At 48.2% G+C, this 57671-nt stretch carries 47 protein-coding genes, 18 pseudogenes and 1 riboswitch (1 of these 66 running past the window's edge); of the genes and pseudogenes, 38 read left to right on the plus strand and 27 right to left on the minus strand.

Annotated elements, in window-relative coordinates:
• The first annotated feature begins 81 nt into the window (after positions 1–81).
• The 3 genes from JCM17471_RS01625 to JCM17471_RS14835 all read left to right on the plus strand — a co-directional run bounded on the left by JCM17471_RS01625 (position 82) and on the right by JCM17471_RS14835 (position 2043).
• A complete protein-coding gene (locus JCM17471_RS01625; protein WP_054776562.1) occupies positions 82–666 on the plus strand; it encodes a TMEM175 family protein in 585 nt (194 codons plus the stop codon).
• Entirely contained in the window at positions 656–1189 is a 534-nt protein-coding gene (locus JCM17471_RS01630; protein ID WP_054776563.1) for a P-loop NTPase family protein, read from the plus strand. The genes JCM17471_RS01625 and JCM17471_RS01630 overlap by 11 nt, the downstream gene beginning before the upstream one ends.
• A gap of 98 nt (positions 1190–1287) precedes the next feature.
• Positions 1288–2043 (plus strand): L,D-transpeptidase, encoded by a 756-nt coding sequence (locus tag JCM17471_RS14835; protein ID WP_225354079.1) that lies wholly within the window; start codon positions 1288–1290, stop codon positions 2041–2043.
• Positions 2044–2129: 86 nt separating this feature from the next.
• On the opposite strand, the gene JCM17471_RS01640 is transcribed toward JCM17471_RS14835, so the two are convergent.
• On the minus strand, positions 2130–2519 hold the full coding sequence (locus tag JCM17471_RS01640) for a tautomerase family protein (RefSeq protein ID WP_054776564.1): 390 nt from the start codon (positions 2517–2519) through the stop codon (positions 2130–2132).
• A 21-nt stretch (positions 2520–2540) separates the two neighbouring features.
• Positions 2541–2903: a winged helix-turn-helix transcriptional regulator gene (locus tag JCM17471_RS01645; protein WP_054776565.1), complete on the minus strand. Its 363-nt coding sequence runs from the start codon at positions 2901–2903 to the stop codon at positions 2541–2543.
• A gap of 100 nt (positions 2904–3003) precedes the next feature.
• Here JCM17471_RS01645 and JCM17471_RS01650 point away from each other — a divergent pair.
• From JCM17471_RS01650 to JCM17471_RS13815, 3 genes and pseudogenes are all read left to right on the plus strand, one after another.
• Positions 3004–3727, plus strand: a pseudogene (locus JCM17471_RS01650) (SDR family oxidoreductase).
• Between the two features lie 201 nt (positions 3728–3928).
• Entirely contained in the window at positions 3929–4216 is a 288-nt protein-coding gene (locus JCM17471_RS01655) for an iron chaperone (RefSeq protein ID WP_202813379.1), read from the plus strand.
• A gap of 107 nt (positions 4217–4323) precedes the next feature.
• Positions 4324–4488 (plus strand): hypothetical protein, encoded by a 165-nt coding sequence (locus JCM17471_RS13815; RefSeq protein WP_156321547.1) that lies wholly within the window; start codon positions 4324–4326, stop codon positions 4486–4488.
• A gap of 89 nt (positions 4489–4577) precedes the next feature.
• Here the strand turns inward: JCM17471_RS13815 and JCM17471_RS01660 are convergent, their stop codons facing one another.
• Together JCM17471_RS01660 and JCM17471_RS01665 are read right to left on the minus strand one after the other, a co-directional pair.
• Positions 4578–4910: an AzlD domain-containing protein gene (locus JCM17471_RS01660; protein WP_054776566.1), complete on the minus strand. Its 333-nt coding sequence runs from the start codon at positions 4908–4910 to the stop codon at positions 4578–4580.
• Positions 4897–5603, minus strand: a pseudogene (locus JCM17471_RS01665) (AzlC family ABC transporter permease). The gene JCM17471_RS01660 and the pseudogene JCM17471_RS01665 overlap by 14 nt, the downstream one beginning before the upstream one ends.
• Positions 5604–5740: 137 nt before the next feature.
• Here JCM17471_RS01665 and JCM17471_RS01670 point away from each other — a divergent pair.
• Both JCM17471_RS01670 and JCM17471_RS01675 read left to right on the plus strand, forming a co-directional pair.
• Positions 5741–6609, plus strand: a pseudogene (locus JCM17471_RS01670) (diacylglycerol/lipid kinase family protein); the annotation flags it as partial.
• A 94-nt stretch (positions 6610–6703) separates the two neighbouring features.
• Positions 6704–9231, plus strand: a pseudogene (locus JCM17471_RS01675) (excinuclease ABC subunit UvrA).
• A gap of 110 nt (positions 9232–9341) precedes the next feature.
• Here the strand turns inward: JCM17471_RS01675 and JCM17471_RS01680 are convergent.
• From JCM17471_RS01680 to JCM17471_RS01695, 4 genes and pseudogenes are all read right to left on the minus strand, one after another.
• On the minus strand, positions 9342–10592 hold the full coding sequence (locus tag JCM17471_RS01680) for a RodZ family helix-turn-helix domain-containing protein (protein ID WP_054776567.1): 1251 nt from the start codon (positions 10590–10592) through the stop codon (positions 9342–9344).
• The gene (locus tag JCM17471_RS01685) at positions 10589–10948 is read right to left on the minus strand and encodes a hypothetical protein (RefSeq protein ID WP_054776568.1); all 360 of its coding nucleotides are present in this window, start codon (positions 10946–10948) and stop codon (positions 10589–10591) included. Before JCM17471_RS01685 ends, JCM17471_RS01680 begins: the two co-directional genes overlap by 4 nt.
• Before the next feature lie 397 nt (positions 10949–11345).
• Positions 11346–12158 carry a Cof-type HAD-IIB family hydrolase gene (locus JCM17471_RS01690; protein ID WP_054776569.1) on the minus strand — a complete coding sequence of 271 codons (813 nt, stop codon included), beginning with the start codon at positions 12156–12158 and terminating at the stop codon, positions 11346–11348.
• A 15-nt stretch (positions 12159–12173) separates the two neighbouring features.
• Positions 12174–12967, minus strand: a pseudogene (locus tag JCM17471_RS01695) (Cof-type HAD-IIB family hydrolase).
• Between the two features lie 161 nt (positions 12968–13128).
• On the opposite strand from JCM17471_RS01695, the gene JCM17471_RS01700 reads away from it, so the two are divergent.
• From JCM17471_RS01700 to JCM17471_RS01730, 7 genes and pseudogenes are all read left to right on the plus strand, one after another.
• Complete coding sequence (locus tag JCM17471_RS01700) at positions 13129–13341, plus strand: PLDc N-terminal domain-containing protein (RefSeq protein WP_054776570.1); 213 nt, start codon at positions 13129–13131, stop codon at positions 13339–13341.
• Positions 13338–14236 (plus strand): annotated as a pseudogene (locus JCM17471_RS01705) (ABC transporter ATP-binding protein). The gene JCM17471_RS01700 and the pseudogene JCM17471_RS01705 overlap by 4 nt, the downstream one beginning before the upstream one ends.
• Entirely contained in the window at positions 14233–14997 is a 765-nt protein-coding gene (locus tag JCM17471_RS01710) for an ABC transporter permease (RefSeq protein WP_054776571.1), read from the plus strand. Before JCM17471_RS01705 ends, JCM17471_RS01710 begins: the two are co-directional and overlap by 4 nt.
• A 337-nt stretch (positions 14998–15334) precedes the next feature.
• Complete coding sequence (locus JCM17471_RS01715) at positions 15335–15598, plus strand: hypothetical protein (RefSeq protein WP_162208330.1); 264 nt, start codon at positions 15335–15337, stop codon at positions 15596–15598.
• Between the two features lie 62 nt (positions 15599–15660).
• Entirely contained in the window at positions 15661–16407 is a 747-nt protein-coding gene (locus JCM17471_RS01720; protein WP_404820154.1) for an ABC transporter ATP-binding protein, read from the plus strand.
• Positions 16385–17505, plus strand: a pseudogene (locus tag JCM17471_RS01725) (ABC transporter permease). The gene JCM17471_RS01720 and the pseudogene JCM17471_RS01725 overlap by 23 nt, the downstream one beginning before the upstream one ends.
• Positions 17506–17514: 9 nt before the next feature.
• Positions 17515–18162: a TetR/AcrR family transcriptional regulator gene (locus JCM17471_RS01730; protein ID WP_054776575.1), complete on the plus strand. Its 648-nt coding sequence runs from the start codon at positions 17515–17517 to the stop codon at positions 18160–18162.
• Here the strand turns inward: JCM17471_RS01730 and JCM17471_RS01735 are convergent.
• The 3 genes and pseudogenes from JCM17471_RS01735 to JCM17471_RS01740 form a co-directional block, all read right to left on the minus strand.
• Complete coding sequence (locus JCM17471_RS01735) at positions 18159–18689, minus strand: hypothetical protein (protein WP_054776576.1); 531 nt, start codon at positions 18687–18689, stop codon at positions 18159–18161. The two genes, JCM17471_RS01730 and JCM17471_RS01735, sit on opposite strands and share 4 nt — an antisense overlap.
• Complete coding sequence (locus JCM17471_RS13820; protein WP_156321550.1) at positions 18686–18859, minus strand: hypothetical protein; 174 nt, start codon at positions 18857–18859, stop codon at positions 18686–18688. The genes JCM17471_RS01735 and JCM17471_RS13820 overlap by 4 nt, the downstream gene beginning before the upstream one ends.
• A pseudogene (locus tag JCM17471_RS01740) lies at positions 18852–20152 on the minus strand (Y-family DNA polymerase). The gene JCM17471_RS13820 and the pseudogene JCM17471_RS01740 overlap by 8 nt, the downstream one beginning before the upstream one ends.
• A gap of 440 nt (positions 20153–20592) precedes the next feature.
• Between JCM17471_RS01740 and JCM17471_RS01745 the strand changes: the two are divergent.
• From JCM17471_RS01745 to JCM17471_RS01760, 5 genes are all read left to right on the plus strand, one after another.
• Positions 20593–21864: a PTS sugar transporter subunit IIC gene (locus JCM17471_RS01745; protein WP_054776577.1), complete on the plus strand. Its 1272-nt coding sequence runs from the start codon at positions 20593–20595 to the stop codon at positions 21862–21864.
• Positions 21865–22118: 254 nt separating this feature from the next.
• Entirely contained in the window at positions 22119–22394 is a 276-nt protein-coding gene (locus JCM17471_RS01750) for a DUF3884 family protein (RefSeq protein ID WP_054776578.1), read from the plus strand.
• Between the two features lie 90 nt (positions 22395–22484).
• A complete protein-coding gene (locus JCM17471_RS01755; RefSeq protein ID WP_054776579.1) occupies positions 22485–22895 on the plus strand; it encodes a peptide deformylase in 411 nt (136 codons plus the stop codon).
• A gap of 28 nt (positions 22896–22923) precedes the next feature.
• On the plus strand, positions 22924–23196 hold the full coding sequence (locus JCM17471_RS16345) for a hypothetical protein (RefSeq protein ID WP_369395766.1): 273 nt from the start codon (positions 22924–22926) through the stop codon (positions 23194–23196).
• Positions 23178–24965, plus strand: coding sequence for a cation:proton antiporter (locus tag JCM17471_RS01760; RefSeq protein ID WP_369395767.1), 1788 nt, complete (start codon positions 23178–23180; stop codon positions 24963–24965). Before JCM17471_RS16345 ends, JCM17471_RS01760 begins: the two co-directional genes overlap by 19 nt.
• A 384-nt stretch (positions 24966–25349) precedes the next feature.
• Here the strand turns inward: JCM17471_RS01760 and JCM17471_RS01765 are convergent, their stop codons facing one another.
• Positions 25350–26267: a prenyltransferase gene (locus JCM17471_RS01765; RefSeq protein WP_054776580.1), complete on the minus strand. Its 918-nt coding sequence runs from the start codon at positions 26265–26267 to the stop codon at positions 25350–25352.
• Between the two features lie 160 nt (positions 26268–26427).
• Here JCM17471_RS01765 and JCM17471_RS01770 point away from each other — a divergent pair.
• Positions 26428–27107, plus strand: a pseudogene (locus JCM17471_RS01770) (metal-dependent hydrolase).
• 54 nt (positions 27108–27161) lie between these two features.
• On the opposite strand, the pseudogene pcp reads toward JCM17471_RS01770, so the two are convergent.
• Positions 27162–27802, minus strand: a pseudogene (gene pcp, locus JCM17471_RS01775) (pyroglutamyl-peptidase I).
• A gap of 158 nt (positions 27803–27960) precedes the next feature.
• Between pcp and JCM17471_RS01780 the strand changes: the two are divergent.
• On the plus strand, positions 27961–28155 hold the full coding sequence (locus tag JCM17471_RS01780; protein WP_054776581.1) for a hypothetical protein: 195 nt from the start codon (positions 27961–27963) through the stop codon (positions 28153–28155).
• 131 nt (positions 28156–28286) lie between these two features.
• On the opposite strand, the gene JCM17471_RS01785 is transcribed toward JCM17471_RS01780, so the two are convergent.
• From JCM17471_RS01785 to JCM17471_RS01795, 3 genes are all read right to left on the minus strand, one after another.
• Entirely contained in the window at positions 28287–29747 is a 1461-nt protein-coding gene (locus JCM17471_RS01785; protein ID WP_054776582.1) for a PTS galactitol transporter subunit IIC, read from the minus strand.
• Between the two features lie 107 nt (positions 29748–29854).
• A complete protein-coding gene (locus tag JCM17471_RS01790) occupies positions 29855–30163 on the minus strand; it encodes a PTS sugar transporter subunit IIB (RefSeq protein ID WP_054776583.1) in 309 nt (102 codons plus the stop codon).
• Positions 30164–30183: 20 nt separating this feature from the next.
• A complete protein-coding gene (locus JCM17471_RS01795) occupies positions 30184–30678 on the minus strand; it encodes a PTS sugar transporter subunit IIA (protein ID WP_054776584.1) in 495 nt (164 codons plus the stop codon).
• A gap of 250 nt (positions 30679–30928) precedes the next feature.
• On the opposite strand from JCM17471_RS01795, the gene JCM17471_RS01800 reads away from it, so the two are divergent.
• From JCM17471_RS01800 to fba, 6 genes and pseudogenes are all read left to right on the plus strand, one after another.
• Positions 30929–31717, plus strand: coding sequence for a DeoR/GlpR family DNA-binding transcription regulator (locus tag JCM17471_RS01800; protein WP_054776585.1), 789 nt, complete (start codon positions 30929–30931; stop codon positions 31715–31717).
• A gap of 1 nt (position 31718) precedes the next feature.
• Positions 31719–32147: a galactose-6-phosphate isomerase subunit LacA gene (gene lacA, locus JCM17471_RS01805; RefSeq protein ID WP_054776586.1), complete on the plus strand. Its 429-nt coding sequence runs from the start codon at positions 31719–31721 to the stop codon at positions 32145–32147.
• Between the two features lie 47 nt (positions 32148–32194).
• Positions 32195–32713, plus strand: a complete 519-nt coding sequence (gene lacB / locus JCM17471_RS01810; RefSeq protein WP_054776587.1) for a galactose-6-phosphate isomerase subunit LacB — start codon at positions 32195–32197, stop codon at positions 32711–32713.
• 86 nt (positions 32714–32799) lie between these two features.
• Complete coding sequence (locus JCM17471_RS01815; protein WP_054776588.1) at positions 32800–33738, plus strand: hexose kinase; 939 nt, start codon at positions 32800–32802, stop codon at positions 33736–33738.
• 3 nt (positions 33739–33741) lie between these two features.
• Positions 33742–34412: pseudogene (locus JCM17471_RS01820) on the plus strand (DUF4867 family protein).
• A 284-nt stretch (positions 34413–34696) separates the two neighbouring features.
• Positions 34697–35578, plus strand: a complete 882-nt coding sequence (fba, locus tag JCM17471_RS01825) for a class II fructose-1,6-bisphosphate aldolase (protein ID WP_054776589.1) — start codon at positions 34697–34699, stop codon at positions 35576–35578.
• A 130-nt stretch (positions 35579–35708) separates the two neighbouring features.
• On the opposite strand, the pseudogene argH reads toward fba, so the two are convergent.
• From argH to JCM17471_RS01840, 3 pseudogenes are all read right to left on the minus strand, one after another.
• Positions 35709–37093: pseudogene (gene argH, locus JCM17471_RS01830) on the minus strand (argininosuccinate lyase).
• Positions 37086–38305, minus strand: a pseudogene (locus JCM17471_RS01835) (argininosuccinate synthase). The pseudogenes argH and JCM17471_RS01835 overlap by 8 nt, the downstream one beginning before the upstream one ends.
• Before the next feature lie 14 nt (positions 38306–38319).
• Positions 38320–39766, minus strand: a pseudogene (locus JCM17471_RS01840) (ABC transporter substrate-binding protein/permease).
• A gap of 209 nt (positions 39767–39975) precedes the next feature.
• Between JCM17471_RS01840 and JCM17471_RS01845 the strand changes: the two are divergent.
• From JCM17471_RS01845 to JCM17471_RS01870, 6 genes and pseudogenes are all read left to right on the plus strand, one after another.
• Positions 39976–41175: an iron-containing alcohol dehydrogenase gene (locus JCM17471_RS01845; protein ID WP_054776590.1), complete on the plus strand. Its 1200-nt coding sequence runs from the start codon at positions 39976–39978 to the stop codon at positions 41173–41175.
• A gap of 545 nt (positions 41176–41720) precedes the next feature.
• Positions 41721–42676, plus strand: a pseudogene (locus tag JCM17471_RS01850) (ABC transporter permease).
• A 12-nt stretch (positions 42677–42688) separates the two neighbouring features.
• Positions 42689–43608, plus strand: a pseudogene (locus JCM17471_RS01855) (carbohydrate ABC transporter permease).
• Between the two features lie 20 nt (positions 43609–43628).
• Positions 43629–45096, plus strand: a pseudogene (locus JCM17471_RS16725) (ABC transporter substrate-binding protein).
• A 128-nt stretch (positions 45097–45224) separates the two neighbouring features.
• On the plus strand, positions 45225–45794 hold the full coding sequence (locus tag JCM17471_RS01865) for a YesL family protein (RefSeq protein WP_156321551.1): 570 nt from the start codon (positions 45225–45227) through the stop codon (positions 45792–45794).
• 171 nt (positions 45795–45965) lie between these two features.
• A complete protein-coding gene (locus JCM17471_RS01870) occupies positions 45966–47294 on the plus strand; it encodes a dihydrolipoyl dehydrogenase family protein (protein WP_054776592.1) in 1329 nt (442 codons plus the stop codon).
• A 108-nt stretch (positions 47295–47402) separates the two neighbouring features.
• On the opposite strand, the pseudogene JCM17471_RS01875 reads toward JCM17471_RS01870, so the two are convergent.
• Positions 47403–48851: pseudogene (locus JCM17471_RS01875) on the minus strand (MFS transporter).
• 143 nt (positions 48852–48994) lie between these two features.
• Positions 48995–49093: riboswitch (TPP riboswitch) on the plus strand.
• A 115-nt stretch (positions 49094–49208) separates the two neighbouring features.
• Between JCM17471_RS01875 and JCM17471_RS01880 the strand changes: the two are divergent.
• The 4 genes from JCM17471_RS01880 to JCM17471_RS01895 are packed head-to-tail and all read left to right on the plus strand — an operon-like array spanning position 49209 to position 51990.
• A complete protein-coding gene (locus JCM17471_RS01880) occupies positions 49209–49505 on the plus strand; it encodes a thiamine-binding protein (protein ID WP_054776593.1) in 297 nt (98 codons plus the stop codon).
• Positions 49477–50244: an ABC transporter permease gene (locus JCM17471_RS01885; RefSeq protein WP_082395159.1), complete on the plus strand. Its 768-nt coding sequence runs from the start codon at positions 49477–49479 to the stop codon at positions 50242–50244. Before JCM17471_RS01880 ends, JCM17471_RS01885 begins: the two co-directional genes overlap by 29 nt.
• On the plus strand, positions 50234–51241 hold the full coding sequence (locus JCM17471_RS01890; protein ID WP_054776595.1) for an ABC transporter substrate-binding protein: 1008 nt from the start codon (positions 50234–50236) through the stop codon (positions 51239–51241). The genes JCM17471_RS01885 and JCM17471_RS01890 overlap by 11 nt, the downstream gene beginning before the upstream one ends.
• An 8-nt stretch (positions 51242–51249) precedes the next feature.
• On the plus strand, positions 51250–51990 hold the full coding sequence (locus tag JCM17471_RS01895; protein WP_054776596.1) for an ABC transporter ATP-binding protein: 741 nt from the start codon (positions 51250–51252) through the stop codon (positions 51988–51990).
• Positions 51991–52530: 540 nt separating this feature from the next.
• Here JCM17471_RS01895 and JCM17471_RS01900 read toward each other — a convergent pair.
• The 7 genes from JCM17471_RS01900 to JCM17471_RS01930 all read right to left on the minus strand — a co-directional run.
• Positions 52531–53166, minus strand: coding sequence for a bifunctional 2-keto-4-hydroxyglutarate aldolase/2-keto-3-deoxy-6-phosphogluconate aldolase (locus JCM17471_RS01900; RefSeq protein WP_054776597.1), 636 nt, complete (start codon positions 53164–53166; stop codon positions 52531–52533).
• A gap of 43 nt (positions 53167–53209) precedes the next feature.
• Positions 53210–53752, minus strand: a complete 543-nt coding sequence (gene hxlB, locus JCM17471_RS01905) for a 6-phospho-3-hexuloisomerase (RefSeq protein WP_054776598.1) — start codon at positions 53750–53752, stop codon at positions 53210–53212.
• Positions 53752–54375, minus strand: coding sequence for an orotidine 5'-phosphate decarboxylase / HUMPS family protein (locus JCM17471_RS01910; RefSeq protein WP_054776599.1), 624 nt, complete (start codon positions 54373–54375; stop codon positions 53752–53754). The genes hxlB and JCM17471_RS01910 overlap by 1 nt, the downstream gene beginning before the upstream one ends.
• Before the next feature lie 108 nt (positions 54376–54483).
• The gene (locus tag JCM17471_RS01915) at positions 54484–55440 is read right to left on the minus strand and encodes a sugar kinase (protein ID WP_054776600.1); all 957 of its coding nucleotides are present in this window, start codon (positions 55438–55440) and stop codon (positions 54484–54486) included.
• A 13-nt stretch (positions 55441–55453) separates the two neighbouring features.
• Positions 55454–56728: a hypothetical protein gene (locus JCM17471_RS01920; RefSeq protein WP_054776601.1), complete on the minus strand. Its 1275-nt coding sequence runs from the start codon at positions 56726–56728 to the stop codon at positions 55454–55456.
• Between the two features lie 11 nt (positions 56729–56739).
• The gene (locus tag JCM17471_RS01925) at positions 56740–56988 is read right to left on the minus strand and encodes a hypothetical protein (RefSeq protein ID WP_054776602.1); all 249 of its coding nucleotides are present in this window, start codon (positions 56986–56988) and stop codon (positions 56740–56742) included.
• 9 nt (positions 56989–56997) lie between these two features.
• Positions 56998–57671 carry the 3' portion of a sugar phosphate isomerase/epimerase family protein gene (locus JCM17471_RS01930; protein WP_054776603.1) on the minus strand. Its footprint extends 70 nt past the window's final position, so only the last 674 of its 744 coding nucleotides appear in the window; its start codon lies beyond the right edge, outside the window — the gene reads right to left on this strand; it ends in the stop codon at positions 56998–57000.

Here is a 57671-nt window from a genome sequence, read left to right on the forward strand (position 1 = left end):
CATGGTTGCGGCTCTTTTTTTGTGCATTAGTTGGATAAATGGGTAAGATGATAGCTGAAATGAGGAGTTAGGGGTGAGAGAATGAACAAGGGCAGACTTGAGGCATTTACGGATGCGATTATTGCAATTGTGGTCACGCTACTAGTGTTGGAAATTCCGCGGCCACACGGGTATACATTTAGTGCACTGTTTGTTAATTGGCGCAGTTATATTGTCTACATTGTCACGTTCACACAATTGATGGCGGTCTGGTATAACCACCATAATCTGCTGAAACACGCGACTAATTTGACGCACGCGTTCTACTGGGCGAACACCTTCTGGCTGCTGGTCCTCTCAGTGGCGCCATTTGCGACATCATGGCTATCCGAATATCCAGAGCGATGGCAACCAGAGATGTTTTATGTGATTGTTTGGTCGCTGTGGTCGCTGGCATATACGCTGATGGAAGATGTCCTATTCCAAAAGAATCCCCAAATCAGTTTGATTGATCGTTATTCGCGCTGGATCTATTACATCATGGCGTTTGCACTGGTGATGGCCCGTTTTGTGCCATTAACGGGTGTGCTGATTGTTGGTATGTTGACGCTGTGGCTCTTACTCAGTCCCATTAGATATGGATATGATCCCACGAAGGCCAAACGGGAGCCGCACGATGAAGATTAGTCTCATCGGCAGTCCGGGTGCGGGCAAATCCACGTTTGCACGTCAATTAGCCGCGGCGACTGATTTGCCGCTGATGTCCTTGGATACCTTGTGGCATCGTCTGGATTACAGTGCTCAGGCGCGCCAGCAGTTTATCCAGCAACAGCAGGATTTTATCGATATACATGCGAGTTGGGTGATTGATGGCAATTACTACGATACGATTGAGACGCGGTTCCAGCATAGTGACATTGTGGTTTGGTTTCAAATTTCGCGGCCGCATGCCATCTGGCGTGTGGTGCGACGTTCAATGCGATTTCGCCGCGATCGACAGACACGCCCAGAAATGCCGCCACAATTTCATGAGCAATTTGACCGAGATTATCTCGAGTTTATGCGTTTTGTCTGGCATTACCCCACCAAAGAACGGCGCCGATTACAGCCCGTTTTGCAGCGGTTGAAGATGACCAATAAGCTGATTATTGTTCGCGATCAAGTCTCTCGAGATGCGGTATTAGCTGCACTCACACACAATTTAAATTAAAAAAAGCACATTCGATGTGCTTTTTTATTTGCAACGATATTTTTAATAAAGAAAATCGGGTATAATAAAAGAGAAATATATAGTTGGAGGGATTTTTGATGAAGGTTTGGAAAAAGTTCTGTTTGGGCATCGCTGCAGCCTTGTTGCTCACACCAGTGTGGTCAGCAACACCGGTTCATGCGGCAACACCTGTCACCGCGGGAATGGTGACGCAAAAATTTGTGGGGCAAGTGAATTATGTGCCAGGATATGGCATCAACTTGAGCAGTTTCAATGCTCAGGGGAAACCGACTTATTTGCGTAAGTTGGCCAATGCTAGCAAATGGCAAGTCAAGGGATACAAGAATTTCAGCGGTAAAAAGTATTACAACTTAGGCGGCAACCAATGGGCAGAGGCGCGGTACATTGCACCAGCAACGCCGGCCATTAACTGGATGAAGCCGTCTGAGAATAAGCCATATCCTAAGCTACAAGCTGGTGATTACTTCTCAGTGTCAATCGCTAATCAGCGCGTTTATGTGCGTAATAAGAAAAATCAAACGCTGTATACCATGTATGCTTCAACTGGCATGCATAATGCGACCCCACGTGGGACGTTCCATATGCAAGCGGAACGCGGCGCTAGTTTCTTCAACGCCTCAGTGGGTGTTGGCGCCCGCTACTGGACGTCGTGGCTGAATCACGGTGAATACCTGTTCCATTCCGTTGTCATTAATGGCCAGGGCCAATACATCCAAAGTGAAGCTAAGAAGCTGGGCACCCCTGCTTCACATGGTTGCATTCGGTTAACCGCGCCTGATGCACAGTGGATTATGAACAATGCGCGCACCGGTATGGTGGTCGTGATTGCTTAGTTAGCGTTAAAAATGGTCCTGTGATAAATCCAATCGGATTTATCACAGGACCATTTTTGATTGCGGGCAAACTAGCCGCTCACTTCTTATAATTCGCCAGTCAAAAATTGGGCACGGCCGTTACCAAAGCTCCAATCCTCATCGCTATTAACGGTGAGGTTGATGACAACATCTTCGGGACGGATGCCGAGTTGTTGATGCAGTTCGGTCACCAGATTTTGATAGAAGGTTTCCTTCTGTTCGGTTGTTCGGGGGCGGGTGGTCAGACTGAAAATCAACACTTGATCCGTACGTTCAATGCCCAAACCGGTATCGAGCACTTGCATCTCAAAGGGCTCATGCCGGGAAACGACCTGGTAGCGGTCACCTTCAGGAGCACCGAACGCTTCTAGCATGACGCGGTAAGAAATATCGAGAATCTGTTTGATGGTCTCCTCAGAGCGACCTTTGTACATATCAATTCGCATTAATGGCATTGTTATCTCTCCTTATTGCGGTTATTCATCACAGAGGGAACGAGCGACGAGTTCGGTGTCGACGTGCGTATCGCCCCAGTCACAGATGGCATCCAACACGGGAATGAGCGATTCACCTTTATCGGTCAAACGATATTCAACGTGTGGTTGGGCGGTTTTGAAATCATGGCGATCAATGAGGCCGTCGTGTTCGAGTTCCCGCAACTGACTGGTGAGTGTTTTGTGGGAGACATCTTGAATGTGGTGTTGCAGATCAGCGAAGCGACGTGATCCTGTCTCTGCGAGTTCATAGAGAATCATGATTTTCCACTTGCCTTGAATCATTTGCATCGTGGCGTCAAATTCGTTGAGATAACGCGGTGTTGCCGCAGTTAGTTTTTGCATAAATATCCTTTCTGGTTGGTGGTTACATCAAAGTGCGTACTTGTTTTGATTATCAACGCCTCATATAATAACAACATCAATCAAATCAGGAGGCACCACAATGAAAAAACTTGTTGTTATTACTGGTGCGAGTTCTGGCTTCGGTGCCGAAATCGCAAAATTTTAATGCAGATGGTTACCCTATGTTACTCTTAGGACGCCGAATTGAAAAGCTAAATGCGTTAGCCGCTGACTTCGATCACGCCATGGCTGAAGCTGTCGACGTGACTGATTACGATCAATTCGAAGCAGCTGTGCGCAAGGCCGAAGCTGTTTATGGCCCGACAGAATTACTCATCAACAATGCCGGTGTGATGTTGCTCGGTAACGTGCAGAATCAAGACCCACGTGAATGGCAAACCATGCTCGACACCAATGTGATGGGCGTGCTGAATGGCACACAAATCGTTTTAAACGAGATGCGTGAACACGAACACGGTACGATTCTCAACGTGTCATCATTGGCCGGCAAAAGACATTCGTTAATCATGCCGCTTATGTGGCTTCAAAGTATGGTGTCCACGGCTTATCCGAAACGATTCGTGAAGAAAATGCCGGTAAAAACGTGCGGGTGATGTTGATTGCACCGGGTGCTGCCGAAACTGAATTGTTGACGCATGTCACCAGTGAATCCGCATTGACCGATTATAATGCCTGGAAGGAATCAATGGGGGGATTAACCCTCGATCCTAAGCATGTGGCCGAAACCGTGAAGTTTATGTTTGATATGCCACAAACGCAACATCCGCGAAGTCGACATCGCGGCAACACGGCAAGACGCTTAATCCTTATTGTTCCGGAATATAATCAGAAGATTGTGTCAAAACGGATACCGTTTCGACACAACCTTCTTTGTTTTTCCATCATTATTAATCGCGCACACCCGCATTGTTCAAAATAATGTTTCACGTGAAACCCGCAAACATGACCCACTTGGCGAATTCGATTACAATGAAACTAAATCACTGAGAAGGCAGGCGTGGACGATGGCAAAGTACAACACGTTAGATGAATTCATGACCAGTATTGATGACCCAGCGCATGTGCAAAAGTTGGCGGCATTGATTCAATGGGCGCTAGATCGGTTTCCAACACTTTTGCTGCGGATTGCGTGGAATCAGCCGATGTTAACGGATCACGGCACCTTTATTATCGGGTTCAGTGCCGCAACGAACCATATTTCGATTGCGGTTGAAGATAAGACACTCGATTTGTATCGCGATACCATTACGCAAGCGGGCTACAAGAGTAGCAAGCGTCTTTTTCAGATGTAGTGGGATCAGGAATGGTCACATGAATTGTTAGCGGAGTTAATCGCGTTCAACATTGAAGACAAGCAGGATATCACGACTTTCTGGCGATAACGCACGGAGAAGAAAACATGACACAATCAAGACGAGTGTTGGGTATTTTTATGGTGATATTGTGGATACTGACGATTGGGCTACTGATAATGGCGGTTATCGGTCAGGTCGCACCGGTGGCGTTGATTGTTATCTTGATTCTCGCCATTGCGGTTTCTGTTGGGTTTCGAAGCACCTTGTAAGACATTGGAACGCGATTAGGCTATTTTGTTCGGACATTGAAAAGCACTTGTGTCAGTGACGACACAAGTGCTTTTTTTAATGCTGTTAATTAGGCGATGCCGAGGATACGTAAGCCAGCTAAGGAAATAATCCCGACCGCCACAATCACGAGCAGACTTTTGGAGATGACGGCCGCAACCACGGTGGGCAATGAAGCGAGCGCGTAATCGAGATTGAGCTGTGGCAGATGGCCCGGATTGGCGGTGAAGAGACTGCTGAACCACAGAGTGGCCATGATGACAATCGGAACGAAGGCGAGGTATTCAATTACAGGCTTGGGTAAGGTGAAGTGTTTGAGGAGCACGAGTGGCAGGATACGTGACAGCCAGGTAACCAAGCCACAGCCGGCGATGGTGAGTAACACGACGTTAGAAGAAGGCATGCTTGAGCCACACCCCCAGTCCACAACCGATTAATGTGACCACGATAATCACGAGATTGCTGGGCAAAAAATCATGCCGAGATAAGTCAAAATGAGTGTGATACCAACAACAAGGAGTTGCAGTGACCGTGGTAATGAGCGATCGGTAATGAGTTGTAGATAGAGCAAGCCCATAAACATCGCGACGATGGCAAAGTCTAAGCCTAGTTGTTTGGGGTCACCGACAATACCACCGAGCAGCGATCCAATCGCGCTAGCACCGGCCCACGTAAGGTAGGCGATCCAATTGGCGGTGTTAAACCAGGTGAAGGATAACTTGCCCTCGGTGTAGTTGAGCTTGTTCATCCCTAATGCGAAACTCTCATCAGTCAGCAAGGTGCCTAACAAAAGATTCTTCGCCGTGGATTCACGCTTGAAGTAGGGCGCTAACGTGGTGCTCATCAGAATCATGCGCGAGTTGACCAAGAAGGTGGCTAAAATAATCGATGATACAGGCGTTGCGGCCGCTAGTAAGCTGACCGTAGTGAATTGCGAGGAGCCAGCATAGATAATCAGGGACATCAATACAATTTGCCAAGTACTAAAGCCAGACGCGCGGCCAATGACGCCAAATGCGATGCCAATACCGAGATACCCGAATACGGTGGGCAGCGTTTCTTTGATTGCGGATCGCGTGGTTAAACTATCGTCCATGGTGTCACCTCTCCCAGAAAAATTTTACCTTTCAGTGTAACTTAATGCGCTGCAAGGACGCAAATGTCGAAAAATGATCGCCATTGCAGTATGTTAGAGGGAGACAGGCAGGCGCCAGGAAGGTGAGGATGATTAAGATGACGACAATGACAATTATCTATAATCCACACGCTGGCCACAATACAGGCGAGTGGGCAGCTAAACGGTTACAGTCTGCGGTAGTGAGCCACGGTGGTACGGCTGAATTAGCGCCCACCAAATCAGCCGGTGATGCGACACAACTCGCACGGCACGCTGAAAGCGCCATTGTTGTCGCTGTCGGCGGCGATGGCACAATCAGCGAGGTGGTGGCGGGATTAGTGCCACGAGAGACACCACCTATTTTGGGGATTATTCCCCAGGGAACTGTGAATAATTTGGCGCGCGTGTTACAGATTCCACCGCTGCCTGATTTAGCGATTCGCAATATTTTAACGGCGAGCGCGCGACCAATCGATGTCGGGCAGGTGAACGATCACTATATGATCAGTACTATGACGCTCGGCGTGTTAGCCAATGTCGCCGTATCGGTGACGCAAAAGGAGAAACAGCGCTTTGGCCCACTGGCTTTTTTGGCACGAGGAGCAAAGGTGTTGGCGCAACATCAACACTGGCAACTGCAGCTCGAGAGTCCCCAACATCAGTGGACAAAAGATACTCAGTTAATGCTGGTGACGATGACGAATTCGGTGGGCGGCTTCACGAATTTTGCGCCACAGGCAAAACCGGATGACGGCAAATTTCATGTGTTTGTGGCACCCAAGTTATCGATTTGGCATTCGTTGCGCGCGCTGCCGTATTTCTTGAGCGGTAAATTCTCGAAATTTCCCGGCATGACGTATTTTACAGCGACTGAACTCACTGTGACGGCCAACAAAAATTGCGCACTCGAATTGACGGGGATCCCAGCACGCACTTACCACTTGAAATGAAAGTAATCAGTGACCATATTCGCGTCTTGGCACCAAAAAGATTAAGAGAGACGAACCGTCTGCGCGATAATCCAAAAAGCGATACCATAGAGGTGGTCGCTTTTTTCGTATCAAGAAGGGTGGATTAAGATGTCACAGAATCGTCCAACACAAATAGAAATTATTGGCGCCAAAGTCAATAATCTGAAGAATATCGATGTTAATGTGCCGCTGAACCAGCTGGTGGCGATTACCGGCAAGAGTGGTTCGGGGAAATCGTCACTAGCGATGGGGGTGCTGTATTCCGAGGGGATGCGGCGCTATGTAAGTTCACTATCGACATACACCAGACGACGCTTATCGCAGGCCAAGCCGACCGACGCGACGAGCATTAAGCACATCCCCAGTGCGATTGCGCTCAAGCAGCGTCCCAGCGTCCCCGATGTGCGATCGACAGTCGGTACAGTCACCGAAGCACTGAACATCGTGCGCCTCATTTTTTCACGGTTGGGTTCGCCCCGCTGTCCCAATGGGCATCAGGTGCCACCGACACTCGCGATTGCGCAAGCCATGGATTTGCCCAACGATGGTCAGAGCGGCATGGGTGAAATTGTGTGTCCCACATGTGGCGTCACCTTCATGGCCTACTCGGCGGAAGATTTTGCGTTCAATGCGTATGGCGCATGTCCCACCTGTGATGGGACCGGGGTGACCCGCCAAATCGATTCGCGCAAGTTGATTCCCAATCCCAAGTTGACGATTCGAGAAGGCGCCGTGGCCTCTTGGAAGGTGCCTGGTCGCAGTTTCATTCCGTTTGTGGTCGAAGCTGCTGGGGTCGATATCGATACCCCGTATGAAGAATTGTCGGCCTCAGCGCAGGCCTTCGTGCTGCACGGCGAGCGTAAGGAATATGAAATCAATATTCCAACGCGTACTGGGAAGGTCTTCCACATGGATCATGCGGTCTACGAGAATGCCTACAACGCGATTGAGGATACGCTGAACAATACCGACAACGTGCGCACCATCAAGCGCTTGGACAAGTTCTACACATTCAGTGAATGTCCAACCTGCCACGGGAGTCGCTTCAACCCCAAGTTGTTAACACAACTTTTGGTCGATAAGAATATCGCTGAAGTTTCCGATCTGGAATTAGTGCAATTGCAGCAATTCATTCCAGCGATTCGGGCGTGGTTACCCGATAATATGCAGGCATTGGGCGATAAATTATTGACAGAGCTCGAGGGCTTGCTACAACCGCTGATGAACTTGGGGCTGGATTATTTGACCCTGAGTCGCGCAGGTAACACCTTATCCACGGGTGAACTGCAGCGCATTCAGCTGAGCCGCACACTGCGCACCGAGACAACGGGTGTCCTGTATGTTTTGGATGAACCCTCGATTGGGTTGCATGCGGCCAATGTGCAGGGGCTCATCACCATCATGAAGAACTTAGTGGAACAGGGCAATTCGGTTGTGGTGGTCGATCACGATCCAGCCATCATCTCGGCCGCGGATCACGTGATTGAAATCGGTCCGGATTCCGGTGAATTGGGTGGTCAAGTGATCGCACAGGGCAGCGTCGATGATATTTTGGCCGACCCACAGTCGCGGATGGCGCCATTCATCACCGGGAGTGCACAGCTGATTCAGCGCCCACTGGCAGCGGCTGATGATTTATTTAAGGCGGGGCGGATTGATATCGGAATTGAACACTATCACAATATCGATCACCTCGAGACCAGTTTTCCGGTGAATCGCTTCACTGTGGTCAGTGGTTTCTCAGGTGCCGGCAAATCGACACTGGTGTTTGATGCACTGATTCCAGCACTCGAATCCCCCAAGACGCCACCGGCATTCGTTGACCATATCGATAACAAAAAATCAAGCACGTCTACGCCATTGATGCCACGCCAATCGGTAAGAATATTCGCTCCACACTGGCAACCTACACCAATGTGCTGGATGAATTGCGCGATTTGTTTGCCGCATTGCCCGAAAGTCAGGCGCGCGGGTTTGATAAGCGCTATTTCTCCTATAACCTCAAACAGGGGGCATGCCCGACCTGTAATGGGACTGGTGAAATCAATCTGGATATCCAGTATCTGCCGGATATGCAACAAGTTTGCCCAACCTGTAATGGTGAGCGGTACAATCCCGAGGTATTACAGATTCGGTGGCACGGCAAGAACATCGCTGATCTATTGAAACTCGCGGTCACGGCTGCGATTCCGGTTTTTGCGGATGTGCCAAAGATTGAAGCCACACTCAAGGTGCTGGATGAGATGGGCTTGGGCTACATCCCACTCGGTGAAAGTACCGTGACGCTATCTGGTGGTGAGTCCCAACGGCTCCGGTTATCGAAGTACATCAATAAGTCGCAAAAAGGCACGCTGTTTGTCTTTGATGAACCATCCATTGGTCTCCATCCGCTCGATGTGCAGGTCTTACTCCATGTCTTGCAGACCTTAATCGAGCAGGGTGGTACCGTGTTGGCGATTGAACATGACTTGGATTTGATTGAGAATGCGGATTACGTGATCGATATGGGTCCAAGCGGTGGTGATCGTGGTGGTCAAATCATCGCTTCAGGGACGCCGGCACAGGTGGCACAAGAAAAGAGTCTGACCGGTCAGTACTTGCATGAACAGCGCGAACATTTCCACTTAGATGATTAAACCTACTTAGATTTGGTACCTAATAATAAGAGGCTGTGACAATCCGAAAGGAATCTGTCACAGCCTCTTATTTTGTTCAAGGGTAAGAGCGCCCCTTATGTAATTTGGGATTAAGGTTTCAACTTAAAATATTGTGACGACACCCACTGTTGACCGCCGAGATTGTACCAGTGGGAACCATCTGTTTGCGTGACCTCAGCGAATACTCGCCATTTGCTACCATGGATGAGCTTTTTGCCCGGAATGAAATTGTATCCAAGTGGTGATTGCCATACCGCAATGCCGTAACCTGGGACGTATTGCACTTCCCCAACTGTTTCCGTTGTTACAGGTGTGACTTTGAGCGTGTAGCGGGCGGAAAGCCATTGATCACGACCGACGTGATACCACGTGTTGCCAGCAACATCGGTCTGTCTGTCGGAGTAATGCCAAGCGGTTCCGCTCGGTAACAGTTGACCGGTAACACGCTGATCAGGGTTAGGTGAGTTCCAGACCGCGACACCGTAGTGATTCACATAATTAATGATAACGGTGCCCGCTTCAAGTGATTTGGTGGCTGCTGGTTGGACCTGCGAAGGCGTGGTACTTGCCGATTGTGATGGACTGGTTACTTGCGGAATTGGGGTGTGAGTGACTACAGGGTGATTGTTAACGGGTGGGACGACAATCGTTTTGGGTGTTGTTGTGTCTGGTTGACTAGTCGTCTGTGAATCGCTTGCGGGCGAAACGGTTGGGCTGTTTTGCGCCACTGTCCCCGTGATGTAGGATTGTGTCGCCGAATTAACAACGATGAAGTGGTCACCCGAGCGAAAAGAGATCGTCTCATCGTCATCTTGCTGATCCATATCCAGTGACCAATGGCCGGTATTATCCGCAGTGACATCATAAACCAAGTTTTTACCGACTTGTTGCTGATAATAAATTGTCAGTTTTTGATTTGGGGCGGCCGTGCCCGTGATCGTCGACTGTGCTGGGTAGGGAGCGACGGGGTTCACGGTAAAAGTTTTCTTCTCATCTTTTAGCGGATGGTTCACTTGCGTTGCAACAGCATCATCGCGACTGAAGATAATGATATTGCCACCGTCACCCAGGCCGATGAAATCGGAAGTCAACGCAGTCCACTGAGCAACTGGCAACGACCAGTCACCGTTCTTATCGGCTGTCGTTGTGGTTGATAATTTGTATTGAACGTTGCTGTCTTTACCAGGCCCGTTATAGATGACGGTTAATCGCTGGTCTGGTTTGGCCTTACCGGTAATTGTGCTGGTGTCAGGACTGGCGTTAGCAATCGCCAGTTCGAGATTCGATGCGGGCTCTGCTGGGTTTGGTTGTGGGGTGGGTGAAGAGCTAGACTCTTTCACCTCGGACTTGCTAGCGGCCTCAACGGTGACGGTGGTGTCACCAACAGTGATGGTGTCGCCGGCGCTGATAGGTGCCGTAAAATATTCGGTTCATCAGCTACGTTGACGTGCCACTGACCCTTATCATCAGTTATCACAGTGAAGCGTGACTTAATGCCTGATACCGAGGACAGATAGGCGACGGTGGTTTTGGTATTGGGCTGACCAGTACCGGAAAAACTGCTAGCACCAGCTGACACGGGGTTAATTTGTGCAGTGGCAGCAAACACTATTGGCGGTGGTGTCACCAAACTGATGCTGCTGCTCGATAGGGTTGTGGCAGCTAATAACGACAAAACGAAATGAGAGACTTTCACCTTAACTCCTCCTTAAATAGTAATCATTACGATTTACGTGATGAACTATACAGGAAGATTTTTGAGCTGTCTAGTCATAAAAAAGAAAACGTTTGTTATTTTATGAGAATAAAAAAGTCACCATCCTATTTTCGGGTGATGACTTTGATGGATTGATAGTGCTCACAGCCAAATCGCGTTCCAAGAGACAAAACACTTCGGTTAGTTCATCTTTGTTGAATTCACAAACCGGGTTCTGCCAAAGATCTTGCTAATCCTCGTGTTCTAACCGTCTCTTGTCACAGCATAAACGCGTTCGCTAATACTGCCTGTTCCGCCTAACAAGACGAGCCCTTTATTGCATAAAGCTGCAATAGAGACTCGCCCTCGTTAGTGCTCACAGCCAAACCGTATTAGCTCACGCTCTCAACGCATATTGACGGATGGCCTTTGCCAAGCCGTCGTTATCATTGGTATCGGTGACCGCATCCGCGTGTTGCTTGGCGATGGCGTTACCGTTGCCCATCGCAATAGCGGTACCGGCAAAATCAAACATTGGGATATCGTTGCGTTCATCACCCACGGCCATAATTTCCTGTGGTGTGAGTTGTAAGTGTTCAGCCAGTTGCTGCAAAGCTGCGCCTTTATTGACTTCTGGATGTACCACCTCAAGAAAATTGGGTGCGGTACGAATGACGGCCAGTTGTGGTGAAAAGGCCGCCGTGACCATCGGCGCCACCTGATCGAGCATGGTGGCATCACCGACAAATGAGCCTTTGGCGATGGCAAAGTCAGATGCGAGTTCATCCGGCTGGCGGATGAAGAGGCCAGCGCTATTTTCGGCCGCTTGCATGACGATAAAGGCATTCACATCGTGATCAGCGGTATAGATGGCACTGTCCGGCGCCACAATATTGAATGGAATCTGGTGGGTCCGGCCAAACGAGGTCATAGCGCGATAGGCTGCATTGTCGATGAGGCGTTTGGCGATGATGTGTCCCGCGACGGATTCAATCACGGCGCCGTTATAGGTAATCGCGAATTGATCATCGCCTTGAATACCCAGTGTTTTCAAGAAAGGAGTGACCCCAGCTAAGGGTCGGCCAGTACACAACACAATTTTGATCCGTTGGGCGAGCGCAGCCTGAATGGCATCGATGGTGGTTGGCAATAGGTCGTGTTTGGAGCTGAGCAGTGTGTCGTCGATATCGATGGCAATGAGTTTAATCATCTGCGACCTCCGCGATTAGCGCCGAGCCAATTCATTAGCGATGAATTGGAGGACACCTTGGTCTTCGTTATTGCCCGTGACGTGATTCGCCACCGCTAAGACGTCTGGTTGCGCGTTGGCCATGGCCACACCGGTTCCCACTGCCTGCAACATCTCGATATCGTTGCCACCGTCACCAAAGGCGGCCATGTCATCGAGTGAGATGCCTAGCCGCTGGCCCAAATGGGTGAGACCGTATGCCTTGTTGATGCCAGGTTGAATCAAATCGATATCGCCGTGACCGCTGCTGGTAGGCACAGCACGCCCAGCAAAACGGTCTGTGAAGTCTTTAATTAAGGCCTGTGTCTGCGGTACTGGGCAGGTGATGGCAAACTTCAAAATATTATCATCCATTTGGGCATAGTTATCGATGACAGCTAGGTGATGATAGTAGTGGCGCGCCTCTTCAACGTGAGCTGGGTCCGTTGTGTTCAGTGTATAAGCACTCTCTTGGCCACACGCGAGAATCTGAATGTCTGGGATATCCTGCAATTCAGTGAGCATTTCGTTGACGGTGGTGTCGTCGAAACTTTCCACGTTGTAGATGTGCTCAGTATCGCGGATATAGGCGCCATTTTCGGCCACAAAAATCACATCGGGGTAGGCTTCAAAAATGAGCGCAGCTGAAAGTATTGATTGCCACTGGCCACCACAAACTGAATATTGCGATCCAGCATTTGTTGATGGAGTTGGGCGAAACGCTCGGCGTCATAAGTTTTATCGGCCTTTAAAAAAGTACCATCCATATCGGTTGCAAAGAGTTTGATCATGATTGTCCTCCTGAAATGTCGTATTTCCAGTATAGCATGAATGCGCTTAATTGTTAGCGGATTCACATAATCTTAAAAGCATTAAAGTATGTGGCAATGCGCTATACTGAATTCATTACATATTATCTGAGTCGTGCGAAACAATTAAAGGAGGTTCCATCGTGAACAACAGTCAATTCTTTACTGATAATTTACCATTTTTCATCCCACTGATTATTCTGGAAGTGGGGCTGATGTTGACGGCACTTATCCATGTGCTGCGACATCCGCACTATCGCTTCGGTAACCGCATCATGTGGGTGCTCATCGTTGTCTTATTACAGATTATCGGCCCCATTATTTACTTTGCCTTTGGTCGGGAGTCAGAAGCATGAACGTGCTCGAAGTGAATCACGTGAATAAGCACTTCGGGGATAAGCAAGTGCTGCATGATCTCAGTTTTACGGTGCCAGAAGGGGCCATCTTTGGCTTTGTGGGTGAGAATGGCGCGGGTAAAACAACGACGATGAAGCTGATTCTGGGATTGGATACCATCGATGCGGGGACAATCAATCTTTTTGGGCAACCCGTCCATTATGGTGAGACCGCCACGAATCAGGCGGTGGGCTATCTGCCTGACGTGCCTGAGTACTATAACTACATGACGGCCGCGGAGTATCTGCGCTTTTGTGGGCGCCTCACCGCGATGGCACCAGATGAATTGAAAACGCGCATTCCGGAAATGTTATCGTTGGTTGGCTTACCGAACAATAAACATCGCATTCGGGGGTTCTCACGTGGTATGAAGCAGCGTCTCGGCATCGCGCAGGCGCTATTGAATCGTCCCAAGCTCTTGATCTGTGATGAGCCGACATCTGCGCTTGACCCCGCTGGCCGCAGCGAATTTTTAACCCTGCTCGCGAGTCTCAAAACGCAGACCACCATTATTTTTCGACCCATATCCTGGCCGATGTGGAGCGAGTGGCCGACCGCGTGGGGATTCTGCACCACGGTCAGCTGCAGGTGAACGACACATTGGCTGCGATTAAGGCCCAGTATGCGGTGAACCAAATCGTCCTAAGCTTTGAAACGGAAGCACAGGCAAAACAAGCAGCGACTTTAATTCAGGGTAAACAAAATGCGCAACGGGTCGTTGTGACCTATCACGATGACTACACAGAAACAGCCAATGCGGTGCTATCACAGCTCTTAGCCAATCAGTTGGTGCCGGTGGCGATGGATCGCAGCGAACCGAGTCTTGAAGACATCTTTTTGGAGGTGATTGCATGAGAGCAACCGCGGTATTTATCCAAAAAGAATGGCTCGAAACATGGCGGACACGGCGGGTATTGATTCTGCTCATCGTTTTCTTGATTTTTGGGATTCTCAGTCCGTTATTCGCCAAATTGACGCCGGAACTGCTCAAGGCAACGTTGGGCAATCAGATGGCAATCACCTTACCCAAGCCGACCTCGGTGGATTCATGGACGCAGTTTTACAAGAATATCACGCAGATGGGCATCTATATCGTGGCCATTCTGTTTGGTGGCACCGTTAGTCAGGAATTGGCACATGGCACCCTGGTTAATCTGGTGACCAAAGGCTTACCACGCTATGCCGTGGTGCTGGCCAAGTTTGTCGTGGCCTATCTGCAATGGGTGCTGGCCATTCTGCTCGCATTTGCTGTGACATTTGGCTATACCTGGTATTATTTCCCGGACAATCATTCCCCACATCTGTGGCAGGGTATTGTGCCCGTATTGATTTTTGGCTTCTTCTTCATTGCGGTCATTGTGTGTGGTTCTAGTCTTTCTGCCAACAGTTATAGTGGCTTACTGGCCACCATCATTGTGGTTGCGGCCTTGTACCTCATCAACTTCTGGAAAGATGCACAGCGATTCAATCCGATCAGCCTAATCAGTGATAATGTGACACTGACCAAGGGCAGCGAGACGCTGCAGCACTTGGCACCGGCTTTATGGCTCAGTGTTGGCGGCGCGGTGATGCTATTGGGGCTCAGTGTCTGGTTGTTGAACCAGCGTAAGCTCTAGTTGACAAGGGCAGGTTAAACGTTCAGAATCCATTTGTTTATAGAATGGAGGGCATCATCATGGGCGGTATGCTCTTATTGATCTTGGGAATTTTCTTCTTTACGCGCAACCTGTTTCGTTTTGAAAAAGTGTCACGGTTTGAAGCCGTAATTTTGCCGGTATACAGTCTGATTATGGCCTGGCTCGCCTTAGACCAGCATCATCCATCAGTGATGGCCATCGTCGTCACCGCGATTTTTGGGGTGCTCATGGCGTGGCTCCAGTCATGGGGTGCGCGCGTGAAAGTGACGGGCGAACAGGACAAACATGACCGGCCCGTTGTCGAAGTGCGGCGGGGTTGGTGGTACCTGATTGGCTGGCTATTGATTTTGTGTACGGGATTGTGTTTGCCGTCATGTTGGGTGAACATGTCAATGTGTTGGAAGAAGCAGGCAATGAGATTGCCAAGGATCTCTTCAGCTTCCGCAATTTCTCCACCGCTTCCAGTTGGAATATCTACTTGCAGTCGGGGATTGCGAGTTTGGTGTATACGTTGTTGCTTGTGCGCAAGGAGCCTAAGGTGAAACACGCCATCGCGCGGCGTCAACGGCATAAAAAATAGAATGCAGACTTGCATTCTTTTCTTTTACAGTCATAATGAGTGTGTACTCACTCATTATGGAGGTGGAAATAATGGCAACGATTCAAGTCACACATCTGGTTCAAGGCTACGCGACAACCACGGTCTTGAACGATATCAACCTCGAAACGAATCCCGGGGACATCGTGGCACTCATTGGCCCCAGTGGCGCGGGCAAGACAACTCTGATCAAGACGATTATGGGTATGCTGCGGCCTAAGTCTGGCCGAGTCAGCGTCTTCGATCAGGCGATGCCGAATCGTGCACTGCTCGCTCACATTGGTTTCATGGCGCAAACCGACGCACTGTATACCGACCTCACCGGGCGTGAGAATCTCAATTTCTTTGGCGCGATGCAGGGCGCATCACGCTCGGCACTGCAAGTACAGTTGGCGCATGCCGCAGAGGTCGTGGCACTGACGCCAGATCTCGATCGCCGCGTTAGCACGTATTCAGGCGGGATGAAGCGCCGTTTGTCCCTGGCGATTGCGCTGTTGAATGACCCACCGCTCTTAATTCTGGATGAACCCACCGTTGGGATTGATCCCGAGCTGCGGCGTCAGATTTGGACGGAGTTACACACGATGGCATCAGCAGGCAAAACCATTCTGCTGACAACGCACGTGATGGAAGATGCAGAAGAGGCGACCCAATTACTGATGATTCGTGATGGTGCCGCAATCGCGCAGGGAAGCCCCACAGCGCTGATGGCTACCTATCACGTCCAATCAATCGAAGAAGTCTTTTTAGCGGCAGGGAGGCAGCAAGATGCGCATATTAGCCATGTTTAACCGCATTGTTCGCGAGATGTTGCGCGATAAGCGCACGCTCGGACTCATGTTTGGAGCACCACTGTTGATTTTGACGTATTTTTTCTGTTTCAAAACAATCAAACCAATAAGGCGACATTAGCCGTACAAGGCATCGATGCGCCACTGCGACAAGCGATGAAGAGCAATCACCTCACACTTAAAACCGTCGCCGAAAACAGCAAGCCCACCCATGTAATTCGGCAGCAAGATAGTGATGGTGTGTTGCGGCAATCAGGAACCCAATTGACATTAACGCTCGCAAATACCGATGAAGGCAAGTCGGCGATGATTGTGGCGGCGCTCAAACAGGCGCAGGTCAAACTCAAGATGCAAGCAGCAGCAACCACGATCAAGGCCCAGCAAAAGGCGCTGATGCAGATGCAAGCGGCCTTGAGACGGGCTGTTCCAAAATCAGCGTCAGTAGCGGGGACGTCCTATACCTTAAAAACGCATTACCTGTATAGCAGCGCAGACGGCACCTATTTTGATACCGTCTTGCCAATCATGATGGGCTTTGTGGTGTTCCTGTTCGTCTTCCTGATTTCGGGCATCGCCTTGCTGCGTGAACGGACCACGGGCACGCTGTCACGGCTCTTAGCGACACCGATTAAGCGCAGTGAAGTGATTATCGGCTATCTGCTGGGTTACGGTGTGTTTGGCTTGATCCAAACTGTCTTAGTGGTGTTGTTTGCCATCAATGTCTTCCAACTTCAGGTGCTTGGCAACGTGGCCAATGTGCTGTTGCTCAATCTGGCTTTAGCGCTTGTGGCACTCACGATGGGTCTGTTTGTCTCGACGTTTGCCGCCTCGGAATTTCAAATGATGCAGTTCATTCCCATCATTGCGATTCCACAGATTTTCTTTTCTGGTTTGATTCCAGTCGCGAATATGCCAAACTGGTTACAGATCATTGCACATGTGATGCCACTGTATTATGGTGCCAATGGGATCAGTGATGTGATTAAGAAAGGCAGCACACTGACACAGATTGGGCCAAACGTCCTCATCCTGCTACTCTTTGCGCTGATTTTTCTTGGCGCAAACTTGCTCACGATGCGGCGATATCGGCAAGTTTAGGAGGAACACATGACCGAACATATTGAAACGCTATTCGAACAATTTTTACAGGCCAGCGATATGCCGCAAAAGCAACAGGCGGTGCTGACGGCCAGCTTGACGCTATTTGCTGAGAAGGGATTCGAAGCCACCAGCACTCGCGATATTGCCACGGCAGCCAATGTGGCTGAGGGTACGGTATATCGACAGTTTAAAACCAAGGCGCAGATTCTGCAGGCCATTTTGCAGCCATTCACCGAGCATGTTTTTCCCAAAGCCATGAATGAGTTCTTGCAGGTGGTCACGCAGCAACAAAAGATGCCATTTGAGCAATTCTTACGGCTGATTTTGCGCGATCGCATCACCTTCTTATTTCAAAACCATAATTCGGCCAAAGTCTTTTTGGGTGAATTATTCAAACGCCCCGACATGGTGCAACAGATGCAGGCACTGTTTGTCACTCGGGCACAACCCATCATTGCTGACGTGATTGCGCAGTACCAGCGCGCCCGCCAACTCGTTGATTGGCCGGCGGAGCGCATCATGCGCTACATTGTGGGCACGGTCTTGAGCTATATCTTGCCCGTGTTATTGACGAATCATACCGCTAAGGCGATTGATGATGTGGTCAATGAGAGTGCAGAATTTCTCTTGCGGGGACTAGCGCCAACGGACTAATCGGTTGAATCAATCATGACGGCGCGAATATCGGTGATGGCCACAAAGTTAGCATCGCCCAGATAGAGCATCTGATTTTCCCACCCTTGGATGCGGCCGATGAGGGGAACTTGAAACCGTTGCTCGAGGTCAGTGATATTCGTGTAGATAATCACCGTTTGTTGCTTGGTTTGTGCTTGCTCGAGGATGGTCTTGATGTGAGCGGGCAGCATGGGGGCAGGAATCTGCTGGTGCCACATTTGTTCGGCGTCCTTGGCTTCAGCCTTGAGTGCGCTGGTGTGATCGGAGAGGTAGTAACCCTGCCACTTCAACATGCCCCGGTCGTGATAATCATTCCTAAAGAATTGGGCGGCGGTTGCTTCCGGGTCGTCGACTGGTCGAATGTGCATGTGAATCATTCCTTTGAATGAGATAATGGTTGCTCGGCCAAAATTGGCCTTCAAAATTACGAAAGTAAATCGATAATTGCGTGTGTGGCGCAACGCTGCGAGCAGTCGCTCGAGATAAATCAAATCATATTGGGTCACCGAATGGAGCGGAATTGAGCGCTCGCGGTGGCCCTTTTTGAGGCTGTGAAAAAGAAATTGTATTGCTGATCGAAGTGATCATCGACAACCACCAACCAGTAACGCGTGTGCATCGCACGGGTGAAGAGGGTGTCGATTTTACTGGTGATGAGGACCAAATCGTTATGCATAGGCGTTACCCCCATTGTGCCCGCCGACAAGGGAAGCGCGCTGGATGGCGGTGCCGCCATCAATCAGGCTGCGCGCATAGATGAGGGCGGTGAAGCCGAAACGATCGCGAATGGTATCGACCAAGGCATCGATATCGGCTCGCCGTAACTGTTGCTGCGGCGGGGCGAAAAGGTTGAGCTGTAGTCCCGTATCTTGATGCAACTTGCCAGCGGAAACGGCAATGTTGCGCACGACTTGGCCGTCCCATGACTGACGAAAAATGTGGAAGAGCGCATCAATAATCGGCTGGTTGCGATTGGTGCTGTCAATGGTGACGGTGTGGGCAAAGCCACTACCACCGCCACTTTCCTTGGTGGCATAGGCAAATCCAATGGCGAGACTGATTCGCGTTGCCTGCACATGGTGGTGGCGCAACCGAGAAGCGACTTGCTCACCGATTTCTTTGATGACGGTCTCGATTTCATTTTGGAGGCGATAATCGCGCGGCAACACCTGAGAATTGCCGTAGCTGCGTTCCTTTGGGGTGGCGCGGTAACGCGGTTTGGCGCGATCGACGCCCCAAGCGGTGGCGTACAACTGGGCGCCGATAACACCCATCTCGGCCTTGAGCTGCCAGGGATCGGTGGCAGCGAGTTCGCCCATCGTGTGAATGCCTAGGCGGTTGAGGTGGTCAGCGGTGCGCCTGCCGATACCCCAGACCTCGGTCAGGTCAGTGATGGGCCAGATCAAATCCTGCACGGTTTGGTAATGAATCTCGGCAATCAAATCGACATTGTGCTTGGCGTAGAGATCCAGAGCGAGTTTGGCCTGGGTGGGATTATCGCCGATACCAATCGTGGTGTAGAGGCCGAGCTCCTCTCGCACGGTCGTCTGAATTCGTTCGGCCACTTGGCGCGGTGAGCCGCCAAATAAGCGCCAGGAGTGCGTGAGATCGAGTAAGGATTCATCGATGGAATAGGGAAGCAGATCCTCATCGGCGACAAAGCTTTTAAAAATTGCATTAATCTCTAAATTCCGCTTGATGTAGAGATTCATCCGTGGCGGCACCACTATCAGCTTTTCATCTTGTGGCAAGTCGCGTTGCCGCGAGACGTTGGCCTGCAAATGAAAAAGCTTCTTTGCCATGGGTGAAGTTGCCAGAATCAGGCCGCCATTGGTGTTGGCCTGTTCGCTCATCACGACTAAGCAGGTCTCCAGTGGCGGCAGACCGCGCATGCTGGCCTCGACACTGGCATAACGACTTGTTATCAATCAGAAAAAAAGACGCCACGTGGTTCATCGTGATAGTCCATAAGAACTCCTCCCCGTCAGATTGATTATACAAATAATACGAACATATGTTCGTCTATGTCAAGCGGAAATTATGCCTGCCGAGATAAAAACGGTGAAACAGATTATGATTTCTTGAAAAAAGTTTCATGAAACATCCTATCATTGGTCTAGTCCTAAAGTTGATTAAATAACTGAAATACGGTTTCAATCCATTTCACGACAACTGCGAAACCGCTTAACATAAAACGCGCTGTCACGTTGTTTATCAAATGTAACAGCTCCGATAAAGCATAGTGACGCGCGTCGCGGGCAGTATATCAATATTGTTTTCGTTAAACGTGTCTACCTGTGATAATGAGAAAATAAACGTTGTTATTAGTTTTTTCGATTGTTTAGGAATTTTTAATATGCTATAACTGAAATGTAAGCGGGAACACAAAAAGAAATGGAGGGAATTTTTATGCAAGGATTTATCGCATTCATGGAGAAACATTTTCTACCTGTAGCTGCGAAAATCGGGAATCAACGCCACTTGGTTGCGATTCGTGATGCGTTCGCTTACACAATGCCTTTAATGATCCTCGGGGCCTTTGCCGTATTGATTAATAACTTACCAATACCGGGTTGGGCGAACTTAATGAACAGCATCTTCAGTGAGAAGATTAAGGGTACATATATCTGGACAATGTTTGGGGGCAATATCTGGAACGGGACATTCGCTATTTTAGGGATTATGATTGCCTTCTTAGTTGCCTATAACCTGGGTAAGTCATACGATGTTAATCCTGTGGCTTCTGGGATCGTTTCATTGGGTGGATTCTTTGCTGTCGGCGGTGCTGCCGGCATGGATGCATCCGGATTATTCATTGCTTTGATTGTAGCCATTATTTCAGTTGAAATGTTCCGTCGTCTTTCTGGTAACAAGCACTTAGTCATCAAGATGCCTGATGGTGTGCCACCTGCAGTTGCTGCTTCTTTCGCAGCATTACTGCCAGCGATGATTACCATCTCTGTTGTGGCCCTTGTGACAACCTTCTTCAACGCTGCACACGTTGAAAATGTTGTGACAGCTTTCTACGCAGCCGTTCAAAAACCATTCATGGGGATGGCCAACAGTTATCCAACAGCGCTGTTACTGGCATTCATCACCCCATTCCTCTGGTTCTTCGGGTTACATGGTGCTAACATGATCGAACCATTCATGCAAACCATCAACGCCCCAGCTATCACTGCTAACTTAGCAGCGATGAAGGCCGGCAAGGATATTCCTTATATCGTTAACAAGCCATTATTCGACTCATTCGTTAACATGGGTGGTACTGGTGTGACTATCAGCTTGATTATTGCCATCTTCTTGGTTGGTCGTAAGAACAAAGCCTATATGACCGTGACAAGTTTGGCCACAGCACCTGGGATCTTCAACATCAATGAACCGCTGATGTTCGGGTTACCAATTGTGTTGAACCCAATCCTGTTCGTGCCATTCATTTTGGCACCAATGGTATGTATTACAGTGGCATACGTTGCAACAGCCGTCGGATTCATGCCGGCATGTACCGTGATGGCACCATGGGTTACACCACCAATCATCGGTGGGATTATCGCCACAGCTAGTTGGCAAGGTGGGGTTATTGCCGCATTGAACATTGTGTTGGCAACGCTCATCTATCTCCCATTCGTCTATATGGGAACGGTCATGGAACAAAACGTGAAGCGAGCCAAGCTTAATTAAAAGAGTGCGAACCCACACAGTTTGGCTGTGAGCACTAACGGAGACTAGCGCTACAATTGCGGTTTATGCAATTGGCGCTAGTTTTTGTTAGGCGGAACAGGCAGTGTGGGTAAGCATGTTTAGAGCGTGACGAGTCCCGGTTAGCAAACGAGGTATAACGAAACTTTCGAGTTTTGTCATACCTCGTTTTTATATTGAAATTAACTAATATAGTGTTAAACTATATGTAATCGGTTACATATGGAGGCGGTAAAATGAATTTTGGTAAGCATTTCAAGACGATTTATTCGGTGCGATTCGATCAAACGACACTGCGCTTTGAGGATTATCCGGAGTTGGCAACGCTAGGCAACTGGATTCAACACCGGGAACCGTTGATGTGGGCATGCGAATCAACGTTGCACTACGATGAGTTTCAACAGGGGTTCTACCGCATCACAGACATGGATGCCACGCGGGTCAAAATTTTTGATGGCGCACCAGGACTTTATCGCGCACCACTAGCGCAGAATGACATCTATAAAGATTAAAGCAAGTAAATATAATCTCCGGTCAATTCTTTTTGGAATGACCGGGGATTATTTTTGTTATAATGGGCAAAAACAGATCGGAGGAAGTCAATGATTCAATCGATTAATCGAAATCCGATGTTACTACAGCAAAAAGCGGTGTCAGCAACACGCGCGGATGTGTCCGTGGCCCAGGATTTGCTGGACACGCTGATGGCACATCGCGATCACTGTGTGGGTATGGCGGCGAATATGATTAGCGTCAACAAGCGCGTGATCGTGTGCCAACTGGGCATGTTGCCAGTGGCAATGATCAATCCTGAAATAACGGCGAAACACGACGCCTATCAAACCAGCGAAGGGTGCCTCTCCTTATCCGGTGAACGTGAAACAACGCGCTATCAACGCATTCGCGTGCGCTACTTGGATATGCAATTCCAACCGCACGAGCAGGAATTCACGGATTTTGCTGCCCAGATTATTCAACATGAAGTGGATCACTGTGAAGGTATCTTGATTTAGCGCTACGCTTCACACGAAAGGAAGTACCATGCAAACACTGTATCTTGTCGGTTTATTGCTGGTTGGGGTCATCGCGGCCAATATCGTCAAACAATTTATGCCGCGGATTCCCGACGCGTTTATCTTTATCGGAATGGGCTTGTTACTCTCGTTCACGCCGATTTTTCATAACTTTGAGTTAGAACCTGAGTTTTTCATGCTGGTCATTATTGCCCCGTTAATGTTTGTGGACGGGCAGCGTCAATCATTTGAGAAAATCCGGCAAAATTTGGTGTCATCTTCATGCTATCAGTGGTGCTGATTGTGGCTACGGTGCTCATCGTTGGACTGCTCACCAATTTTGTTGAGACCAACTGGACACTGCCGCTGGCCATCGCACTGGTCGCGATTGTGACTCCAACGGATGCCGTTGCGGTCAAATCGATTACGGGTGGCACAAACGGGGCAATGCCGAGTGGTGTCGGTGATGCGCTGGAACTAGAGTCACTGTTCAATGATGCGACTGGGCTGGTCATGTTAGATTTGGCCTTGTCCGTGCTTGAAAAGGGCAGTTTTTCATTGGCATCAGGATTGCAGCATTTTGCTTTTGTTGCTATCGGTGGTGTCTTAATCGGGATTGGCCTGGGGCTACTGATTGTCAGTTTGCGCGTGTGGCTGAATGTCCACGCGACCAATCCAGAAACGACAATTATTCCCATCAGTCTGCTGACACCATTTGCCGTCTATCTGATTGCTGAATTCTTCGGTGTCTCAGGGATTTTGGCGGTGGTGGCATCGGGAATTGTTCACAACTGGGAATCCGTGCGGTTGCGGCTCACATCAACCCAGGTGCAACTCACGTCCACGACCATTTGGAATACCATTACCAATATTTTGAATAGCATTGTCTTCATGATTTTGGGCTTATCGCTGCCGGTTGTCTGGAGTGATTTTGTCGATATGGGTGGCATCGATTCACTGCAATTGATTGGCCTCTCTGTCCTCATCTATGCGGCCATGTTGGCTGTGCGTTACGTATGGGCGTTGCGTGAAGACAATCCATCTGTGCGGTCGTTACTCGGCTCATCAGAACAAGTGCGGCACGAGCGATACGCGCGCATCTTTGCCTTTGGTGGCATCCACGGCACCATGACACTGGCGATGGCTTTTTCGCTGCCACGTGTCATCAGTCGCCATGCCTTTCCGCATCGCGAAGAGCTGATCATCGTAGCCACCATGGTGATTTTGATCAGTATGGTCGTTAGCGCGCTGGTATTGCCACGACTCATGCCGGAGAACACGACAGGCTACACGGATGACGATCTCGCTCATGTGCGCAACAAAATGGTCGATTACGCGACCTTGCAAGTGCGCCCACACATCGATGACCATGATGTGCGTGAGGCACTCACCACGCAATTGCAGACACAAAAAGGTTGGGTGGAACGGCCGGTCATTGATAATGACTTTCAGCAATTGTTGGATGGTACCAAGGACTACATTCGCACCTATGTCCATAGTGATGAAGTGGATGCGAACTACGGGCCCATGGTGGTCGATATTTATGACAAGATCCTCAACAACTGGAATTCACAGTTCAAGAATAAACATACGTTGAAACATGAAATGCACGTGCTGAAGAAACAGTACAAACACGCGAAGTGGCATGTTAAACATGGCGTGGTCACACCGCGGCAACGCGAACGCTCACGTGAACAATTTAAGGCCAGCAAGACGCCTGAAGAATGGGCACAGTGGAAAGATACGCGCACGGCGGTGACCAACCTGAATACGGAAGTCATGGCACATGTCGATGTCTTCTTGGATAATACCTTGCGCGAGCGTTTGGGTGAGCACCAGAGTCAAAACTCATACATCTATGCGGTGCGCCAAGCCGTCAATGATTATCTGACGCGGGTGAGCCACGATTATAATCGTGAAACAATCAAGGTCGATAGTGACTTGTATATTCAAGCGTTCCAGTTTGAATATAACTTGTTCAGCAGGCCAGCAGCCAATTACCACACAGCATGGTCAGCACGCTGTACAGTGAGATTAACCAGGCGCAAACGCTACAGTTGCAACAATTAGAACAACTGGAAGAACTGAATACCGAAAACGAAAAACTCGCGTTGGAACGAGGATAAAATTAAAAAAGGTGACATCGGAGCTGAATCGCTTCGGTGTCACCTTTTTGATTTTAGGGGATTTGTCACGCTCTAAACGCGTTCCCAAAGGCAAAACACTCCGGTTAGCTCATCTTTGCCGAAGCCACAAACCGGCTTCTGGCCAAGATTTTGCTAATCCTCATGTTTTAAGCGCCTTTGATCACGCTCTAAACGTGCTCACCCACACTGCCTGCTCCGCCTAACAAAAACTAGCGCCAATTGCACAAACCGCAATTGTTGCGCTAGTCTCCGTTAGTGCTCACAGCCAATTCGTGTGGGTTCGCACTCTAACGCCTTTGGTCACGCTCTAAATAATACTTCCAATCGTGAATAGCAGGGTGTAACCGATAAAGAACAGCGTCGTGCTCTTAATAACGCCCATGTATGTCTTTTGCTTGTCAGGTAAAGCAAAGAAGGGCTTGAGGCCGCGCCACATTGGAATCAAGATCAAACTACTGAACAGCACGGGCCAAGGGGCAAATCCGAGCGCCACGTTAGCCAGTGGCCACAGTGCACCGACAACGTTGACAACCTTCATAATGATGATGGCATTGTTTGCACCTGTGAAATAAGGCAGGGTGTAGCGATGGTTAGCGATGTCTTCTTTGAGGTCGGCGATGTTGTTAGCCAGTTGGACCCCGAAGAAAATCAGCGTCTGCGGTAAGGCAACGAGGAAGACCTCGCCGGCTACTTGCCAAGTGAATGGGTGCTGTCCATAGAGGCAGACATAGACGCAGGTGAGTTGAATCAAGTAAGAGATAGAGAGTGCCACGGTCGTTTCAGCCAATGGGGTGGCATTGATGGGGAACTTACCGGCCGTATAGAAGATGCCGATGAAGTACCCGATAGCCCCGAAGATTAAGACCGGCCAACCCGTGCGCAAGAACAGGAAGAAGCCGGGAATAGCTGAAATGACATATAAGGCAATCATCAGTTTGCGGACACCGCTGAGTGGCAGATTCAATTTGCCAATCACGTTGACCTTTTTGGTGTAGTACTCCCGGTCGTGCGCGTGCTTGTAATCGAAATAATTATCCGAGACGTTTACGGCGAGATCGAAAATAAAGACGTCGAGCAAACACAGAATGACGTTCACCAAATTGATGGTGCCGTAGAGATATTGCGCGGCCGCTGTTCCCAAAATAAACCAAATCACATTCAAGGGTGCGATATAGATTTCGGTGATGGCAACAAATGTTGGCCAAGTGAACCAAGATTTAGACATATGTATTCCTCCAATGATGTACGTTTCATATTATAGTGGATGTCGCGGCAACAACCAATGCTGGTGACTCGTAAAATTCGCGAGTGCGCAAAACGAGTCGTTGCGGCATCGCGTTGTATAATAAAAACGAATTGAAACGGAAAACAGGAGGATGATGACGATGCAATTAACTTTTCACGGGCACGCTTGTATGATGTTGACGACGGATGAAGGCAAACAAATTCTGGTCGATCCATGGATTGATGGCAATCCTCAGACCGATTTGGATCTAGATGTGAAGTGCGATGCGATTCTGGTGACACACGGCCATCACGATCACAGTGGCGATATGATTGAAATCAGTAAGCGCAACAATGCACCTATCATCGGCATGCCTGAGCTGGTTCATTACGCTCAGAGCCAAGGCGCGCCAGAAGGCCATCCAATGAATCTGGGTGGAAAGTGGACGTTTGATTTTGGGACCGTCAAAGTCATCCATGCCCAACACAGCTCAAGTCTCGAAATTAATGGGTTACCTGTCTATATGGGCGAGGCATGTGGCTACATGGTCACGGCCGATGATAAGACCATTTATTTCGCGGGTGATACCTCAAATTTTGGTGATATGAGTTTGTTCGGTAATGGCTTTGATATTGATGTTGCGGTCTTACCGATTGGCGGTAACTTCACCATGGGGCCAGAGGAGGCTGCCAGTGCGGCTAAGCGGCTCAAGGCTAAGCACGTGTACCAATTCACTACAATACGTTCCCATTGATTAAGCAAGACCCTACGGCGTTTGCAGCACTGTTACCAGAAGGTGTGGTTGAAATCGTTAAACCCGGTGAGAGTGTTACCGTCTAAAGTCAAAAAGCGTGTCACGGCCCATGTGGATCACGTGATACGCTTTTTAAGTGGCTAGTTGAGCGCGCCTTCGATTGTCTTGATATCGGGTCGCTGATCATAGGCGATGATGGTGCGTAAAGCGGCCGTGATGGCGATGAGATCTTGGTCGAGCGTTAGGCTGGGCTGCTTATCAGGGGCCTGTTCAGGCAGATAAGGAATATGGATGAAACCAGCCTTGAGTGTGGGATAATCTTTGGCGCGGATGAATTGGGAGACATACATCAGATGATTGCAGACGAATGTGCCGGCGGAATTGGAGACTTGGGCGGGCACACCAGCCTTGCGAATCGCTTGAACGATGGCCTTGAGTGGCAGCTGGGTGAAGTAGGCTGAATCTCCCGTTGTGGCAATGGGTTCATCCACGGGTTGATCGCCTCGATTGTCCGGAATGCGCGCGTCGTCGAGATTGATGGCGACTCGCTCAATCGTGACGGCATTTCGACCGCCTGCCTGACCGATATGAAGCACAACATCGGGTTGGGATTTCGCGATAGCTTCCTGCATCAGCGGCATCATGGCGCTGAAAACAGTTGGTACCTCGAGTTTAATAATCGTTGCACCATCTAGCTGCTCCGGCAGGCGTTTGACCACTTCTAGCGCGGGATTAATCGTGGCCCCACCAAAGGATCAAAACCAGTCACGAGAATTTTCATCATGAAGCCCCCTTTATTGATTACTAAGTTAAGCGTTGCTAGCGCGCTCGTCAATGATAATGCGTGTTATTTGTTGTTCGTTTTTGTTTATTTTTGTGGAAACGGTTTCTATTTTCGCGTATAATAGAGATAACAAACAAAGAGAAGGAAGTGCAACCATGACACAACGTCGGAAAACTTACTTATTCTGGGCTGCCATTGTGATTATCGCTAGTCTGTTCGGAACATACATGAACAACGAAATTGTACGCTTGGGTCAAGTCTTCATCACCGTTTATGCGCTGTATCGCTTGTTGAAGATGGATGGCGCTTTGAAGCGGGCCGAACGTGCCGCACATCGAACCAAAATCTAAATCAAGTATTGTTGGCAATAAAAAATGAGGTTGCGATCATCCGCAAGGATTTGGTCGCAACCTCTTTTTGTTTGACGATTCATAGCGATTACATAAAAAAACCACCCGCATGGCGAGTGGCTTCTAAGTCATTATGCTGTTGCATCTGCTGCTTTATCAGTCGTAGCGGATGGGACAAGTTTAACGTCATCGTTAACTTCGTGACCAGCGTCCGCATACTTTTGATTACGCTTCTTCATTTCGTGACGGTACCACATGAAGATAGCGAGATAGGCAACTAATGCCAGTGCTGCGTAGAGAATCATCATGATATCACCCTTAGAAGCTTTACCAACTAAGATGGCGATGAATTGTTCGATAGGACCTTCTTTGGTAGCGGAACTGAACAAGCCAGTTGCTGGGATACCAGGAGCGTGTAAGGCACGCGCGGTTGATGTGATAAATGGTGCAGATAATGTGCCGGCCCACAGGAACAGTGGTAATTCCAAAGCCCCGATAACGATCATCCGAATAATCCGACCACGTGTGACAACTAACAGAGCAGGGGTAACACCCATGGCGATAATCCCACCTAAAGGTAAAATCTTGTTACCAGGGAGAACCAGTGCTTCGAGTAACATAATTGGTGCTAAGACGTTGGCAGCAGCCCAGATTTCGGCACGGCCAGCTAAGAAAGGCCAGTCCAAACCGATGTTTAACATCCGGCCGTTTAAGCGCTTGTTGGCAAGGTCAGTCACACCTTGTGAGAGTGGTTCAACAGCAGCGATAAACCATGAACCGATCAAGCTGAATAACTCCAAGCAGGTTGCGGCCATGAAGGCTAACGTTGCAATTTGGGTAATGTTTTGACGTGACAGTAAACCAATGAAGATCCCAAGATAGATCCCGATGGCGAAACGACTGCCCCAGAAACCGATCTTTTGGTTCAGCTTAGCAGCATCGAAATCGTACTTGTCTAACCAAGGGAAAATCTTGTCGAATAACTTGTCGAAGACCATGATGATAGGGTTCATCATGTAGTTCAAGTGAGTTGTGGTCATTGGGTTTTCCCAATCATCCAACAGATCGTTGAAGGTAGGCTTCATCAAGTCAGAGTTGATAATCTTCAAGATCCCGATGAAGATAACCAGTAATGTTGCGATGAACAGATTGGCACCCATAAAAATGGCTAATAACCCGGTGAATGATAAGTGCCAGATATCGAAAATATCAACGTCGAGGGTGTTTGTCTTGTTCCAGAACAACATAACTAAGTTAACAATAACTAAGATAGCTAAGAAAAACAGGGTATATGGTGAGCCCCAAGTAATGGTAGCTAATGGTGCCCAACCCAAGTCGGTGATGGAAAGGTCAATCCCAGTCGACTTAACAAACGCATTCAGCGCTGGTTGATAAGTAGTGGTCAATAACCCAATGACACTACTGATCGCAGTTAACGCAATCGCTAACTTAATCCCACCTTCAAGGGCTCGGGTGAATTTGACCCCGACAGCCCAGGCAATCAAGGTCAGGACAATCAGCATAATCGATGGCGCACCCATATCAATGATAGGCTTGAATATCGTGTTGGCGAAATCAATGACGGCTTGCATTCTTTCTCACTCCTTCTATATATGTATGTGGATGACCCAGTGTCACCCGCATGGTCTAAAACCCAAAGTTAGATGATGCCCGTTGACATGAAAAGTAGGCTAACGAATTAGCCCAGCTTTTCTTCCTTAATCACATTTTCAACCTTGTCATAGACAGGCTTTGCCATTGCAGGCATCCGATACAAGATAGGGCCAGCGTTGACAGTAGGGATGTTGACGTCAAAACCTAAGTCAGTCTTTGAGATTGGGGTGAAAATATCATAGTCTTTCAGCATGTCTTGGGTGATATCCTTCACCATGACAGCATCGGCACGGACATCATAACCGCGCTTCTTCATTTCGGTTTCCATTGCTTCCTTGATTTGGTGACTTGAGTTAACACCAGCACCACATGCAGCTAAAATCTTAATCATGATCAGTTTCCTCCTAATATAAGTTAGTTTTTAAAATGCGTTGCCAAAAGTTGATAAATACTGTCGGTATCTGTTGCGTTGAACAAGTTTTCCAATTCGCTCTGAGGCGTTGTGGTTAAGAAGTCCATAATCTGAGCGAGCACGTTGGCTTGGCCTTCAGGATCGTTGTTCAGAATCATGAAGAGGAACTTAACTGGAAATGTTTGTTCTGGATCAATCATGTTGTGAAACGTGATGGGATGATTCAACTTGATAGGAACAATGCGACGCGTGTTCACGAATTCGCCTTCCGTATGGGGAATAGCGACGTTAGGGTAATCGGTGTTCACAACACTCATATCAATCCCGGTTGGATAATTGCGTTCACGCTCGGTCAAATTATCATAGAATGTAGGCTTGACCGCGCCTAATGTTTCGAGTCTCGCTGAGACCTGCTTAAAAACATCTTCCTGTGTGGTTGCGTCTTCGATGAAGATGAGTTCAGGAGAGAAGAGCTTACTGTGTGCAGGTTCGATCATCATGGGCCACCTCTGTTTCTAAATGTTTTGTTTTGTTCTAACTTGTTACAACTCTCATTATATACAAACGCTTCCAAACGTCAACCACTTTTTGTAATCGCTTTTTTAATAACGCGAGTTTTCCTATAGAGACGTAAAAACACCGAAAATATTTGAATTTTAGCGCTTGACGTCACTGAACTGGCATGGTATCTTATACACGTAATAAATAAACAAAACAAACAATTAAGAACAAAAGCGAGGCGACTCAATGCTGAAACGAGAAAGATTACTCACCATTAGACAACTCGTGGACCAGAAGGGGATTGTGACGGTCAATGAAATCGGCGAACAGCTCAATGTTTCGACGATGACTGTCCGGCGCGATCTCGATGAATTGGCAGAGGACAAGACCATTATCCGGATTCACGGGGGTGCGCAAAGCCGTAACTACGTGAAAATGACCGAACTGTCCCGGGTAGAGAAACGAGCTTTGCATGTCGATGCCAAGAACGAAATTGCCAAGATTGTGGCATCCATGATTGAACCGGGCGATACCGTGTACTTGGGGCCTGGCACAACCAATGAACTGGTCGCACAACATTTGGAAGTCGCCGATGTGCGTCTGATCACCAATAGCTTGCCCGTATTTGAAAGCTTTGAGGATAAGACGAACCGCTACACGCTCCAATTGATTGGTGGCAGTTACCGCGCACGGTCGGGCACTTTCATTGGTAGTTTGGCTAACGAGATGTTGGAACGCTTGCGCTTCACGAAGGCGTTCATCAGTGTCAACGGTATCTCTGGCAAATCTGTCAGTAATGCCAGCCCTGAAGAGGGCCAAACGCAACGCATTGCCTTGAACAATGCGGATCAACGCTATGTTGTGGGTGACCACAGCAAGTTGAACAAGCGTGACTTCTATAGTTTCTACGACCTCGATCAAATCGATGGTCTCATCACCGATAGCGGCGCAAGTCCGACCGCCATTGCTGAATGCAATCAGATTACAAAGGTGATCACAGCTCCTGTGATCCCAGACAATAAGGAGGAAAAGTAACATGGATGTTGTCATTGGTGCAGATAAAGATGGATTTGAAATGAAGGAAGCTGTTAAGCAATACCTGAAGGACAACCAATATCGTGTGATCGATGTTTCCGAAACACCATCAGATGATTTTGTGGATTCTTCACTGGCAGTGACAGACGTCATCATGAAGGGCCAAGCACACAAGGCAATCATGTTTGATCGCTACGGTGTCGGTTCTGCGATGGCTTCAAACAAGGTCAAGGGTATGGTCACAGCGAACGTTGCTGAAGAAAATACCGCCCACATGACCGCTGAACATAACGGCGCCAAGGCCATCGCCATTGGTACCGGGATTGTCGGTTACGACAAGGCCTTGTTAATCATCCAACGTTACTTGGACACCGAATATGCGGGTGGCCGTCATCAAGTTCGTTTGGACATGTTGGAAAAAATGATCTAATTGATTCGATAAACTGAAGACGAAAAGCGATTCAAGGAGGAACGAGCATGATTATTTCAATCGGTAACGACCACATCGTGACAGACGTTAAGATTCAAATCTCAGATATGTTGAAGGACATGGGCCACACCGTCATTGACGAAGGCACTTACGACAAGCACCGGACCCACTACCCAATTTACGGGAAGAAAGTGGCCGAAGATGTTGCTGATGGCCGCGCTGACTTAGGTGTTGTGCTGTGTGGGACCGGGATCGGGATTTCCACTGCTGCTGATAAGAACGATGATATTCGCGCAGCGTTGGTTTCTGATGTCACCTCGGCTAAGTACGCACGGGAACAATTGAATGCCAACATCATCGGTTTTGGTGGCGCCACAGTCGGCGAACACTTGGCTGAAGATATCGTCAAGGCCTTCCTCGATGCCAACTACAAGGAAGACGAAGCCAACAAGGCAATCATCAACAAGATTGATAACATTGCCACACCAAATCCAGATCAAAAAGACAACCCACACTTCTTTGATGAAGAAATTGAAAAGTGGAACGAAGGCGTTTATCACGATTAATGCGTGACAAACCAAAAAGAGTGTGACAAAATTTCGATTTTGCCGACGCTCTTTTTTATGAGAACTCATAATGGGAGGCTAAAACAATGATTTTGACAGTGACCATGAATCCATCAATCGATATGGCTTACACCTTGGATACACTCGCAATTGATACGGTGAATCGGACGGCGGATGTGCGTAAAACAGCAGGTGGTAAGGGCTTGAACGTGTCGCGGGTGTTGCATTTGATGAAGCATGACCTGACCGCGACCGGCGTGTTAGGCGGGTATTTCGGCCAATACATCGAGGCACAATTGGACCGTGATGGGATTGGACATAGCTTTACTCACATCGATCAGGAATCTCGCAATTCGATTGCGATTCTTCACGATGGTGGTGATCAAACTGAAATTCTAGAAGCGGGGCCCACATTGAGCGAAGCGGATGCGGACGCGTTTATGGCCCACTTTGATGACCTATTGGACCAAACCACGCTGGTTACCATATCTGGCAGCCTGCCAGGCGGACTGGCATCAGACTTTTACGCCAAAATGGTAGCGCATGCAAAGGCGAAACATGTGGATGTCCTGCTCGATTCTTCGGGTGCCTCACTCAAGGCTGGGCTCGATGCGCCGGATAAGCCATTGTTGATCAAACCCAACGAAGATGAACTCGGGGCACTGCTGAACACTACGGTTGATAAGCACGATTTGACCGCATTGCGGCAACATTTATCTGACGCTGTGTTTGATGGTGTGGCATGGATTGTGGTGTCTCTGGGCGCTGCGGGGGCATTCGTGAAGCACCTGGATCGCTTCTATCAGGTGACCATTCCAAAGATTAATGTCGTCAACCCCGTTGGTTCAGGCGATTCAACCTTAGCTGGACTGGCACTCGCGCTGGACAACCACGCCAGCGATGATGTCGTGATGAAGACGGCGATGACCACTGGTATGCTCAATACCATGGAAGCCGAGACGGGTTTCGTCAATCCAGCCTTATTCGATACTTATTTCAATCAGGTCACTGTAAAGGAAGTCTAGCCATTGACAACATACGATGAATTACGCAAACAAAATCCAACAATCAATATCCAACAGATTACCGATGCGACATTTAAGAACTACGGGCAGGTGTACACCCAATACGATGTCAGCGAATTGAACACCTTCATGGACCAAGTTGCGATTCCAAGTGATACCAATCTCTATGTACCTAGCAATCCAGCGATGGAAGCCATCCCAGTGGTGCAAGAAATCGGTCGGGATATTTTGGCGGCCTACCCATCGAAGCGGGCGAGTGTGCGGGCCACGCGGATGCATTGACGGCGTTTGAATACCACCAGGGCAGTGAGCTCAATGTCTTCATGTCGCCGGTAGTGATGGTGTTGGGCAAGCGCGGTCAGATGCACGACGGTCAGTTCGAGTTGAGCGATGCCGCGTATTTTTATGTGCCAGCGGGCAGTGTCATCGAGTTCTTCAGTGACACCTTGCACTACACACCGTGTGAAGTGACAAGTGACGGATTCAAGTTCATTGTGATGCTGATCAAAGGCAGCAATCAGCCATTGCCGAGTGACTTTCACAGTGATAATCCGCTCTTGGTCAAAACCAACAAGTTCCAGTTCGTCCATACCAGTCGCCAAGACAAAATCGCCCAGGGCATTCATGCCGGATTGAACGGTGAATTGGTCCACGTGAAGCCAGTGACGATGTGATTCAGATTAAATAAGGCTTATGAGCACTAGAATTGAACTATTTTTTGAACCGGGTTTTGAGATTTTATTGGTGCTGACGAGACAGATTCGTTCTTTTGAATTCGCTTTCAGAAAGCGTGGTAGCGGTTACTGAAATACGCTTCAGCACATTTTGCTAAACGTGTGCTAAAGCCCGTATTTAGTACAAATACAATCTTGAATTTTCTAAAGCATATTCTGAAAAAGTATGCTAAACTGTAGCAGTAAGTAAAATACATTTAAATTTCCTGGGAGGAATTTGATTTATGCCATTAGTACACGGTACAGAGATCGTTGCTGCTGCTCGTAAGGGCCACTACGCTATCGGTGCGTTCAACACCAACAACTTGGAATGGACTCGCGCTATCTTAGCTGGTGCACAAAAGATGAACGTTCCAGTTATTATCCAAACTTCTATGGGCGCTGCTACATACATGGGCGGCTACGAATTCTGTAAGACAATGATTGAAGCCACAGTTAAGGCTATGGATATCACAGTTCCTGTTGTTATTCACCTTGACCATGGTAACTATGATGCTGCCAAGGCTGCTATTGCAGCAGGCTACAACTCAGTTATGTTTGACGGTCATGACTTACCTTTCGAAGAAAACTTAGCTAAGACTAAGGAAATCGTTGCTTTAGCACATGCTAAGGGCATTTCCGTTGAAGCTGAAGTTGGTTCAATCGGTGGGGAAGAAGACGGCGTTGTTGGTGAAGGCGAATTAGCTGATGTTGAAGAAGCTAAGTTAATCGCTGCTACTGGCGTTGACTTCATGGCTGCTGGTATCGGTAACATTCACGGCCAATATCCTGATAACTGGAAGGGTCTGCACTTCGACCGTCTTAAGGAACTTGGCGAAGCCGTATCCGTACCATTAGTTCTTCATGGTGGTTCAGGTATTCCTCGTGAACAAGTTCAAAAGGCTATCACAATGGGTATTTCTAAGTTGAACATCAACACTGAATGCCAACTTGCCTTTGACAAAGCTACTCGCGAATATATCGAAGCAGGTAAGGATCAGGTTGGTAAGGGCTTTGACCCACGTAAGTTACTCAAGCCTGGTACAGAAGCTATCCAAGCAACCTTCGAAGAAATCACTGGCTGGATTGGTAACAAGCCTGTTAAGTTGGTTCCAGAAGAAATCTAATTTTTCATACTTAGAATTGTTTCGTAAGATGCAATTAGCATGAATACTTAAAAAGCGATCCAGACATTTGTCTGGGTCGCTTTTTTGTGTGGGAAGAATTTGTTAGTGCTCACAGCCAAAGCGTGTGGGTTCACGCTCTGTCTGCCAGTATCTTTTTGCCCCGCACGACTTCGGCTTGAACATTGATGACCGCCGTGCCGCCCAGCGATGTCCGCCGATTGACGGCCGCTTCCGAGCTCAATTCAGCATACACATCCGCCTCGATGGCAGGATTAGCAGCTTGCAGTGTCTCAAGCGACATTTCTTGCAGTGGCGTTTGGGTTTTGATGCCTTGTAGTACGAGTTCACCGACGATGGCATGAGCCTGCCGGAATGGAATGCCTTTGGCGGCGAGATAGTCTGCCAGTTCCGTCGCATTGGAGAAGTCATTGGTGGTGGCTGCTGCCATCCGCTTCTCGTGCACGGTGAGACTTGCCATCATGCCACTGAAGATATCCAGTGAGCCCATAATCGTGGTGTAGGTATCAAAGACGGATTCCTTGTCCTCCTGCATGTCCTTGTTGTAGGCCAGTGGTATGGCCTTCATCACGGTCAACAGCTGCATCAAGTTGCCATATGCCCGTCCGTTTTGCCCCGCACCAACTCGGCAAAATCGGGATTTTTCTTTTGCGGCATAATTGAGGAACCGGTGGCAAAATTATCGGCGAGCTCAATGTAATTGAACTCATAACTCGACCAAAGAATCAGCTCTTCGGCCAAACGCGACAGATGTTGCATCAAAATGGCCGCGTTGCTCAAGAATTCTAGCGCGAAGTCCCGATCGGACACGGCATCGAGACTGTTGTGATAGAGATCAGCAAAGTCTAATTCGTGAGCGACAAACTCACGATCGATGGGGAATGTCGTCCCAGCCAAGGCGGCACTACCTAAGGGCAACAGATCCGTATGCTTTTGGTTGAATTCAAACCGTTCATAGTCCCGTTGCAGCATGGAGAAATAGGCGAGGAGGTAGTGGCCATACGTGATGGGTTGGGCGTGTTGCAGATGCGTATAGCCGGGCATGATGGTGCCCGCATGTGTTTCTGCTTGCGTGAGCAGAACCGTCTGGAGATTGGTAATCGCAGCTAACACCTCGGGTAACCGATGCTTGAGCCACAGATGCAGGTCGGTGGCGACTTGATCGTTCCGCGACCGGGCCGTGTGCAGTTTGCCGGCCACCGAACCGATTTTATCCGTTAACATGTGTTCCAAGTTGAGGTGAATATCCTCATCAGCGACAGTGAAGTGCAGCTTACCTGCTGCAAGATCCTGTTCAAGTGCGTGGAGCCCCGATGTGATCTGATCGGCTTCTGCTTGCGAGAGAATGCCGGTATGGCCTAACATCTTGACGTGAGCGAGTGAGCCCTCGATATCTTCTTGCGCCATCACCTGATCAAATGTGATGGAGGCACCGAATTGATCGACCCATGCCGCCGCTTTTTGGGTGAACCGACCACCCCAGAGTTTATCAGTCATGTGGATTCATCTCCTCAGCGTGAATGTGGTTGACCTGTTCAAAGACGGTCGCTGGCAGTGTCCAGAGCTTGATGAAGCCCGCTGCTGCTTCTTGGTCGAAGCTGTCGGCACTGGTGTAGGTGGCGAGATCTTTGTTATAGAGCGAGTTCTCGGATTGACGTGCAACAGCAGTAGCTTGCCCCTTAAAGAGCTTCATTTTGACAACCCCATTGACGACACTTTGGGTGGCATCGATGAACGCCATCAAGGCATCAAAGAGGGGACTGATCCACTTGGCTTCATAGATCATGGTACTCAGTTGCTGCTCGATCAATGGCTTGTAATGGGCCACATCGCGTTCCAGCGTCAGATTCTCGAGATCCTTGTGCGCTGCCATAATCACGGCCGCTGCGGGTGCTTCATAGACCTCCCGTGACTTGATACCGATGAGCCGATTTTCGATTTTGTCAATCCGACCGATACCGTGTTTGCCGGCGAGGGTATTGAGGTGTTCAATCAATTCGAATAAGGGGAGGGGCTTGCCATCGATGGCTGTGGGAATCCCGTGCTCAAAAGTGAGCTCGAGGAAATCAGGTGTATCAGGCGTTTCTTCAACCGGTGCGGTCATGGTCCACGCATCGGCGGGTGCTTGCGTCCATGGATCTTCTAAGACACCAGCTTCATTGGCCCGTCCCCAAAGATTGGCATCGATGGAATAAGGTGAGGCTTTGCCGATAGGAACGGGTACATTGTGGTCCTTGGCGTAGTCGATTTCTTCTTCACGCGACCAATGGAAATCCCGAATCGGTGCTTCAATCAATAGGTTGGGATCTAAGGCGTGAATCGCGGCTTCAAACCGCACTTGGTCATTGCCCTTGCCCGTTGAACCGTGGGCGATAGCTTGCGCGTCCTGCTCGTGTGCAATCGCGACCAGTTTTTCGATAATCAATGGCCGTGACAGCGCGGAGACTAGGGGATATTCGCCTTCGTACAGGGCGTTTGATTTGATGACGGGGGCAACGAACCGATCAGCAAATTCCGCTTTGGCATCGATCACGATGCTTTCGATGGCACCGACTTGCTTGGCTTTGGCCTGAATTGCTGGCATATCGGCATCGGGCTGGCCGACGCTAACGCTACCGCAATCACCGCGTAACCTTTATCGATCAACCAGGGAATGGCAACAGATGTATCGAGACCACCGGAGTAAGCTAAGACAATTTTTTTCATAATGAATCCTCCTCAAATTAGTTGAAACGTTTTCGACAACCCGCAATAACCGGGGAAAAACTGAACGTCATGATGAAATAGATACCTGCCACAATCAGCATCGGTAAGAATGGTTGGAACGAGGCGCCTTGAACGACGGAACCTTCAAACATTAATTCGGTCGCGCCGATGACTGAGAGCACGGATGACTCCTTTATGACTGTCACGAACTCATTCCCCAGTGCTGGCCAGATGTTCTTGAGTGCTTGTGGGAAAATCACATAGCGCATCGCTTGGGTGTTGGATAAGCCCAATGAGCGTGCCGCTTCCGTTTGCCCTTCCGCCACGGAGTTCAACCCGGAACGAATGATTTCAGCGACATAAGCGCCGGAGTTGATGGCCATCGCGATGGCACCAGAGACAAAAGCGGAGAGGTTGATACCGAAGAACTGGGTCCCAAAGAAGACGATGAAGGCTTGCACCATCAGCGGCGTGCCCCGAATGAATTCAATATAGATGTTGGCCAGCAGCTTGCCGATTTTGGTGTGACCGATTTTTAATAACGCCAATAGTGTGCCGATGACGGAACCAAAAATCACGGTCAAAATGGCAAAGAGTAAGGTGTAGCCGGCACCTTTTAAGAAGAAGCCGCCGTACTTGGCCCAAAAACCTTGGTTGGCGCCTTCTTGCTGATAAGCCTGCTTGAGATAAGTCTGGTAGGTTTTGTTTGCGTTCATCTTGGTGATGACCTTGTTGACGGCAGCAACGAGTTTGGGCTGGCCGTTTGCCATGGCAATCGCGGTTGGGCTGGTTGTCGTAGCAAACTTGGGATCAATGGTCATCAGTTGTTTGTTTTGCGCGACGTAGGCATCCGCCACAATACTCGATAACACGCCGGCGTCCAGCTTGTTGAAGCTGACCTGACTGACCACATCACTCGCTTTGTCGAGACTGGAAACCACCGCACCGGGCAGTTGTGACTTAGCTAACTGCTCTTGGGTGGTTTGCTTTTGGGCACCCACCTTGGCGTTGCTGAAATCGGCAATGGTGTGATATTTTTTGCATCACTCTTGCGAATCAATACGACCTGGCGTTCTTCCAGATAGGGTTTGGAGAAGGTGACCTGTTTCTCACGATCGGGTGTCTCGGACATTCCTGAGATAATCATGTCCACCTTGTGGGTCTTGAGTGCACCAATCAAGGCATCGAACTGCATTTCCTTGAGCTGCAATTTAACCCCCATGGATGAGGCGAGGTTCTTGGCCATCGCGACATCCGCCCCGACGATGGTATCTTGACCATCGATGGTGGTGTGAAATTCGAGTGGTGCATAGTCCGCAGAAAGACCAACGATTAAATATCCACGTTTTGTATACTGGGCAAATCCGTTGCCGCCTGTACAGACTGTCCGGCTAATAGCAAAATCCCGAGCAACAATCCCACGATAGTGACCCAAACTTTTCGCATGTCCTCATCTCCTGAAATGAATTTTAATTGAATATATACCCATTTACACGATTATGCAAGATTTTTTATTTTAATTCAAAAAATATTCATCCATGCTGGCCGCTAATTAGGCCTAAAAGTGTGAGTTTTACTGGGATTAGCGTATAATCTGGGTGTACGAAAAAAGCGCACCGCACAAACTGAGACTTGAGTTTGACGGGTGCACGATGAATAAGGAGAGTCGATTTATGAATGATTTTCAGTATCACAACACCACAGATATTCGTTTTGGTCGCAACCACATCGATGCAGAATTGCATGATGCCGTGGCCCAGTTCGGGAACAAGGTGTTATTGACCTATGGTGGACAATCCATTAAGCGTTCCGGGTTATACGAGCGTGTGTTGAAGTTGTTAGACGGACTGGAAGTTGTTGAATTAGGTGGCATCGCGCCAAACCCTAAGATTGATTCCGTTCGTGAAGGCCAAAAATTGGCTAAAGACAACGATGTGCAAGTTATCTTGGCTGTCGGTGGTGGTTCCGTTATCGATGCCAGCAAGGTGATTGCTTCTGCACGCTACTATGAAGGCGATCCTTGGGACTTAGTTGTGAAGGCTAACGGTGCCGATCGGATGTTGCTGCCACAATTACCTGTGGTTGATATCTTGACCTTAGCCGCAACCGGGACCGAAATGAACTTTGGCTCCGTCATTTCAAATCCAGAAACAGAGCAAAAGCTGGGGACTGGTGGCCCGCAATCGCCTGCTGTCTCATTCCTGGCTCCTGAATTAACATTCACTGTCCCAGCTAACCAAACAGCTGCTGGTTCCATGGATATCATGAGCCACTTGATTGAACAATACTTCGACAAGGCCCCAGCCAATGATGTCAGCAAGGGCTTGATTGAAGGCTTGATGCGCACTGTCATCAAGTGGGCACCCGTTGCCTTAGATCAACCTGACAGCTATGATGCACGTGCTAACCTGATGTGGAGTGCCACCATGGCATTGAATGGGATTGTGCGTTCTGGTAACCAAAATGGTTGGACCGTGCACCCATTGGAACACGAACTGTCTGCTTACTATGACATCACGCACGGTGAGGGTCTCGGTATTCTGACACCGCGTTGGATGCAACATGTGCTGAATGAGGATACCGTTGCCTTGTTTGCTCGGTTTGGGCGTAATGTTTGGCAGATCAATGGCGAGGATGACCAACAAGTTGCCCTGGAAGCCATTGATCGGACTGAAGACTGGATTGAAAACTTGGGCATTCCAATGACCTTGCCAGCAGTCGGAATCAAGGATGAAGCCAACTTCAACGTCATGGCCACAAGTGCGGTTAAAGTGGGTCAGTTGCAAACTAATGCCTATGTGGGACTCAATGTTGATGATGTGATCACGATTTATCGAGAATCCATGAAGGACTGGCAAAAGTTGAGCCTGTAAGTTGAGAAGATGAACAAGAATCCGCGTTATATATTTATGGTAGCATAATAATTGAATGAACATTAGAAAGGCTATTCACACGTTAAAAACAAGTGAATAGCCTTTTTTTGTGTCCAATTATGCAAAATCGTATTTTTAGTAAAAATAAATACCTGTCATTTTTGTTTGTTATTGAAGGGGAAATGTTTAATTCCATGCGGGGCTTATTTCTCGGGAAATGCTGGTTTAGCCTTTGAACTAAGACTTTGCCACTGATTGGCAACATCCTTAGAAAAGATAACTGAATCCTACTGTAAAAAAGAGCTATAAAAGTAATTTTGTTATATAAAAATGGTTATTTTATAACGTGATTGACTTGATATAACGCTGTAAATTAGAGTTAATAGTGGCTATTGATTAATTGGCTGAGATTTAAAAATTCACTTTATGTCCCAAAAGACTGAAAATTTCTGTTACTTAATCAATGTGATTGCTAATCGAATCAATGATTAATGGGTTGTTGGTTCAAATTAAAAAATGGGGGAGCTTAAAGGATGCAAGGACAAATGGTTTTACAAGAGAATCCAAGTTTACCTAAAATCGGATTCTTCAAAAATTATATGATAATCGTATTTTTGTTGTTAGTCACACCAGGCACTCTTTTTCTGATTATATTTTTCTATATTCCTGTGATAGCAAACCTGGTGGCATTTCAGGATTTTCAATACTCTGATGCCGGATTCTGGTATAGCCTATTTCACAGCCCGTTTGTTGGCTTAAAGAATTTCAAATTTTTCTTTGCCTCGGCCGATTTTTGGATCGTGTTGCGTAATACCGTGGGTTACAATCTCATCTTTTTAGGGTTGAATTTCTTTTTGCAATTTTCTTTGGCGTTGTGATGAGCCAATTACGCAATCGTCGGTTGTTGAAGGTCTATCAAACTTCGATGTTATTCCCTTACTTCATTTCTTGGCCGATTATGGCGGCATTTCTCTATGCTTTTCTCAGTACAGATAAAGGCGTGATCAATCATTTGATTCAATCGATGAATGGCACACCGATTGATTTCTACAACACGCCTGGCATTTGGCCACTACTTATCATTTTCCTGGGCGTTTGGAAGGGGATTGGATACAACAGCATCTTATACTTTGCAACGGCTATGGGGATTGATCCTGCGTATTACGATGCAGCGATGATGGATGGTGCCAACAAGTGGCAACAGATTAAGCATGTGACCCTACCACATATCCTACCTGTTGCCACACTGATGTTGATACTCAATATTGGTGGCATGTTTCGAACAGATATCGGATTATTCTACATTGTCCCAAAAGCGAGCGCACCACTTATTAATGTCACACAAACCTTTGATACTTATATCTATCGGGCGCTATCGACCAGTAGTGATTTAGGCATGTCGACAGCGGCAGGCTTAATGCAGTCCCTTGTTGGCGTACTTTTGATTCTTGGATCCAATGCAATCGTTAGAAAATTACAGCCGGAATCAAGTCTATTTTAGGGGGAACCGCTCATGCGAAAGAAAAAACACATTACAGCAGTGGATATTCGCAGTTTCGGTGCTGGCACTAATCTTGTCTTCAACATCTTTTTACTGATTTTCTCATTGAGCTGCCTGTTTCCGTTTTTCTTTATCATCGTCGTTTCTTTAACCCAAGAAGCTGACATTACCCTCTATGGGTATCAATTCTGGCCAAAGCATTGGACAATGGCTAGCTATCAACATTTATCAAATTCTGGGAGCCAGGTATTTCATGCTTTTGGTGTCACCGTTTTTGTCACCGTTGTTGGGACCGTGATTAATGCGATGTGTAGTTCAACTTATGCTTATGCAATTTCGCGGCGTGACTTTGCCTTCGCAAAGTTCTTCACCTTTTTGCTTTGTTGCAGATGCTGTTTGCACCTGGAATGGTGCCGCAATACTTGATTGTGACGCAGATGCTGCATCTAAAAGATAATATCTGGGCGCTGATATTGCCGTCTGCTTTTGGTGTCTACAATGTTTTAATCATGCGCTCTTTTTTCAAAACATCAGTGCCAGAGGAAATCATTGAAGCGGCACGAATCGATGGTGCTGGCGAGCTACGTATCTTTAGCAAAATTGTGATTCCGTTAGCTGTTCCTGGGATTGCGACCATCAGTCTGTTCACGGCACTGGGTTATTGGAATGATTGGTTCAATGCCATGCTGTACACAAACAGTGATGCGGTCACACCTATTCAGTACTTACTTGTTCGGATCCAAAACAACATCTCGATGTTGACGCAGCAAATGCAATCAGGTGGTTCAGCGGCAGCGGGATTATCAGAAGTGCCGACAGAGGCAATCAGATTCGCTGTCGTCGTTGTCGCAACACTACCGATTGCGCTCACATATCCATTCTTTCAGAAACACTTTGTTAAAGGACTTACCGTTGGTGGCGTTAAAGGATAACACAAGAGGAGGATTCTAAAATGAAGAAATGGCGTCATATTATTTCAATAGCTGCAATTGCTGTGAGCACATTGGTTTTAGCAGCATGTGGCAAAAGTAGCTCAGCCTCAAGCACAAATAATGATGGCAAGACAGTGGTTTCCATGTATATGCCAGGCGATAAGCCTAAAAATTATGACGAAATGATCAAAACTGCCAACAAAGAAATTCAGAAGAAGTACCCAAAGTTGGCTTTGAACATGAATTTCATTGGTTGGGGCGATTACGATAAGAAATATAATGTCATGGTGACCTCTGGTGATACCTACGATATCGCCTTTACGCGTGATTACGTGACGAATGCCCAGAAGGGTGCTTATGCCGATTTGACTGACTTGATTCAAACTGACGCTAAGACGGCCTATGATCAAACTGATCCTGCCTATTGGAAGGGCGTGACCGTTAAGGATAAGATTTATGCGTTTCCAGTGAACGCGAATATCTATGCGCAAAACATGCTGACCTTCAGCGATGACTTTGTGAATAAATACAATCTGGATATTGATGGCGTCAACTCCTATCAAGACCTTGAACCAATTCTGACCAAATTCCATAAGGCTAACCCTAGTGTGGCTGCGTTTGCAATTGGCCAAGGTTACAAAGTTTCAAGCAAAGCGATGGAATATCCTTTAGGAAACGGTTTGCCTTTTGCGGTGGATGCGACGGGCAAGAACAAAAAGATTGTTAATATTTACAATACAGCGGAAATGCAAAAAGAACCTCAAAACGTTACATCAGTATTATTTGAAAGGCTATATTCCTCAGGATGCAGCGACTTCAAGTGTGCAATATCGACTACAAGATGCCAGCTGGTTGGTTCGTCAAGAAACGCAAGGGAGTTTTGACTATGGCGATACGACCTTGATCAACGCGGCAGGTGGTAAGCAAATGACCAGTAAGCCGATCACAGCGCCATTAAAGAGCCAAGCGCAGTCCCAGATTGCGTTGTGGAGCGTCTCTAAGTCTTCTAAGCACAAGAAAGAAGCCGTACAGATCTTAGGACTGCTCAACTCAAACAAAAAGTTACTGAATAACATTGTTTGGGGATTACAGAATAAGCAGTGGCAATTCACCGATGAAAAGAATGGCAAGATTAAAACCACCGCTGATTACAAACCGGGCTATTTTATTGGCGCGTGGATGATGGGTAATAATAAATTACTTTATACTCAGGACACAGTGACGCAGGCGATGATTGATAAGCGAGATCAAGAGATTAAAACGGCCAAACAATCCGTGATGTTAGGGTTCATGCCCGACACGAGTGCTTATAAAACAGAGCTGACGAATCTGTCGAATGTGATGAGTAAGTATTCTGACATTCTGAATACGGGAACGGCCGATCCTGTACCAACGATTAAGCAAATGAATCAAGAACTCAAAAAGGCCGGCTACGATAAGGTGCAAGCTGCGCTACAAAAACAATATGATGACTTCTTAAAGGCATAAAATGCATTTAAGTGAAAAGAAGGCTGTGTCGACCTATGAGGGGTGAGGGCACAGCCTTCTGTATGGTTCAGATGACTTTTACGAGGTGAGCAAAATGATAGGTAAAACAGCACAGATTATTTTTACGCGTGTTTTGTGATGATGATTTTAAATTTCTACTTTTTGTTTTCTCTGTCATGGGGCTGCTGATACTTGGTGTCGGTCCGGCATTGCAAACAGTGAATGAATTATTTCTGGACCATCACTGGCACTGGCAAGGCTACCGATTTAAGCAGGGGTGGCACTATTATCGCCAGTACTTTGTGAAGGCAAATTGTCATTTTTGGTTATTTGCCGGAATGTTGGGCGCACTGTTGTACAATCTCTATCTCAGCACTCAAATTAATCAGCCATGGATTTTAATGATTCAATTTGTGCTTTTAATGGGGATCATGATGACCGTCGCGATTAGCTTATTGTTTATGGCTATTCAAGCCAGATATGCCATTAATTTGAAGCACGGGATTGTCTTAGCGTTTGCGCAATTTTTTGACCATCCGCTTCAGATATTACGTTTCATTTTTGGCATCGTAACAATGGTCATTGTATGCATGCTATGGCCAGGGCTGGGGTTGTTTTTGTCCGTAGGCGCGGTGATTGTCTGGACCAACTGGAGTTTTCAGAAGTGGTACCAACGAGTGGATGCCATGTTCTCCTGATAGTGTGGCTAAAAGCTGTGAAGGCGTCTATGTCAGGTGTGAAACAGTGAACGTCAGTAGGTGCTTGAGCGTTTTCTTTGCGCCTTCACAGAAGGCAGTGATACGCTTACCTTAACTCGGATAACACGAGTGGTATAGGCAATAATGGCAAATGATGAAGGAGATGGCACAATGGCGACTTATGATTATGATGTGTTATATATCGGTAGCGGGCATGGTACTTTTGATGGTGCGATTCCGTTGGCAGCTAAGGGTGTGCACGTGGGGATTATCGAGGCTGATTTGATCGGCGGAACGTGTCCTAATCGTGGTTGTAATGCCAAAATCACGCTCGACGCACCGGTAGAGTTGCAACGCCGGGCAGAAGCACTCAGTGGCATTGTGACGGGACAATTAGGCATTGACTGGTCCCAAAATATGGCCCACAAGCATCAAGTGATTGATGACCTGCCTAATTTTATCAATGGATTGCTGGAATCTGTTGGGATTAAGGTCTTACACGGTTATGGGCAACTGGTTGATGCGCACACGGTGGCAGTCGGTGACCAACAAGTGACCGCTGACAAGATTGTGATTGCGACAGGCTTGCGGCCACACCGGTTGGCTATTCCCGGTACTGATCTCGCCCATGATAGCAGTGACTTCATGAATCTGACTGAATTGCCAGCCAATATCACGATTATCGGTGCAGGCTACATCGCCATGGAATTTGCGACAATCGCAAACGCAGCGGGCGCCAAGGTCACGATGATTATGCGTGGCGATAAGGCATTGCGGCGCTATCACCAACCTTTTGTTGAAGCCATCATTTCTGACCTCGAAAAACGGGGCGTGCGCTTCATGCGGCATACCCAAGTGACCGCAATTGAACAGGCCGACCAACAAGTGCATGTTGTGACCGATCAAGATGAAACGCTCACGACGGATTGGGTTCTGGATGCGACGGGCCGGATTCCAAATATTGAGAATTTGGGCTTGGAAAAGGTCGGTGTTGTCACAACGGAACACGGGATTAAGGTCAACTCACACTTGCGGACAACCGTTGATAACATCTATGCGTCAGGCGATGTGCTCGACAAGAAGCAACCACGCCTAACCCCAACAGCAATTTTTGAATCGATGTATCTCAGTCGCAAGTTTGCGGGTGAAAGCGATGCGCCAATTGATTATCCTGCTATTCCTTCCGTCGTCTTTACTTCACCACGGATTGCTAAGGTCGGGGTTTCAATTGAAGCCGCTGAAAAGGACGGATTGACGATTGAAAAGCACGACGTCTTGGACGATTGGTATCGCCACGTTAACAAGGAACGCTTCGGTCAAAATGCATTGATTTTTGATCAAGGACATCACTTGGTCGGGGCAACAGAAGTGAGTGATCGCGCGGATGATGTGATCAACACCCTGTTACCAGCGATTGCCTTGAAGCTCGATAAGGAACAAATTGGTCGGATTGTGACCTTGTTCCCAACAATTGGTTCTTCTGCTTGGGGCCAACTATAAAGAAAAAAGCTGTGACAAAAGGTGCTTTTGGAACGCGATTGATCTTGATTGTTTGAAAAGTACAAAAAAGACTGTGACGTCTGATACGTCGCAGTCTTTTTGTGTCATTTACTTTGTAGTGGTGCTTGTTGGGGCTGTGGTTGCCGGCTTCTTTGTGCGTTTCAAGAAGCGATACAAGACGATGAACAGGGCGAGAACTGATAGGCCTGTGGCAATCCAGAACACGTTGCGGAACGCGGACAAGAATTGATTGCCCAGTTGTGGGGTAATCTTAGCAACGCCAGGTAGCTGTAAGAACAGCAATGATGAGGCCATGCTAATCCCGATGGTCATTCCCAAAGTCCGTGCGAAGGAATTGAGTGAGCCAGCCACACCGGCAACACTCTGATCGACGGAATCCATGGTCAAAGCGTTGTTAGGTGATAAGAAGAGACCAATCCCGACCCCGTTAACCACAATAGGAATCACGATTAACAACAGATTCATGTTCGCTGGATAGAGGGCATAACCGACTTGCGACACAATCAGGACAATCAAGCCGATAATGGTCAGCTTTTGCCGATCCCAGTGATCAGCCAGATAGCCAGAAATTGGTGAGACGACTAACATGGTGACGGATTGCAGCATCATAATCAGCCCACTGACGAATGGTGACATCTTACCGTAGCTCTGTAAGTAGAATGGCAGTAAGATGTTTGAAATCGCATTGACCAACATCACCAGTAACAAGATGCTGACAGAAATCATGTAGGTTGGGTTGCGCAATAAAGCAGGTTCAATCCAAGGTTTCTTGGCGCGATCATCTTGGATGAAGGCGTAGACCGTGATGATTAACCCAACGGCCAAAACAGCCAATCCGATGAGTAATTTGTCTGTCCCTTGTTGAATAAAGTAACCACTCAGGAAGAAGAAAATAATGCCGGCGGTAAATAAGTTTTGACCGCGCCAGTTAGCGGTCTGCATGATATTTTGCAGGTTGCCTCGCGTGACTTTTGGCATCGGTAAAGTGCGGAATCCAAACAACAGAATTAATAAACCGATAGGAACGTTGAATAAGAAAATCCAGCGCCATGACACTTGGGTGATCAACAAACCACCAAACGCAGGCCCAGAGATAGAGCCCACGGACGTAAACATGGAGATGGCCGCTAAGGCTTCAGCACGACTGCTGCTAGGGAAGTATTGCGTGACAATCCCCATTGAGTTGGCCATGATCATCGCGGACCCGACCGCTTGAACCACACGTCCAATCATCAAAAGCCAAAAGACGGGGGCAATCCCCCGTTAATAAAGAACCCAAAATAAAGGCAACGCCACCTGCGATGAAGACCAGGTTTTTGATAAGAGATCCCCAATGTGGCCAAACATCACCAACAGAATCGCGGTGGTAATCAGGCCGATTTGGACAATCCACGTTGCGGCACTGTTACTGATACCCAAATCCACAGACATCTGTGGCATCGCAAGGTTAGTACTGGAACCAGACAGGCCACTCAATAGTGAAAATAACCCTAAAACAAGTGTGACTTGTAACTGTCCAGGTGCTTTTTGTTTTATCCATGTCTGTTATCCTCTCTCCAATAGTATTAATTCAAGAATAGGCTGTGTTGGTTTTTCTCACAAGTGAAACGACTCGCAATCTGAGAATAAATATTAAGCGTTGCAAAATGAATCTTGAACGTGTAAGTTAAATGGGTAAACGAAAACATCAGGGGAGCTTAACGGCTGAGAGGAAGGCAACTTCGACCCTTAGAACCTGTCCGGATAATACTGGCGTAGGAAGTTAGCGGCACAAGTGGCTCTTTTTGGCTACTGTGCAAATCACGCGATGAGTCTCGCGTGTTGGCGACCGCCCGGTATGAAACCGCTGGGTGGTCGCCTTTTTCTGTCCCTAAAAATTGGGAGGGTTTGTTTATGAATGCAAGTATCGCGATTCAAGTGTTACCGATGGATGTTCCGCAAGATCAAGTGGTTCCTGTGGTCGATGCCGTGATTGCACATTTAGCCGCGAGTGGGATTCCATATCAGGTTGGGCCATTTGAGACCACGCTGGAAGGTGACTACGATGAGATGATGGCGGTCATCAAGGAAGTGCCCCGGGTGGCAGCAAAAGCGGGCGCATCATCAGACATGATCTACATCAAGATTCATTATTTCCCAGAAAATGAAGGGCTCACCATCGATGAAAAAACCAGCAAGTTTAAGCACTAGACTTCTGCCGCTACTGGCAGTCCTGTTAGTACTTGGTATCTGGTGGCTAGTCACCGCAACGGGGCAGGTGCCAACGTTCATGTTACCGGGACCGATTGCGGTCTTTGAGGCACTGATTGCTGACTGGGGCCTATTGATGAGCAATCTGGTGGTCACCCTTCAAGAAGCACTGTGGGGGCTGCTGCTTGGTTTACTGCTCGGGATTGTGCTGGCCATTATCATGGACCAGGTATCGTGGCTGTATCAGATGGTTTATCCCTTGCTGGTGATCAGCCAAACGGTGCCAACAATTGCGCTAGCACCACTCTTGATTCTGTGGTTTGGTTACGGCATGATGCCTAAGATCATCTTAATCTGCCTCACCACATTTTTCCCAGTCGCCATTGAAACACTGGCCGGTTTGCGCCAGACACCGGATGAGTTATTGACACTACTCGCAACCATGCAAGCCAAGTGGTGGCAGACACTCTGGTTTGTGAAGTTGCCGAGCGCCATCGATCATATTTTTGCCGGGCTGCGGGTTGCCGTGGCCTACGCCGTGATCTCCGCTGTGGTCAGTGAATGGGTCGGCGGGATTGCTGGACTCGGGGTCTACATGACCCGCGTTAAGAAGGCTTATGCATTTGATCGCATGTTTGCCGTTATTATCATCATTACCGCACTCAGTTTGGGACTCATGGGATTAGTGAGTTGGTTACAACGAATTGTCGAACCTTGGAGGAGAAAACATGCAAATTAAACGAAGTGCCTGGCTGGTATCACTGATCGCTGTTTTAGCGTTGGTGTTGACCGCATGTGGGCAAGCAAAACAATCAAAATCATCAAAGGCACAGCAACAGATTACCGTTGTGCTCGACTACACACCAAATACCAATCACAGTGGGATGTATCTCGCGATGGCTAAGGGGTATTTCAAGAAGGCGGGGCTCAATGTTAAAGTTGTGCAACCACCAGAAGATGGGGCTGATGGCCTGGTCGCTGCGGGTAAGGCCGAGTTTGGGTTCTCGTATCAAGATGTGATGTCACCACACGTGGCAGGCAAGGATAAGTTACCTGTGACCGCGATTGCTGCTGTTGTGCAGCATAATACTAGCGGCATCATGTCGCGCAAGGCCGACAACATCACCCGTCCTAAGCAGATGGACAACAAGCGTTACGCGACATGGAACCTACCGATTGAACAAGCTATCGTCAAGACGGTTGTCAATCAGGATGGCGGTAAATTCAGCTCAATCAAAATGGTGCCCGCTAACTTTGATGATGAAGTGGCCGCTTTGAAGTCACAGAAGGTCGATGATATCTGGGTATTTGAAGGCTGGGGGAAGATTAACGCGGATGTTCAGGGCTATCCCGTGAATTATTTTGACTTCCGCAAGCTCAATCCAACGTTTGATTACTACACACCGGTTATCATCGGTAACGATGCCTACATGAAGGCACATCCTGATGTCACCAAGAAGTTTGTTGCGGCCATGCGCCAAGGTTACACGGAAGCGGCCAAACACCCATCAGAGGCCTCTGACGCGCTGATGAAGGCAGTGCTTGAGCTAAAGGGCTCAAAGAAATTGATTGTGGCGAGCCAAAAGTGGTTGTCCACGCAATATTTAGCTGAACAGAAAACGTGGGGGAAGTTTGATCCAGCCCGCTGGAATCGATTCTATCGCTGGTTAAACGATAATAAGTTGGTGAAGTCCAAGATTCCGGACAACACAGGTTTCACCAATAAGTATCTGTAGGTGTGCGCATGCTATTGCAAATTGAACAGATCAGCAAACGTTTCGGGTCACGCGATGTGTTGCATGATATCAATATTCATCTCGCGGCCCAGGAGACCGTTGCGATTGTCGGGGTCAGTGGTACCGGTAAAACGACGCTCTTCAACCTGGTGGCGGGACTCGATCAGCCCGATACCGGTCGTGTTCTTTTGAATGACGTCGATATCACTAACACCACGGGCCACGTGGGGTACATGTTCCAGAAGGATTTGTTATTACCCACAGCGACGATTGTCGACAATGTGGCGCTCCCATTGCGGTTGAAAGGAATGAGCAAGAGGGCGGCGCGAGAACAGGCATCACCCGCTTTTGCCCGTTTTGGCCTCGATGGGACGCAACATCTCTATCCGGCCGCACTCTCAGGTGGCATGAAGCAACGCGCCGCATTATTGCGGACCTATTTTATGCACAAGCCGTTGATGTTGCTGGATGAACCGTTCTCCGCCCTCGATGCGATTACCAAGCGTGATTTGCATTTGTGGTATCAACAGATGCGAGAGGAACTAAAGCTGTCGACGCTCTTAATTACGCACGATATCGATGAGGCAATTTTATTGGCTGACCGCATCTATCTGGTCGGTAACACACCGACCACAGTGCTTGATGAGCTGGTGGTTGATCGGGGCAATACCAGTCTGGCGGAATTTGAACTTACGCCGACATTTGCCGCCACTAAACGGCAGATTCTGCAAGGGTTAGCGATGCTATAAAAAAGGCTGTGACCATCCACAAGGATAGGTCACAGCCTTTTGATTTTGCTTAACATAGCATTGTCACAACATAAACGCGTTCACAAGACCAAGACATTCCGGATAGCTCATCTTTGACGAATCCACGAACCGGATTCTACCAAAGATTTTACTAAGCCTCATGTCTTGAGCGGCCTTGTTCACGCTCTAAACGTGCTCCAACACACAGCCTGTTCCGCCTAACAAAAACTAGCGCCAATTGCATAAACCGCAATTTAGCGCTAGTCCCGTTAGTGCTCACAGCCAAAATGTGTCTTGTTGCACTCAAACGTGTTCCAATCCCCAACAATCTCCGTCTAACTCACTTTTCGAACATGGCGAAGTTCGCCATGTCCATCAAAGTCCGTTAGTACTCGATTGTTAACCGGGGATTGTCACAACATAAACGTGCTCCAACACACTGCCTGTTCCGCCTAACAAAAACTAGCGCCAATTGCATAAACCGCAATTTAGCGCTAGTCCCGTTAGTGCTCACAGTCAAACGTGTGTTGTCGCACTCTTTTATTTGCGAATCTTATCTAATTCCGCACGGTAAGCCTTCGCTGTTTCAGTCACAGCAGCAAAGTCACCGGACAAGCCTGCCTTGGTGAGGTTGCTACCTGCACCGACAGCACTCACACCTGCAGCAAACCAGTCAGCCATGTTTTCAACGGAAACACCGCCAGAAGGCATGATGCTGAGGAATGGGAATGGTGCCATAACGGCCTTCACCATGTCTGGCTTGAGGACGTTACCAGGGAACAACTTAACCAGATCAACACCGGCAATGAGGGCACTTTGCATTTCAGTTGGTGTCATGCAGCCAGGAACGTAAGGCACGGCGTAGAGGTTACAGATTTCGGCCACTTCTTGATTGAAGCTTGGGCTGACGATGAATTGCGCACCGTTCATGATGGCAATCCGTGCGGTTGTCGCATCCAAGACGGTACCAGCACCGATGATGACACTAGCATCATCGTGATATTGATCGACCAATGTTGTAATCGCTTGGTCAGCATGAGGCACGGTGAAGGTGAGCTCAATTCCAGTCACGCCACCAGCGATAACGGCTTGGCTCAACTTAACGGCTGTGTCAGCGTCATCAGCACGAACAACGGCAATCACACCAGCTTGTTGCATCCGGTTCAAGTAATCCATTTTTGCATGTTATTTCTCCTTAGACTTGTTTGAGAGTTAGTTGTTACTCAACATTAACGTGTTCGTGGAGGGCATCCGCATTGCTGGTATCGTCGCGCTTGGCCAGCTTGAGGGTCAACGCATCCAGCGTGATGTGGACGGTTTGATCGAATAAGGTGGACAGTAATTGAATTGACTTCACACCGGCGCCAGTCTTTGTTGCACCTGGCACGATGATGACCTTATCAGCCAACTTGGCCAGTGGTGATTCTGGTGCGCTGGTCAAAGCAATCACGTTTAAGCCCAGCTTCTTCGCTGCTTCTGTATCGGCAACGATTCCCTTAGTGGTACCGGAACCAGAGATGGCAACCCATGTGTCACCCTTTTGAATAGAAGGGGTAATGGTTTCGCCCATCACATAGTCGGTGTAACCGATGTGCATCAAGCGCATGGCAAAACCCTTTGCTTGGAAGCCGGAGCGACCGGCACCGATAACAAAAATTCGCTTGTCCTTGGTGAGCAGTGGCATTGCGGCATCGAGTTGGTCTTCATCAACCAGTGCCATCACTTCATTGATTTCTTTCATAATATCTGGGATTAGTTTCATTAGTTCATAGCCTCCATAAATGTTTGGGTTGCAGCCACCGGATCGGCAGCCTTCATGATTGTTGAACCGACGATGACAATATCAGTCAGGCCTTGTTCAGCGAGTTCTTTTGCGCCATCCAAGTTGATACCACCGGCAATTGCCAAGTGGGCCACTTCTGGATGTGCGGCATGAAAATCAGCGACAGTCGCGACTGGATTCATTTTGTCGGCACGGTCAACACTGTGATGCAGCGCATAGATGGCGTTGGGGTAATGTGTAATCGTCGCGAGCTTGGTGTCATCGACTTCGAGCAGGTCAATCATCATCTGCTTGCCTTGATCTTCAGCGACTTGATAGGTGGCATCCAGTGTTGCGGTAGAGCTTGCACCCATCACGGTCAAAATATCGGCACCAGCAGCGTAACCTTGTTTGAATTCATAGGGCCCTTCATCGATTGTTTTGAGATCGACGAGTAATTTGGATTTGGTGATGGCTTGATGCATGGCTTGAATACCAGCAAAACCATAATCTTTAACCAGTGAGGTTCCCATTTCGATGATGTCGGTATGACCGTCGAGTTGCTTTGCGACGGCCACAGCGGCGTCAAGAGTGACGCGATCAATTGCGACTTGTAATTGCATGATTTCCTCCTTAGTGGACGAGGTTGTCTAAACGCACCAATAGGTTGTGACAAAAGAGACTTTTGTCACAACCTGCTGATGTTTGGGTCATGTTTAGTTTAACATTTATTAGCGTGGGTTGGCTGCCAAGAATTCAGCGAGCTGTTCTTGGGTTGGGTAGCCATCGTTATCGCCAGGCGCTTGCACAGCAAAGGCACCAACGGCGTTACCACGGATAACGGCATCGCGGAAGGACTTGCCTTCAATCAATGCGGTGACTAAGCCTAATGCAAAGCCATCACCGGCACCAACCGTATCAACCACGTGATCAACCTTGAAACCAGGCACAGTATAGGAATCGCCGTCCTTGGTCTTCACGTAAGCACCTTCAGGGCCAACCTTAACGACAACTGTTTGGGTGATGTCACTTTGGTTCAGGTAGAAGTCGGCAATCGCTTCTGGATCGCGACTACCCATCAGGATTTCACCTTCGTTGATCCCTGGCAAAATAATTTCGGCTTCGGCTGCTAAGGCATTGATGGTTGAAACCATTTTTTCCTTAGAAGACCATAGTTGTGGGCGCAAGTTGGGATCGAAGGTGGTGCGAATCTTGTGTTCGTGTAACAAGTCGATCAAGTGCTTGAAGGCATCGAGGGCTTGATCAGAGATAGCTGGGAAAATCCCAGATAGGTGGGCAAACTTCAAATCACTGAAATCAATCTTATCGAGCATCGCCTTATCGAAGTGAGCAGCAGCTGAGCCACGACGGAAGTAGAAGATGCTTGGGTCACCGTGAGAAACACGATCCTTCAATTGGAATGCAGTCCAGTAATCAGGTGTGGAATCGATGTAGTCGGTGCCGATATGGTTCTCGTTCAATTGATCCTTGATGAAGTCCCCAAATGGATCTTCACCTAAGCGGGTCACGTATTGCGCGGAATGACCCAAGCGGGATACGCCGACAGCCACGTTGACTTCAGCGCCTGCTAAGAACTTGTGGAAGTGAACGGCATCTTTGAGTGATGCGTCCACATCTTCAGAAGCAAACAGGGAGATAGGTTCGCCGATCGTTAAGAATTCAGACATATTCAGTAGCCTCCTAAGCTAAAAGTGTGTAAGCAGCGAGTAAGTTTGCGATGGTGGCAATCCAAGCCCATGGTAAGCCGGTCAGCAAGAAAGTCTTGGTATCCAGCTTGGCATATTCAACTGACCACAAGTTCCAAGACTGTGTGATGTCAGCAGAAACAGCCATCATGGTTGGCACAACCAGTAAGCCGTACAGATAGTATGGTGGGAAGAGACCAGTTGCGGTAAAGATTGCCGCTGTGGCCGCACCTGCCCCGTATAACATCAATGGTCCACGGAAGTAGGACAGTGGAGCAATCACCATCATGATAAGCACTAACAGGAATTGGTTGTTAGGGATGATGCTCTTGAAGACGCCGGTGAATTGACCCATGGTATGAACCGCTGCACTCTGGAACATGGTGAGCACGAGTAACATGATCAACAGACCAGCAATATCACCAATCGCTGTTTTGGCAGTGTCATTCATCATCTTGACAAAGCCCTTGTATGACTTCATGTTGCCAGTCATCAAGAATGCTAACAGTGTGGCAAGCAATAGTGCAGGAATGGCATCCCACTTGAAGAAGACGCTCAATGCAACAGGAACAACAGGCAAGATGTAAGTGAAGGGACTAACTTCTTTGACTTCTTCACCTTCGCTAGGGGCCACAATGATTGGTTTCCCATTACGAATCTTGCGCGCGTAGAACAGAATCATGACAATGACAACCAACATTTGGACTGCCATGGCAACGAAACCAAACCGTAAGTAACGATCGCCCCATTCAACGCCATTGAAGAAGACCTTGAACTGGTTGAACAACACAGGATTGATGTACATTGCGGCACCGATGGATAAGGTGAAGACGGAAACCGCAACGTTCTTTGGCACCCCGATTGAGAACATGATAGGGAATAAGATGACCCCAACAGCAATCGCGGAACCAACACCATAAGCACTGGAGAAAATCAGTGCGGTGATAATAGCGATGAGAATCGTGGCCAGCACGGGTGCTTTACCACCCACAGCCTGTGTTTTACGACTGATACTGCCGGCAATCCCGGTATCGACTAAGACGCGGCCAAACCAGGAACCTAAGATAATGTAGAGCGCGGTCCCCCCATATTTGAGCACGGGATCGGTAAAGATTTCTTTGATTGCAATGTTTAGTGGCACCAGACCGATGACGGTCCAGGCAATCGCCATGACGAAGAAGCCAACGGTCAGGTTCCCGCCACGCATGGCATAAACAATGAAAAGTACAAAAGTGAGGACTAATAACAGTCCGGTTATAATGCTACCCATGTCGGGCCTCCTTAATATTGATTGAGTTCACTCAATATCCGTTGATAACTGGATTGTGCGACGTGTGTATCCGGATCAGCGAAGAATGAATTTTCAGTGTGATTGAAGCGATCAGCTAGATAGTAAGCGGACAAGTATGCCGCTAAGGCTTCCTTTGAAGCTTTTTCGACGTCCACTTTGTCGGGAGAAATATCAATGCTGATCGCGTCTAGAAACTTGTACGCGAATTTCTCTGGATCGATGTTGAGTCGTTTGGACATAATAGCCTCCTATGCTTGGAAATAGTCGTTCACTTTTTCCATCGCTGTTGTAATCACATCATGGTTTTGTGTTGGGTATTCAATGGCAACAGGCACATTGTGTGGTAAGACGTCTAAGATGTCGCGCCATGGCAAATCACCTTCATCGAGTGGCACAGTCACAGGGGCTTTGCCGCTAGTGACATCATCCTTCACGTGGATGTAGCGAACGTATGGTGCTAATGCCTTGGCAGCCTTCAGTGGATCTTCACCAACAAAAGGCCAGTTGCCCAAATCATAGACATACCCTAAGTCGACATTGGCAGTTTGCACAGCATCTAAGAAGTCCTGCACGGGTTCAAGGCGGCCACTGATTTGGGTTTGATCGTTTTCAATGTTGACTTCAATCCCTTGAGAGACGAGTGGGTTGAGCGCGTCGGTCAAATCTTCATCAAAGTTGGCAAAGTCGCCGATATTCCACTTGATCTTCTTGATGCCCATTTGCTTACCTTCATCCAAGTAGGTTTGCAGGTCTTGATTGACTTGGCCGTCAACAAAGACGTCATCGGGCACACTGTAGTAGAGGGTCAAGTTGTGTTCTTTGACTAATTGTGCGATTTGAGGCATTTCCTTATCGATATCGCGGAAATATTCGCGCCGTACTTCAATTGTGTTGAAGCCCAAATCGATTAATTCAGGAATCA

This window comes from Lacticaseibacillus saniviri JCM 17471 = DSM 24301 (assembly GCF_001311785.1).
Classification (GTDB): Bacteria; Bacillota; Bacilli; order Lactobacillales; family Lactobacillaceae; genus Lacticaseibacillus; species Lacticaseibacillus saniviri.

Coding starts and splice junctions, on each gene's coding strand:
- JCM17471_RS01730 (WP_054776575.1), top strand. CDS start 17,515: ATGACCGAACATATTGAAACGCTATTCGAACAATTTTTACAGGCCAGC.
- JCM17471_RS01895 (WP_054776596.1), top strand. CDS start 51,250: ATGCTATTGCAAATTGAACAGATCAGCAAACGTTTCGGGTCACGCGAT.
- JCM17471_RS01910 (WP_054776599.1), bottom strand. CDS start 54,375: ATGCAATTACAAGTCGCAATTGATCGCGTCACTCTTGACGCCGCTGTG.
- JCM17471_RS01880 (WP_054776593.1), top strand. CDS start 49,209: ATGAATGCAAGTATCGCGATTCAAGTGTTACCGATGGATGTTCCGCAA.
- JCM17471_RS01760 (WP_369395767.1), top strand. CDS start 23,178: ATGCTATCAGTGGTGCTGATTGTGGCTACGGTGCTCATCGTTGGACTG.
- JCM17471_RS01690 (WP_054776569.1), bottom strand. CDS start 12,158: ATGATTAAACTCATTGCCATCGATATCGACGACACACTGCTCAGCTCC.
- lacB (WP_054776587.1), top strand. CDS start 32,195: ATGATTATTTCAATCGGTAACGACCACATCGTGACAGACGTTAAGATT.
- JCM17471_RS01785 (WP_054776582.1), bottom strand. CDS start 29,747: ATGCAAGCCGTCATTGATTTCGCCAACACGATATTCAAGCCTATCATT.
- JCM17471_RS01800 (WP_054776585.1), top strand. CDS start 30,929: ATGCTGAAACGAGAAAGATTACTCACCATTAGACAACTCGTGGACCAG.
- JCM17471_RS01845 (WP_054776590.1), top strand. CDS start 39,976: ATGAATGATTTTCAGTATCACAACACCACAGATATTCGTTTTGGTCGC.
- JCM17471_RS16345 (WP_369395766.1), top strand. CDS start 22,924: ATGCAAACACTGTATCTTGTCGGTTTATTGCTGGTTGGGGTCATCGCG.
- JCM17471_RS01925 (WP_054776602.1), bottom strand. CDS start 56,988: ATGTCCAAACGACTCAACATCGATCCAGAGAAATTCGCGTACAAGTTT.
- JCM17471_RS01750 (WP_054776578.1), top strand. CDS start 22,119: ATGAATTTTGGTAAGCATTTCAAGACGATTTATTCGGTGCGATTCGAT.
- JCM17471_RS01780 (WP_054776581.1), top strand. CDS start 27,961: ATGACACAACGTCGGAAAACTTACTTATTCTGGGCTGCCATTGTGATT.
- JCM17471_RS01915 (WP_054776600.1), bottom strand. CDS start 55,440: ATGTCTGAATTCTTAACGATCGGCGAACCTATCTCCCTGTTTGCTTCT.
- JCM17471_RS01870 (WP_054776592.1), top strand. CDS start 45,966: ATGGCGACTTATGATTATGATGTGTTATATATCGGTAGCGGGCATGGT.
- JCM17471_RS01645 (WP_054776565.1), bottom strand. CDS start 2,903: ATGCAAAAACTAACTGCGGCAACACCGCGTTATCTCAACGAATTTGAC.
- fba (WP_054776589.1), top strand. CDS start 34,697: ATGCCATTAGTACACGGTACAGAGATCGTTGCTGCTGCTCGTAAGGGC.
- JCM17471_RS01815 (WP_054776588.1), top strand. CDS start 32,800: ATGATTTTGACAGTGACCATGAATCCATCAATCGATATGGCTTACACC.
- JCM17471_RS01900 (WP_054776597.1), bottom strand. CDS start 53,166: ATGGATTACTTGAACCGGATGCAACAAGCTGGTGTGATTGCCGTTGTT.
- JCM17471_RS01890 (WP_054776595.1), top strand. CDS start 50,234: ATGCAAATTAAACGAAGTGCCTGGCTGGTATCACTGATCGCTGTTTTA.
- JCM17471_RS01755 (WP_054776579.1), top strand. CDS start 22,485: ATGATTCAATCGATTAATCGAAATCCGATGTTACTACAGCAAAAAGCG.
- JCM17471_RS01655 (WP_202813379.1), top strand. CDS start 3,929: ATGGCAAAGTACAACACGTTAGATGAATTCATGACCAGTATTGATGAC.
- JCM17471_RS01795 (WP_054776584.1), bottom strand. CDS start 30,678: ATGATCGAACCTGCACACAGTAAGCTCTTCTCTCCTGAACTCATCTTC.
- JCM17471_RS14835 (WP_225354079.1), top strand. CDS start 1,288: ATGAAGGTTTGGAAAAAGTTCTGTTTGGGCATCGCTGCAGCCTTGTTG.
- JCM17471_RS01625 (WP_054776562.1), top strand. CDS start 82: ATGAACAAGGGCAGACTTGAGGCATTTACGGATGCGATTATTGCAATT.
- JCM17471_RS01630 (WP_054776563.1), top strand. CDS start 656: ATGAAGATTAGTCTCATCGGCAGTCCGGGTGCGGGCAAATCCACGTTT.
- JCM17471_RS01885 (WP_082395159.1), top strand. CDS start 49,477: ATGAAAAAACCAGCAAGTTTAAGCACTAGACTTCTGCCGCTACTGGCA.
- JCM17471_RS13815 (WP_156321547.1), top strand. CDS start 4,324: ATGACACAATCAAGACGAGTGTTGGGTATTTTTATGGTGATATTGTGG.
- JCM17471_RS01660 (WP_054776566.1), bottom strand. CDS start 4,910: ATGCCTTCTTCTAACGTCGTGTTACTCACCATCGCCGGCTGTGGCTTG.
- JCM17471_RS01765 (WP_054776580.1), bottom strand. CDS start 26,267: ATGTCTAAATCTTGGTTCACTTGGCCAACATTTGTTGCCATCACCGAA.
- JCM17471_RS13820 (WP_156321550.1), bottom strand. CDS start 18,859: ATGCATAACGATTTGGTCCTCATCACCAGTAAAATCGACACCCTCTTC.
- JCM17471_RS01710 (WP_054776571.1), top strand. CDS start 14,233: ATGAGAGCAACCGCGGTATTTATCCAAAAAGAATGGCTCGAAACATGG.
- lacA (WP_054776586.1), top strand. CDS start 31,719: ATGGATGTTGTCATTGGTGCAGATAAAGATGGATTTGAAATGAAGGAA.
- JCM17471_RS01745 (WP_054776577.1), top strand. CDS start 20,593: ATGCAAGGATTTATCGCATTCATGGAGAAACATTTTCTACCTGTAGCT.
- JCM17471_RS01920 (WP_054776601.1), bottom strand. CDS start 56,728: ATGGGTAGCATTATAACCGGACTGTTATTAGTCCTCACTTTTGTACTT.
- hxlB (WP_054776598.1), bottom strand. CDS start 53,752: ATGAAACTAATCCCAGATATTATGAAAGAAATCAATGAAGTGATGGCA.
- JCM17471_RS01640 (WP_054776564.1), bottom strand. CDS start 2,519: ATGCCATTAATGCGAATTGATATGTACAAAGGTCGCTCTGAGGAGACC.